Raw genomic sequence first — 55,941 nt, forward strand, 5'->3', positions numbered from 1 at the left:
GAAGCTGCTTTCTTTGCTTACTTTCTTTGCAGCAGCAAAGAAAGTGAGTCCCGCCCCGGACAGGGGCAGAGCAAATAAACCAAAAACAAAACAAGTTTCACAGAAGCGCAAAAACATCAAACGGCGTAAACAGCAAAACCCCGCCCCAAGCGCCAGCGCCCCACCCCCACCCCCCCGTTCAGGTCCGTTTGATCTCCACCCGTGCATCCCGCGCCTTCCCACTCGGGCTAGTGCTGGTCTTGAATTCACCGTCATACATCGATGAAAGCGCCCCTGTATATCCATAGACGCGGCATGATTTGTACCCGCGCTTGGTGAGCGCTTTCTCAAACGCCGTGGCGAAATTGATCTCTCCCTCGGCGCTATGGCAGTTGTAGCACTTGATCGTGCCAGCGAATTCGAGCTTGAGTCCGCTTTCAAACAAACGCGTGACGACGTCGGGTGCCTTCAGCATGAAGGCGAGTTTCTTCGTGCCGGTGTCGTTGTCCTCGTTGAGCTTTATCAGCAACTCCTTATCCACCTTCGACTGGTGGATCAGCTTGCCGTCTTCGTCTCTGGTCGCGTGATCGAAGATTCCTTCAATGCCGGCGAGGCTGTGCCCACGGATATAGAGCTGATCTTTCGGACCCAGCGACCCGAGCACAGCGTTTGGCGTGTGCGGAACATACCAGCACTCGAAGATGTCGTGGACCTCGGGGCCGTCCTTGACTGCCTTCTTCGCCATTTGCTTGGCGCTGTAGCTGTTGATCCAGCCCAGATTCTTGTCCACGTAGGCACGGCCGGGCCTCCCACCGGTCGGAGGTGGTTTGACGAAGGGCACGAAAAGTATGCGTTGCGCCATGCCGGACTCCCGCTGCTCGTCATGAATGCCGGGGCTGCCCTGCGCCGGAAAGCGCGTCGGCCTGAGCCGCCGGGACGAAGGCGTTCACGCATGCGGAAAGGCATCCAGAGCGCCACTCACAAAGGATAGGAAACCTCCACCAGAGCGGCCAGAAAGAATTGCGCGAACCACAAACGTCGCGCTGCGGACTTGGGCCGGCGCTTCCCGACGCCGCGCCTCCGCCACCGTGGTTTACCCGACCTCACTTGACACCAGCCGTCATCTCGTTTGATACTTTGTCCGTACAAACAACCAAGCGATACAGGACAGGAGGCGACATGATGCAGGCAGAGGCAATGGGCGGTCAGCGTTATCGTGCGAGCTACGGGCGATACCTGGAGGATTTCACGGTCGGCGACATCTACGAACACCGGCCGGGGCGCACGATTACGGAGTCGGACAACATCCAGTTCTCGCTCCTGACGATGAACTTCCATCCAATGCACTGCGACGCCGCGCACGCCGCCAAGAGCGAGTTCGGCAGGCTGCTGGTCAATAGCGGTCTGACTGTCGCGATCGTGCTCGGCATGTCGGTCAACGATGTCAGCGGCAAGGCAATCGCCAATCTCGGCTGGAAGGAGATCAAGCTGACCGGGCCGGTGTTCTGCGGTGACACGCTCTACGCCGAGTCGGAAGTGCTGGAAAAGCGCGAATCGAAGTCGCGCCCGACGCAAGGCATCGTCACGGTGCACACGCGCGCGTTCAAGCAGGACGGCACGCCGGTGATGGACTTCGTGCGCACGGCGCTGATCGCCAAACGCGGCTACGGCACGGGCGACTGAAAGGCCGGAAAGTCCGGCAGCACCCGAAGGATCCAGACTCGACACCATAAAAAAGAGCAGCGATCCGCACCCTCTCACAGTACTGGAGACATCTGTGAATCAAAACGTCAGCGCAGGCGCGCGGCTGGACAGACTGCCCATGTCGCGCTTTCACTGGAAGATTCTCGGCCTCATCGGCGCGGGCGCGGCCCTCGACGCGTTCGACGTGTATCTCGCAGCCGGCGTCTCGGCGGCGATGGTCAAGCAGGGCTTTTCCACGTTGAACCTGAACGCGATCTTCGTCTCGGCGGGCTTCTTCGGCATGCTGATCGGCGCGGGTTTCTCGGGCTACCTCGGCGACCGCTTCGGGCGTCGCTCGTCGTACCAGATCAACCTCGCGCTCTTCGGCGTCACGTCGATCGCGGCGGCGTTCGCGCCGTCGATCTTCTGGCTGATCGGCCTGCGCTTCGTGATGGGTATCGGCCTCGGCGCGGAGCTCGTGGTCGCGGCGGGCACGCTCTGCGAGTTCATCCCGCCCGCGCATCGCGGACGCTGGACCGCCTTGCTCGCGTTGATGATCAACTCGGGCCTGCTGATCGCGACGAGCATCGGCTATGTCGTGATTCCCGCGCTCGGCTGGCGCTGGATGTTCGGCATCGCGGGGATCGGCGCGGTGATCGTGTGGGTGCTGCGCCATTCGATGCCGGAGTCGCCGCGCTGGCTGGAATCGGTCGGGCGCCTGAAGGACGCCGAGGCGACCGTCAGCGCCATCGAGCGCGAAGTCGAGGCGCAGTGCGGGCCGCTGCCGCCGTGCTCGCGCACGCAGAACCTCGAAGTGCCGCCGCAGCCGTTTCGTGCGCTGCTGCGCCGGGGCATGATCGGCCGCACGGTCACGGCGGCGCTCACGGTGGTCGCGGTGAACGTGGCGGTGTACGGCTTCGTCGCGTGGCTGCCGACGTTCTTCGTGAAGGAAGGGCGCGACGTCGTAACCTCGCTCGGCTTCACGATGCTGATGTCCTTCGGCGCACCGGCCGGCGCCTTGCTCGGCTTCTTCTGCGCGGACCGCCTGGGACGGGCGAAGGGCCTCGTCACTTTCTGCATCGCGACGATCGTGCTCGGCTTCGTCTACCCGCAGATGGTCGCGAATGCGGCGATTGCATGCGTGGGCTTCACGCTCGTCACCTGCATCTACGTGATCGTGACGCTCGGCCTTTTCAGCTACGTGCCCGAGCTCTTCCCGACGGCGCTGCGCCTGCGCGGCACCGGCACGGCGGGCGTCTGCGGAAGGCTCGCGTCGATCATCACGTCGTATGGCGCGGTGCTGCTGTTCCAGCAGTTCGGCGTGTTCGGCGTGCTCGGCATGGTCTCCTCGGTGCTGATCCTGCTCGTGATCGCGATTCTCACACTCGGCGTCGACGCCAATCAATACTCGCTCGAAGCGGTCTCGCCCGAGAGGATGATCCACGACGAACCCTTCGCGCTGCAAAACGGAGACATAGCACGATGAATCCACACGATGACAACGCACGCATTTCGGCCCGCCTCGCGGACTTCGCGCTGAAGCTGACCCTCGACGACATTCCGTCGGCCGTGCGCGAGCGCGCGAAGCATCTGATCCTCGACGGCATCGGTCTCGCGCTGGCGACCTCGGCGTTCGACTATGCAGGCATCGCGCTCGCTGCGATGCGCGAGTTGGGCGATGGGCAATCGACGGTGTTCGGCAAATCCGGCAGGCTCGCGCTGCGCGACGCGATGCTGGCGAACGGCCTGCTCGTACACGGCCTCGACTTCGACGACACGCATTCGCGCGGCGTGATCCACTCGACGGCAAGTGCGTTGCCGTGCGCGTTCGGCCTCGCCGAGCGCGAACGGGCGAGCGGCGCGGAGATGCTGACTGCGTATATCGTGGCGATGGAAGTTTCCACGCGAGTCGGCGCCGTCGCGCAGAGCGGCTTTCACAAGGTGGGATTTCATCCGACGGGATTGGTCGGCGCATTCGGCTGTGCGCTCGCGGCGAGCAAGCTGATGCGTCTTTCACCGCGCGCCGCGATGCATGCGCAGGGCATCGTGCTCTCGATGGCCGCGGGGAGCCTGGAGTTCCTCGAAGACGGCGCGTGGACCAAACGCCTGCATCCGGGCTGGGCGGCGTCGAGCGCGACCACGGCGGCGACGCTCGCGAAGCACGGCTATATCGGTCCAGAAGCCGCTTACGAAGGCCGCTACGGACTCTATTCGCTCTATCTCGCGGAAGGCGCCAAGCCCGATCTGTCGATCGCGACGGCGGGCCTCGGCGAGACGTGGGAGATCGATCAGGTCGCGCTCAAGCCGATCCCCGCGTGCCACTTCACGCACGCCTCGTCCGATGCCGCGATTGCGCTGCATCGCGAACATGCGCTTGCCGCCGATGCCATCGAGAAGGTCGTCGTGCGCGTGCCGGGCCCGGTGGTCGATGTGGTGTGCGAGCCGGTTGCGAACAAGAAGCGTCCGGCCAACAGCTACGACGCGCAGTTCAGCATTCCGTACATCGTCGCGACCGGCCTGCTCAAGGGCCGCTTCACGCTCGACGATCTCGAACCGTCCGCGCTCGCCGACGCCGCCGTGCTCTCGCTCGCGCAGCGCGTCGAATACGAAGTCGATGCGGAATCGACCTTCCCGCGCCACTACACGGGCGAGGTGATCGTTCATACGCGCGATGGCCGCCGTTTCGCGCATCGCGAGGCGGTCAACCGCGGCTCGTCCGACCGGCCGATGACCAACCAGGGCATCGTCGACAAGTTTCATGACAACGCGCTGCGGGTCGTCTCCCGCGAGCGCGCCGACCGGGTGCGCGATGCGGTGCTCGGACTCGAGCGCGCGAGCGTCGCCGATCTCGCAGGCATTCTGCGCCAACCCGATTAAGGATCGTTCACATGGCAACCGCTGAACTGGATAGCACGCAGGACGCACAGGAAAACGAGGCGCTGATCCTCGACATGCTGGAGCGCTTCCTGAAGTCCGAAGTCAAACCCTACGTGCATGCGCTCGAAGCCGCGGACGAATACCCGCACGAGATCGTCGAGAAGATGAAGGAGATGGGACTCTTCGGCTGCCTCATCGCGCCGGAGTATGGCGGTCTCGGCCTCTCCACGTCGACCTACGCGAAGATCATCGACCGGATGTCGGCGGTGTGGATGTCGGTGAGCGGCATCATCAACTCGCACGTCATCATGGCGATGACCGTGCAGCGCAACGGCACCGAGGAGCAGAAGCGCGAGTTCCTGCCGCGCATGGCGACGGGCGAACTGCGCGGCGGCATCGGCCTGACCGAGCCGGATTGCGGCACCGACCTGCAGGCGATCCGCACCGTCGCGCGGCGCGAAGGCGACGAGTACGTGGTCAACGGCAACAAGACCTGGATCACCAACAGCCTCTACGGCAACGTGCTCGCGCTGCTCGTCAAGACCGACCCGAAGGCCGAGCCGCGCCATCGCGGCATGAGCCTCCTGCTGATCGAAAAGGGCCCGGGCTTCGAAGTGAGCCGCAAGCTGCCGAAGCTCGGCTACAAGGGCATCGATACCTGCGAACTGAGCTTCACCGACTTTCGCGTGCCGGTGTCGCGGCTGATCGGCGGCATCGAGGGACGCGGTTTCAAGCAGATCCTGAACGGGCTCGAACTCGGGCGCATCAACGTGGCGGCGCGCGGCGTCGGCATCGCGCAGGCGGCGCTCGATGAATCCGTGTCGTATTCGCAGCAGCGCAAGACCTTCGGCAAGCCGATCTGCGAGCATCAGGCGATTGCGCTCAAGCTCGGCGAAATGGCGACCCGCGTGCAGGCCGCGCGCCTGCTCACCGACGCCGCCGCGCGCGCCTTCGATCGCGGCGAGCGTTGCGACATGGAAGCGGGCATGGCGAAGTACTTCGCGACCGAAGCGGGACTGGAGAACAGCATCGAAGCCATGCGCATTCATGGCGCATACGGCTATTCGAAGGAATTCAACGTGGAGCGCCTGTATCGCGATGCGCCCTTGCTCGTCATCGGCGAGGGCACGAACGAGATGCAACGCATCATCATCGCCAAACAACTGATCGAGAGGAACCCGGTATGAGCTTGCCGCTTTCAGGCGTTCGCATCGTCGCCGTCGAGCAGTACGGCGCCGGCCCCTTCGCTACCCAGCATCTCGCCGACCTCGGCGCCGAGATCATCAAGATCGAGAACTTCCGCGAGGGCGGCGACGTGGGGCGCCTCGTCGGCCCGCATTTCTTCGGCGAGGGCGACAGCCACTTCTTCGAAGCGTTCAATCGCAACAAGTCGAGCTTTACGCTCGATCTGAAGAAGGAGGAAGCGCGCCAGGTGCTCCTCGATCTGGTCGCGACGAGCGATGCGGTCTTCAACAACCTGCGCGGGGACCTGCCCGCGAAGCTCGGCCTCACTTACGAGCAGTTGAGCGTGGCGAATCCGGCGATCGTGTGCGGGCATCTGTCGGCGTATGGGCGCACCGGCAGCCGCGCGTCGTGGCCCGGCTACGACTATCTGATGCAGGCGGAGGCCGGCTATCTGTCGATGACGGGCGAGCCCGACAGCCCGCCCGCGCGCTTCGGCCTCTCGATCATCGACCTGATGACGGGCACCACCGCCGCCATGGCGTTGCTCGCGGGCATCGTCCAGGCGCGCGCGACGGGCCAGGGCCGGGATGTCGACGTGAGCCTCTTCGACGTCGCGCTGCATAACCTTGCGTACGTGGCGACGTGGTACCTGAACGGCGACGTGGTGACCGGACGCGACCGCCGCTCGGCGCATCCGTCGCTCACGCCGAGCCAGTTGTACAAGACCAAGGACGGCTGGATCTTCCTCATGTGCAACAAGGAGAAGTTCTGGGGCGTGCTTGCCGAAGTGCTCGACAAGCCGTCATGGGTGACCGACGAACGCTTCTGCAACTTCAAGGCGCGGCTCGCGAATCGCGACGTGCTGGAGAAGGAACTCGACGCCGCGCTCTCCATCGCGACGACCGAAGAATGGTTGAAGCGCCTGGGCGGACGCGTGCCTGCCGCGCCGGTGTACGACGTCAAGCAGGCACTCGACAACCCCTTCGTCGCGGAACGCGAGGGCGTCGTCGCGGCGGAGCATCCGCAGTTCGGGAAGATTCACGGCGTGGCGGCGCCGGTGCGCGTGGACGAGCCGCTGCCCAAGCAGGCCGCGCCCGAACTCGGACGCGACACGGACCGGCTGCTCGCCGAACTCGGTTACGATGCTGGCAGAATCGCTGCGCTTCGCGATCAGGCCGTGGTGCAATGAGGCTCGCATGCTGGATGCAATGAGCCGCGCACAGGAGGTCGGCGGACGCATGCATGAGTCCACCTCTTCCCGTGCAGGCACATCGATGGTCACCGTACTCGGTCAGCAGCCGCGTTATATGCAGCTCGCGCAGACGCTCGTCAACGAAATCCAGAGCGGACGATATCCCGTCGGCTCGACCATACCGACCGAGTTCGAGCTTTGCGAGCAGTTCGGCGCGAGCCGCTCGACCGTGCGCGAGGCGGTGAAGCAACTGGTGCAGCTTGGCATGGTGGTGCGGCAGCCGGGCGTCGGCACGACGGTGAAGGCGCTCAAGAGCGAGGGCGCCTACACGCAGGTGATGCAGCAGTTGAGCGACCTGCAGCGCTATACGGCGGACACGGTCCTGGAGATTCTCTCGAAGAAGACCGAGCCGCTCGACGACCCGGCCGTCGCCGGACTGCTCGGCGCGAATGCCGGCGAGACCTGGCTGCATGTCAGGAGCCTGCGCCGCTCGCCGGGCAGCGCCGATCCGATCTGCCATACCGACGCCTACATTCATCCCGCCTTCCGCTCGCTGAAGATCGAAGAGGACGAACTGCACACGCCGCTCTTCATGATGATCGAGCGCCAGTTCGGCGAGCAGATCGCCGAAGTCCAGCAGGAGATTCGCGCGATCGCGATGCCGTCCGACATCGCGCGGCTCGTCAACGCGAAGGCGCGCTCGCCCGCGCTGTGGGTGTGCCGCCGCTATCTGAACCGGCGCGGGAATGTGGTCGAGGGCGCGATCGTCATTCATCCGGCAGACCGCTATACCTATTCTGAAACGTTCCAGCGTGGCTGGAACGCCGCTTGAATCGAAGGAGACAGGCATGACCTTGCGCAGTTATCTGTTCGTACCCGGCGACCGGCCCGAACGCTTTGCGAAGGCGCTGGCGAGCGCCGCGCATCAGGTGGTGATCGACCTCGAAGATGCCGTCGCGCCCGATGCCAAGGTGCATGCGCGCGAGCAGCTTGCCCGCTGGCTGCGCTCGGATTTGCCTGCCGCGCAGCGGCCGCGCGTGATGGTGCGCGTCAACGCGTACGGCACGCCCTGGCATGCGGACGATGTCGCGATGCTGCGTGACGCGGCGCTCTGCAGCGTCATGGTGCCGAAGTCGGAGAGCGCGGAGCAACTCGCCGATATCGCCTCGCGCGTGGCGGCGGATGTCGCGCTGGTGGCGCTGGTGGAGACCGTGGCGGGCCTCGTGCAGATGCGCGCTATCGCGAAGGCTCGGGCCGTCGCGCGGCTCGCGTTCGGCTCGTTCGACTATTGCGTGGATGCGGGCGTCGAAGGCATGGGACGCGAACTCGATGCGGTGCGCTCGGCGTTTGTCGTCGAATCGCGTTATGCGGGGTTGCCGGCGCCGCTGGACGGCGTGACGCTCGCGATCGACGACGCCGCGCGCATCGTGGAGGACGTGGCTTTCGGACGCGGCTTCGGCTTCGGCGGGAAGCTGTGCATCCATCCGAAGCAGGTCGATGCGGTAAACCGCGGGTTCGCGCCCAGCGATGAGGAACGCGCGTGGGCGCAACGCGTGCTCGAGCGGCTTGCGCAGAATCCGCAAGGTGCATTTGCCGTCGATGGGAAGCTAGTCGACAAGCCGATCATCGAGAGGGCCAGGCGCATTGCTGCTGAAGTTGGCTGACCGCACCGCTGACCCCAGGCGCCAGCGACTAATCAAAGGACCTTTGACCGATGGACGACTCGCGAACCGCGCCACTGAAAACAGGAAGCCTGCGCGTCCAGGTCGTGACGCTTTCCTGCACGCTCGCGATCCAGGCCGTTGCCACGGCCGCGACCCTCGCGTTCCCGATACTGGCGCCAGCGATTCCCGGCATAGGGCAGGCCGCGGTCGGCGTCTTCCTGGGGGTGGTCTACTTCGGCGCGATGATCGGCAGTGTCGTCGGCAGTGCGGTGGTGACCGGTCTCGGACCGGTGCGCGCGTCGCAGGCCGCGCTCATGCTGCAGGCGTTCGCGCTCGGGCTCCTGGTCATCGGCAGCGAACATCTCCGGCTGGTCGCAGCGCTCTTGTGCGGATTGGGCTACGGGCCGATCACGCCGGCAAGCTCGCAGATTCTTGCCCGCACCACGTCTCCCGAACGCATGGGCGTTGCGTTCTCGCTCAAGCAGACGGGCGTGCCGCTCGGCGGCTTGCTGACCGGCGCGACGTTGCCTTTCATGGCGACGCTGTTCTCATGGAAAGCCGGACTCGCGGCGCTCGCGTTGCTTGCCGTGGCGGTGTCCGTCGCGAGCGCGCCGCTCAGGACGCTCGACGCCGGCGCGACCGGACGCATCGGCATATCGAGGACATGGTATCGGCCGATCGTCGAGGTCCTCGAACATTCGGAACTGCGCTCGATGGCTTTCGTTTCGCTGATGTTCTCGGCGTGCCAGTTGTCCGTCAGCGGATATCTGATGGCGTTTCTTCACCGCGAGGCCGGACTCGGACTGGGTCGTGCCGGCGTGATCTACGCCATCGCTCAGGGCGCGGGAATCGCCGGGCGCCTGCTATGGGGACATCTCGCGGATCGCATCGGCTCGTCGCGCAGAGTGCTGATGGTGGTGTGCGCGCTGATGGGCGTGTGCTGCGTGGTGACCGGCTCGTTCAGCGCGCAATGGAGCATGGGTGCGCTGTGCGTCGTATCGGCGGTTTTCGGCGCGACGGCGATCGGATGGAACGGCGTGTTCCTCGGCGAACTGGCACGACTGGCTCCCAAAGGGCGGGTTGCGTCAGTCACCGGAGGAGCGTTGTTCTTTACGTATTTCGGCGTGGTGGCCGGGCCTCCGGTTTTTGGTTATCTCGCGGACTGGTCCGGCAGTCTGGGATTGGCGTATGTCGCGCTTGGCGCGGTGCCTGCCGTCGCCTTCGTGCTGCTTTGCTTGCCGAATGGTTCGGCGGAGCGGGGAGTAGCGCGGACCAAGGCTTGAATCCAGCGGCCAGGCGAAAGATGCGGCGAAGGCCGCACGTTCCGGCGGCTTCTGATGCTCCCACATCACAGGCTCGCGGGCAGTTGATGCAGGTCAATCGACGGATGACTCTCCCGGATAAACTGAAGCCAGGCCGATGTGTCGCTCGACCGTCGGCAACAGCATCCTGAAACGGAGATGATGATGATGAAAGCCCTCGATGTCATGACCTCGTCTGTCATATCGGTCACGCCCGAAACGACCGTGCGCGATGCCGCGAAACTGCTGGTCCAGCATCGGATCAGCGCAATGCCCGTCGTCGACGGCGATGGGCGGCTCATCGGCATGGTGAGCGAGGGCGACCTGCTGCACCGTACCGAGATCGGAACCGAAAAGTCGCATCGCTCGTGGTGGCTGGAACTGGTGGGCTCGGACCGCGATGCGGGCGACTACGTCAAGTCTCATGGACAGACCGTCGCGGATATCATGACTCGCGATGCCATCTGCGTGGCCGAGCTCACGCCGCTCAACGTGATCGCAAGCATTCTCGAAAGCCATCACATCAAGCGCGTGCCCGTGGTGCGGGACGGGCGGCTCGTCGGGATCGTCAGCCGCGCGAATCTCGTGCAGGCGCTGGCCGCGGGCGCGCAAGACTCCGCGCAACCTGAAGCATCCAGCGATCACGACATCCGGGCGCGGCTCATGGCGGAACTCGCGGGGCGGGACTGGGCGTTTCCGGGTCGCAATATCGTCGTGCGCGACGGTGTCGTTCACTTGTGGGGAGCGGTATGGTCGACCGATTCGTTGAATGCGATGTGCGTGGCCGCGCAAGGTATTCCGGGCGTGAAAGGTGTCGTGGACCACACGATTCCTTACCCGATCATGACGGGGCTTTGAGGACAAGAAAACAGGATCGAACCTCATGAACGACAAACGAGACATAGCGCCGGACAGCACGGCCGCGCGGGTTGCCTTGTGGCGCGCCTTGCACGTCGAGGCCGACGACCCGCCGCATGTGCTCGAAGACGAAATCGGCCTCAAGCTGCTGGACCCGGACAAGGACTGGCGCCACCGCGGGGACATGGACCCGCAGTTCACGCGTCCCTTCCGCGCGTCGATCGTGGCTCGTGCGCGCTTCATCGAGGACCTCGTCGTGGAACAGGCCGGCCGCGGGCTGAGCCAGTACGTCATCCTCGGCGCCGGCCTCGACAGCTTCGCGCAGCGAAGGCCGGAGATCGCGTCTCGGCTCAGCGTGTTCGAGATCGACCCGCCGGGTCCTCAGGCCTGGAAGCGTCAGCGGCTGATCGAACTCGGCTTCGGCGTTCCGGACTGGCTGCGCTTCGTACCGGTCGATTTCGAGGCGGGCGGAAACTGGCGGGACGAACTCGCCAGGGCCGGCTTCGATGACAGCAAGCCGGCAATCGTGGTCTCCACGGGCGTCAGCATGTATCTCACCAGGGATGCGAACGCGGCCACGCTGCGCCAGGTCGCAGCCCTTGCGCCGGGATCGACGCTCGCCATGACATTCCTGCTCCCGCTGGAACTGGCGGACCCGGAGGTCCGGCCGGGGCTGGAGATGGCGGAGCAGGGCGCGCGGGCAAGTGGCACGCCTTTCCTCAGCTTCTTCACCCCGGCCGAGATTCTGGCGTTGGCTCGCGAAGCTGGCTTTAGGGAAGCACGGCATGTCTCGGCGGCCGATCTCACCCAGCGCTACTTCGCGGGCAGGACGGACGATCTGCGCCCGCCGCGCAATGCGGAAGAACTGCTGGTAGCGAACACGTAGGTGCGCGTGCACTTTCCGACCGACCCGAGCGCACGGAGACTGTCGCCGCGCAGCAAAGGGACCATCCTTGTTCACCTCATTGAAATGCGCCAGTGCTGATGCTCCTTGAAGATAAACGCGCGAGCCGGGCGGCATCGATGGTTGCGTGCGCCGCTTGCGTATCGCGCATCTATGCGGTCCGAGCGGACTTTCAGGCAGCCGTGTAGCGGTTTGCGGGCGTGCTGGTCGACAGTTCCGGCAACATCGCCTGCCGCGCCGCCTCGAAGGCGTCCAACTTCGCGCCGTCATGCAGGGACGGAATCGTGACGAGCTCGCCGCGCTCGAAACCGATGAGCGCTGCATCGACCATGTCGCCTGCGGGCATGACGATGGCCGGGTCGAGGTGCTCGATGGGCAAGCCACCGGTCTCCCAGAAATCGGTGGCCGTGGCGCCGGGCAGCACTGCCTGCACCTTCACGCCCTTGCTGGCAAGTTCGTGATGCAGCGACCGGCTGAACGCAAGCACAAAGGCCTTGGTGCCCCCATACACGCCGTTCAGCACTTCCGGCGCGATGCTGACGATCGACGCAATGTTGATGATCGCGCCCTTGCCACGCGAGACGAAGCCCGGCACCGCGGCGTACGTGAGGCGGGTGAGCGCGGTGACGTTCAGGTCGATCATCCGCGCCATGGCGTCGACATTGCTGTCGAGCAACGGCGTATGCGTGCCGACGCCCGCGTTGTTCACGAGCAGCGTGATGCTGGCGTCTTCCCTCAGCTTCGCTTCAACGGCGGCGAGCGAAGTCCGGTCGTTGAGATCGGCATCGATGATCTCGACGGAACGTTGCGTTGCGTTCGTGATGCGTTCGGCGAGACTCGCAAGCCGGTCGCGCCTGCGTGCAACGAGAATCAGATCGTAGCCGCGTTGTGCGAGGCGTTCGGCATAGACCGCGCCAATGCCCGTGGATGCGCCCGTGATGAGTGCCGTACCTCGATGTGCCTGCGTCATGATGTGCTCCGTTGAAAAGTTGATTCGGTGATTGCGTGAGACCATTGTGGTCCGGATCGTCGACGACGCAAATGACGTATAGGGTTATGATTCAGGACATCGGCTTTGAAACGGATTTCGTCTGACGAACAGCGGAGGGGCGACATGCACCGGATCGGATATTTGTTGAGCGATGGCTTCCAGGTGATGGCGCTCGCTTCTCAGTCGGTTTTCGAGTACGCGAACGTCGTCGCGGGCGAACCCTTCTACAAGATCGAGAACTTTTCGGCGGCGGGCGGTGAAGTGCGCTCCTCGCTCGGCATGTCGATAGGCACGCGGCCGCTCAGTGCGCGCGCCGCCATCGACACGTGGATCGCGGCGGGCGTCAATGAGCCGCTCACCTCGCTGCCGCCCGCCGAAGTGCTCGCGTTCCTGCGCAAGGCGGCGAAGCGCGCGCGACGCATCGCAGGCATCTGCACGGGTGGCTTTGTCCTGGCGGAAGCCGGGCTGCTCGCGAACCGGCGCGCAACCACACATTGGGCCTTTGCCCGCGACCTGATGAGCCGCTTTCCGGACATCCGCGTCGAGGAAGACCGCATCTACATTGTCGACGGGCCCATCTGGACATCGGCGGGCATGACCGCGGGGCTCGACCTCGCGCTCGGGATGGTCGAGAAGGATCTCGGCGCCGACGTGGCGCGTTCGGTCGCGCACAAGCTTGTCATGCATCAGCGGCGCTCGGGCGGGCAGTCGCAGCATTCGGAGATGCTCGATCTCGCGCCGAAGTCCGACCGCATTCAGGACGCGCTGAACTATGCGCGCAAGCACCTGAACCGGCCGCTGACCGTCGAGGAACTCGCGGGTACGGCGCATCTGAGCCCGCGACAGTTCAGCCGGGTGTTCACGCTGGAGACGGGACATTCACCCGCGAAGGCGATCGAAGGCTTGAGGCTGGAAGCCGCGCGCCTGTTGATCGAGAAGAGCCGGCACTCGCTGGAAGTAGTCGCGAAAGAGACGGGGTTTCGCGATCGCCGGCACATGCGCGAAGCGTTCATGCGCGGGTTTGGCGTACCGCCGCAAGAGGTGCGGCGCGAGGCGCGCGCGGGTGACCGGATCGGTGTCGGCGCCTGAACGTCGCTGCGGCCGATGCAGTGTTGCGAACGGTCATTCGGTTCGACGGGACGACAAGCAGTCAGTCGAAACAGCGCCGGTCCACGTCTATCAAGTGCATAGAGAAATTCAATCCCCGCGTAAACCCCGCCAAAAGAAATCGCTTGCCGTAAGAACCCGGTAAGCCATTGACCTTAACGTACTCACAGCGCACTAGAAAAAAAAGAGCACGCCGAAAAACGCGAGCGCCAGAGTATCGAACCACGTCCCCGCACGGGGAAAAGCAAAACTCATAGGGATCGCTGATCGTTCCTCCGCTGCCGGAACGATGGCCTTCTTTCACGCAGGGAAAAGATACCCATGGAGGAGACGGAAATGGATCTCAAACTCGTAGAGAAAATCCAGTCGAGCGCGGCATACCGCGAACTGGTGCAAAAGCGCTCGAAGCTCGGCTGGACGCTCACCGCCCTCGTGCTGGTCGTCTACTACGGCTACGTGCTGCTGATTGCGTTCAACAAGGACCTGCTTGCCGCGAAGATGGGCGCGGGCGTGATGACCTGGGGCATGCCGATCGGACTTTTCGTGATCGTGTTCACCGTGGTGATCACCGGCCTCTACGTGCGCCACGCCAATAGCACCTACGACGAACTCACCGACCAGATCAAGCGGGAGGCCGCATGAACGCTCGACAATTCCTCGCCGCAAGTGCGCTGTCCGCTGCCTCGGCCAGCGTCTTCGCCGCCGGCGCCGATCTCGGCCAGGCGGTCAAGCAGCCGACCAACTGGATCGCGATCAGCATGTTCGTCGTGTTCGTGATCTCGACCCTCTTCATCACCAAATGGGCCGCCAGGAAGACGCGCTCGGCCGCCGAGTTCTACACGGCGGGCGGCGGCATCACCGGCTTCCAGAACGGCCTCGCAATCGCCGGCGACTTCATGTCGGCCGCGTCGTTTCTCGGCATCTCGGCTGCGGTCTACGCGAACGGCTATGACGGCCTCATCTATTCGATCGGCTTTCTGGTGGGCTGGCCGATCATCACGTTCCTCATGGCCGAACGCCTGCGCAATCTTGGCCGCTTCACGTTCGCCGATGTGGCCGCTTACCGCTTCAAGCAAACCCCGATACGCGCGTTCGCCGCGTCGGGAACGCTCGTCGTGGTGGCGTTCTACCTGATCGCGCAGATGGTCGGCGCGGGACAGCTCATCAAGCTGCTGTTCGGGCTCGAATACTGGATCGCGGTGGTAATCGTCGGCGCGCTGATGATGGTGTACGTGCTCTTCGGCGGCATGACCGCGACCACCTGGGTGCAGATCATCAAGGCGTGCCTGCTTCTCGCGGGTGCTTCGTTCATGGCGTTCATGGTGCTCTGGCAATTTCATTTCAGCCCCGAGGCGCTCTTCGCGAAGGCCGTCGAAGTGCACGAGAAGAAAGCGTCGATCATGGGGCCGGGCAACTTCATCAAGGACCCGATCTCGGCGATTTCGTTCGGCATCGCGCTGATGTTCGGCACGGCGGGCCTGCCGCACATCCTGATGCGCTTCTTCACCGTTCCCAATGCGAAGGAAGCGCGCAAGTCGGTGTTCTGGGCGACCACCTGGATCGGCTACTTCTACATTCTCACGTTCATCATCGGCTTTGGCGCGATCGTGCTGGTGAGCACCAATCCTGTCTTCAAGGATGCGGGCGGCAAGCTGCTCGGCGGCGCGAACATGGCAGCCGTGCATCTGGCGAGCGCGGTCGGCGGGAACGTGTTCCTCGGCTTTATTTCAGCCGTCGCGTTCGCGACCATTCTTGCTGTCGTCGCGGGGCTTACGCTGGCCGGCGCATCGGCGGTGTCGCACGATCTGTACGCAACCGTGTTCAAGAAGGGCAAGGCATCGAGCGCGAATGAGCTGCGCGTTTCGCGCATGACCACGGTCGTGCTGGGCATCGTCGCGGTCGTGCTCGGCATCGTGTTCGAGAAGCAGAACATCGCGTTCATGGTGTCGCTTGCGTTCGCGGTGGCGGCCTCCGCCAACTTCCCGGTGCTCTTCATGTCCGTGCTGTGGCGTGGCTGCACGACGCGCGGTGCGGCCGTTGGCGGCTTCCTCGGGTTGTTCTCGGCAGTGCTGCTGACGATCCTCTCCAAGGCGGTGTGGGTCGATGTGTTCCACTACGCGAACGCGCCGTTTCCTTACGCATCGCCCGCGCTCTTCTCGATGGCGATTGGCTTCGCTGGCATCTGGCTCTTTTCGGTGACGGACAAGTCGGCTCGTGCACGCATCGACAAGGCTGGGTTCGAGGCGCAGACCGTGCGATCGGAGACTGGCATTGGCGCGGTCGAGGGTGCGAGCCACTAAGCAGGTCTTGCGCACTCCGAGGGGCGAGATCGGTTGTTACTCGTTCCCAAGGAGTGCATGCCGGGCCGCGATGATTACCGAAGCGGTAGCATCCGGCCCAAACCTCGTCTAGAGGTGCTTGCGAGTCGAAGCTTGGCTGGCACGCATTCAGTATCCGGGGGCGTCCGTGGCATTCATCGCGCGCCAACGACACTACGGCTGCCTGACGATGCCAAGTTCACAATCGACGACCTGGTTCCCGTACAGCGCGCGTTCGCGCGCGGCACGCTTCGAGGTATCGGTGATCGAGAAGACGAACACGCCCGCGAATGCGACGACCATCGAGAACAACGCCGGGTATTCGTACGGATAGATCGCGTGCGTGTGTCCGAGCACCTGCACCCAGACGGTCGGGCTGAGGATCGTGAGCACAACCGCCGTGACGAGGCCGAGCGAGCCGCCGAGCACCGCACCGCGCGTCGTCAGGCCGCGCCAGTAGATCGAAAGCAGCAGCACCGGGAAGTTCGAGCTCGCGGCGATCGAGAAGGTGAGGCTCACGATGAACGCGATGTTCTGCTTCTCAAAGGCGATGCCGAGCAGGATCGCCAGCACGCCAAGTACGAGCGTGGTCATGCGCGACACGCGCAGTTCCTCGCGATCCGTGGCGCGGCCGCGGCGAATCACATTCGCATAGAGATCGTGCGAGACGGCCGACGAGCCGGCGAGCGTGAGTCCCGCGACGACCGCGAGAATCGTCGAGAACGCGACGGCGCAGATGAAGCCGAGGAACACGTTGCCGCCCACTGCGTGCGCCAGATGCACCGCCACCATGTTCACCCCGCCGATCACCGCCCCGGACGCGGTGTGGTAGCCCGGATCGGTCGCGACCAGCGCGATGGTGCCAAAACCAATGATGATGATGAGCGCATAGCCGATGCCGACGATGCCCGTCGCGTAGAGGATGCTCTTTCTCGCGGCCTTCGCATTGCTGACGGTGAAGAAGCGCATCAGGATGTGCGGCAGTCCCGCCGTGCCGAAGATCAGCGCAAGCCCGAGCGATACCGCCGAGACCGGGTCCGACACGAGACCGCCTGGGCTCATGATCGCGGCATGTTTCGGATGCGCGAGGATCGCCTGCGAAAAGAGTGCGTTCACACTGAAGCCGAAGTGGGCGAGCACCATGAACGCCATGAATGCGGCGCCCGCAAGCAGGAGCACGGCCTTGATGATCTGGATCCAGGTCGTCGCGAGCATGCCGCCGAAGAACACGTAGATCACCATCAGCACGCCGACCATGACGACCGCAATCGTGTAGTCGAAGCCGAACAGCAATTCGACGAGCTTGCCCGCGCCGACCATCTGCGAGACGAGGTAGAGCAGGACGATCACGATCGAACTCGACGCGGCGAATGCGCGCACCGGTCGTTGCCCGAGGCGATACGAGACGACGTCCGCGAGCGTGTAGCGGCCGAGGTTGCGCAGCGGCTCGGCGATCAGGAACAGGATCACCGGCCAGCTTGCGAGGAAGCCGATCGAGTAGATCAGGCCGTCGTAGCCGCTCGTGAACACAAGCGCGGAAATGCCGAGCAGCGACGCCGCCGACATGTAGTCACCCGCAATCGCCCAGCCGTTTTGCAACGCGGTGATCTTTCCGCCTGCGGCGTAATGATCGGACACGCTGTGATTCTTGCGGGCCGCCCAGCGCGTGATGAAGAGCGTCGATGAGACGAACAGCAGGAACATGCCGATGGCGATCGGGTTGTGCCCGTGCGCCGCGGTCGTGGCGGTGGCGGCTGTTGCCGGCAGTGCGGCAAGGGCGCCGCAAGCGGACAGCAGGGAGAGATGGGTGACGCGCTTCATGGCCGTGCTCCGTTGCGGATTTCATTCACTGCGCGGTCGTGGACGGTATTGGCGCGCACGACATAGATGGCAACCAGCACGAACGTGAACACGAACATGCCGAAGCCGACGGGAATGCCCCACGTCGTCGGATAGCCCGCGACGATCGGTGTGCCGAGCAGGGCCGGTGCGAATGCCAGTGTCAGGATGAACGCGAAGTAGACGGCGAGCATCAGGATCGTCAGCGCCCACGAGAACGTGCGCCGCGCACGGACGAGCGCACGAAAGCGCGGGTCGTCCAGTAGCGGGTGGGTCGCGGGCGGGGGATCGGCGGCGATGTAGCGCGCGCTCATCGCGAAGGTTGGGGCACCATGTTCCACGTTGTCTCCTTGGTCGGATGGGTTCAGACGCGGGCTCAAAAGCGCGCGGGCACGGCGGTCTCGCGCATGACGGCATCCGGCGTGCGATAGCGCTCCGCCATTTCGCGGTCGGTGTCGGTCTTGAGTTGCGCCTGCATGTATGCGCCGAGATGGCGCGCGTGCTGGACGATCGCGGCGCCGAATTGCGTGCGCACCTCGCTGTAATGCGCGAGCGCACCCTGAACCTGCGCGTGATGCGTGAGCGCGTCGACGAGCGCCATCGCATCGCCAGCGGCCTTCGTCACGCCCATGCCGCAATGCGGGCGCGCGACGAACGCGGCATCGCCGAGCAGCGCGATCCGGCCGAACGCCATCCTCGGCACTTCGAGGTCATAGATTGGCTGGAACAGCGGCTGCTTCGCTTTGGTGACCACTTCGCCGAACTGAGGCGCAAGCAGCGTGAGCGCGGCTTCTTCCATATCGGCGAGGACGTCTGGGCGAATCAGCGTCGGCGGAATGCCGCCGGCCCAGTGCTTGCCGGAAGCGTCGGTCAACAGGTCCGGCAACTGCACGTCTTCGCTCGTCGCGCGATACCAGACGAAGTTGTAGCGGCGCTCGCCCGGCATCGTGCTGTTGCCCTGTCCCGCGACCGGATAGCCGAGGATCTGTTCGCGCGGCGGCAGGCAGAACGCGAACTTGTCGAAGAGCGCGTCGCGTGTGCCGGAAGAAAGCGACATCTCGTCGACGAGCCCGCGCCATGCCACATAGCCGGCATACCGAAGCTTCACGTCGGGCAACAGGCGCTCGCGAATCGACGACTTGAATCCATCCGCCGCCACGACGAGGTCCGCATGCAGGACGCGGCCGTCGCCGAGCGCCACCGTGGCCTGCGCGGGGCCGTCCTCCACCGAAACCACCGTGCCGCCCGCATGGTAGAGCGCGTCAGGCAAGGCCGCGCGCAGCACGTGATACATCTTGCTCCATGCGGTCAGCGTCTGCGGCAGGTCGCGCGCGGACAGCACCGCGCCGTCCTGCGCGAGGGTCACGCGCGACTGCACTTTCACGCCGATGGTGTCGTCGAATGCGATGCCGGCGGCTGCGAGCGCGTCGAACAGTTCCGGGTGCGTGACGATGCCCGCGCCGCGACCGGCGAGTTCATCGGGAACGCGCTCGTGAACTTCGACATCCCAGCCATTGCGCACCAGCAGGTTCGCCGCGAAGAGGCCGCCCAGCGATCCGCCGACGATGATCGCCTTCTTTGCGTTTCGGGAAGGTTGATTCATGGTCAGGCTCCTGTGGTTGCGGGACGTTGCGCATCAAGACGGCTGATTTCGTCGGCCGGGAAGTTGAGTTCGATGGTGACGCCGGAAGGGTCTTCGATGAACACCTGATGCAAGCCGAGACTCGGCACCGTGCGATCCCGGTAAGCGACGCCCTCCGCCTGCAGCGTCTTCCACATCGCTTCGACGCCGGTGGCGAGAAATGCAATGTGATCGACGACACCCGTCCCGGCCACGGGCAGCTGCTTCTCGCCGAGGTAGGCGGCGAGGCCGGCGGGGTCGTCCGGATCGACGGCGATGATGTGCACGGTGCCGAAGTCGGCTTCGTCGCCGCCCTTGTACAGCCATGCGCCGGGAAAATCGAACGGCGGGCGATAGCCTCGCTTGAGGCCGAGAATTCGTTCGTAGAAGCGGCACGATCTTTCGAGATCGGTCGTGCGAATCGAGTAGTGAGCAAGCTTTGAAACGGGCATGTGCGCCTCCTGCTATTTATCGATCGATTAGTGATCGATGGATAAATAATAGTCGAAAGCGCTGCCGGAAAAAAGCAGTGCTTCGACGGTGTTTACCCTGGCAACGAGAGGAGAGAGAACGGGAAGCGCCGCGCGGGTGCGGCGGCGAACCGGATCAGGCCCTGGACTTCGCCTTGACCCTGGCGGATGCCTTCGACGCGCGCGCGAGCGCCGCCGGCACGCCATGGAGGAACGCGTCGACCTGACGCGCGATGTGCTCGTCGATATCGTCGGTGACGGGCAGGCCGTAGATCCATTTGCGCACGCCGAGATAGAAGATGCTTGCGTGCAGGCTCCAGATCAGTTCGAGGTCGATCTCGCGCTGCTTCGTGCCGGAAGGCGCGGGCAGATCGTAAGCCGCGCGGATCTCGGCCATGACGGGCAGGAACACGCGTTCACGCAGCCGCGACAGATACTTCGAGTTGATGCCTTCGCGCGTGAGCCCCGCGAAGATGAAGATGCGAATCCACTCGCGCCTGAGGATCACGGTCGAATAGGCGGAGTAGAAGCGGACCATGCGCTCCTGGATCGGCACCGACCGGTCCTTGATGAGATGCTCCCAGCTCGAATCCCATTGATAGACCTCGTCGTAGACGCGGTCTATCAATGCTTCCTTGCTTGGAAAATAGCGGTAGAGAAGCGGCTGGGTGACGCCCAACTGGCGCGCGAGTTCGCGCGTGCTGCCGGAAAAGCCGTGCGTTGCAAAATGCTCGACCGCCTTGAGGACGATCTGCCGTTCGCGCACTTCGGGCGCCAGGCGCCGCGTCACGCTGGTCTCGTTTCCGGGCGCCGGGTTGTTTTGTGGCGCCACGTCCGCCATCCGCGTCTTTTTCGGCATGGGTATTTGCTATCCCGTTCATGATCGGACGCATCATACAAAGATTAGTGCGGCCGCGCCAGCCAGCAACCCAAGCCAGACGCCGGGAATGACGTGCGTCGAGTCTGGTGCGGAGTCGCATGTCGATGTACATTGAAGATATGAAAAGCATAGTGATACGACAGTACTTGTCTTCGCACTGCTACAACGGAGGGTTGATACATGTCTGCATGGTCGGAAGTCGACGACACGGAATGCCCGATCGCTCGCTCACAGAGCCTCGTGGGCGAACGCTGGACGATATTGGTTATACGAGAACTGTTCATGGGGGTGAGCCGATTCGATGGCATTCAGGCTCAAACGGGCGCAACGCCGCAAATGCTCGCCGCGCGGCTCAAGAAGCTGGAGGAAGCGGGCCTCATCGAGCGTCGGCCTTACAGCACGCGGCCGCTCCGCTACGAATACGCGCTGACGGAGATGGGGCGGGATTTCTATCCTGTGATGCTCGCGCTGCGCGCATGGGGCGAGAAGTGGTGCAAGCCGCGAGGGAAAAAAATCGCCGTCCGATACATCCACATTCCATGCGGGAAGGATCCCGGTCTCGGGACGGTTTGCCGGTCGTGCGGCGTCGAGTTGAAGCGTTCCGATCTTGCTGCGAAGCTGGCACCTGCGTACGCGTCGGAACGGGAGAAAAGGGCGGAGCAGGCGAAAAGCTCGTGAAGCATCAGGCGACCGCTTACTGAAGTACCGTGTTCGGCGTCGTGCCGAACGACATGAACCGCGCAATGGACCACTTGCCGTCGGGTTGCCGTTTGAATATGTCGATCCCTGCTTCGTGTGACACGCTCTGCTCGGTGCCCTTCCGGGCTGTAAGCGTCCAGAACAGTCGGACTACGCCAATATCGCCCGAAACGATGATTTCGCGGATGTCCGGGCTGTCGTAGTGCAGGCTCAAATCAGGCTTCGCCAGCAGGGCGGCGAGCCTCGCGCAGAGCGCGTCCCGGTTGCCGTCGAGCACTTCAGGGACCGTCGAAACCAGATCGGGCGCGAACACATCGCAGACCCCTTTGGCATCGCGAGCGTTGAACGCGTCCGCCCAACGCCGCAGTCGTTCCGTGATGGCGGCCCTGTCCGAACCTGCGTCGGAGTGGGCCGGGGTCGCTGCAGTCGCCACGAAAACGCCCGCCAGCATCGCAGCAATCGTCAGCAGCCGTCTGGTCATGGAAATTCTCCTGATCACGGGTTCACTCACCATTCTACGGAAGTGGCTGTTGAACAAACTCGATCGCAGTGCCGCGATGCGCTTGATGGAATCCATCCGTCTGTAGTCTCCGTGTAGGAAAACCCTAATACTGCGAAATGTTGACATTTAGCATAAAACGATCGACACTCCGTCTCAAGCACTCTGGGTTGAGATCGAAAACGGCCAGACGGTGAAGCAGGGGCAGTTGCAGTGGAGGTAGGCGCGCCGACACCGGCGGCGCATGGAAGTCGAAATGAAGCGTTTGCGGTGCCAGGAGTCAGGTCACGCCGAAACGAGGACGGATCGGTGCCTATCCATCAGACATAAAAATTAGGAGACTTAAGTGAACGTCTGCAACACGCGAAAACTGCTTTGTGCCGCCGCCATCGGCGGCCTGGCTGGCACCGCTCACGCTCAGAGCAGCGTCACGTTGTACGGCCTGATCGACGGCGGTATCAGCTACGTCAATCACGCCGAGAACGCGAGCGGCGGCAGCTCCAGCCTGGTGAAGTTCGACGACGGCATCAACGGCGGCAATCGCTGGGGTTTGAAGGGCGCCGAAGACCTTGGCGGCGGCTACAAAGCGATCTTCACCTTGGAAAACGGCTTCGGACTCGGCGATGGCACGCTCAGCCAGGGCGGCGCGCTCTTCGGGAGACAGGCGTTCGTGGGCATATCCAAGAGCGGCGTCGGCGCGTTCACGATGGGACGGCAGTATCCCTTCGCGCATGATTACCTGAACCGCTACTCGACCGGTGGCCTCACCGCCGGCGACGCCTACATGTATCACATCAACACGCTCGACCTGTTGACGTCCGTGCGGATCAACAACTCGGTGAAGTTCGACAGCGTACGCATGTACGGCTTCAAGTTCGGCGCGATGTACGGGTTCTCGAACGCGGCTGGTCAGTTTGGCGGCTCGAACGGCGTCGACGGCGACGGAGGTTCATCGCGCACCTACAGCTTCGGCGTCGATTACCGCAACGGGCCTTTCAGCATGGGCTTCGCGTACACGGACATCACGTACCCGCTTCAGGAGGTGCCGCCGCTCAAGCTGACGCTGGCGAACCTTGAGCCGCTAGGCGAACGGGATCTGCGCAGCTACGGCGTCGGCGCGAAATACCAGTTCGGTCCCGCGCTCGGGTACGCCTTGTGGACCAACACGCGTCTCGAGAACCTCGATCACAGCGCGGCGACGTTGAACATCTACGAAGGCGGCGTCGTCTACCAAGTCAACCCGGCGATTGCCGCGGCACTCGGCTATACGCACACGCAGGTCACGGGTTCCGCCACCGGCACATGGAATCAGGTCAACAGCAGCGTCGAATATTCGCTGAGCAAGCGCACGAGCGTGTATGTGCTGGCGATTTACCAGAAAGCATCCGGCTCGAACGACGGCGTTCCCGTACAGGCGCAGATCGGCAAGACGACGAGCTATTTCGGCAACTCGGGCAGTGACGCGCAGAACCAGCTCGCGTTCCGGATCGGCATGCGGCATCGATTCTGAAGACCGAAATGGCGCGGATGTCAGGGTTGAGGCGGGGCTGAAAGTCTTGTGGGATGGGCAGTTCAACGGGAGGCGGTGGTGGAAAGTAAAGTGTTGACATTTTGCAGGTTGACTCCTAGACTGAGTCTCATGGAAAACGATCACAACCCAACTACCGTCTCACTGGCCGACTTCCGGGCGCATACGCTGACCGGCGTCGTTCAGCACGAGATCGAGCGAATGATCCTCAGCGGCGAGCTGAAGCCCGGGCAGCGCCTCAACGAGAAGGCGGTCGCCGACAAGCTGTCGGTCAGCCGCGGTCCCGTGCGGGAAGCGTGCCGGGCGCTCGCCGAACTCGGGCTCGTCTATCTGATCCCGCAGCGAGGCGTATTTATCCAGCGCGTGACGCGCGACGACGCAATCGAAGTCTACGATCTGCGTGCCGGCCTCACGGCACTGGCTGCGTCGTTGCTCGCGCCGATGCTCACGAAGGACATGGCGACCCAGCTCGACCAATACGTCGATGAAATGCAGGATGCCGCCGAGAAGGGCGACTTCTCCCGCTTCGATCCGCTTAACCTTGAGTTTCACGATTACATCGTGCGCTCGACGGGCAATTCGAGGCTCATCAAGCTGTATCGCGGCTTCGTGAAGGAGTTTCATCTCTTCCGCGTGCATGGGCTGGTTCAACGCGGTGCGTTGCTGCAGTCGAATGAGGAGCATCGGGAGATCGTCAATGCGCTCAAGGTGCAGGACGCGAACCTGAGCTATGAGACGAGCTTCAGTCACGTGTCGAAGGGCAAGGAGCGCATGCTCATGGCGCTCGACGGAATGACGAAGTCGGGTGCCGAAACGGACCGGCAGAAAGTCAGCGACAAGATCGCCTGACGAAAAAGTCCGGCATGAACAAGCCATGATTCGCGGACACTAGCTCGCGATTCTGCAGGTACCCGATTCGTAATCGGGCGCAGCGTCATTGCTTTGCACTACGAATCACATTGAATGGCCCGAAGTCTCGAAGAACACTGTGTTCAGTCTTCCCCCTCAGCCTACGGCAACTACCTCCATGCTTGAACTCTCGCTGGCTTGTCAGAATACCGATCGAACCCGTGCGCTCATCGACGGAAAAGTCGCGATCGACGGATGCAGGATCAACTTCGTCAACGGCCCCGCCGAAGAGCTTTTTCAGCGTGCGTTTCGCCACGGCGAATTCGATATCTCGGAGTTGTCGCTCGGTACGCATCTGCTGACGACGGCGCGTGGCGAGAGCCGCTATATCGGCGTGCCGGTGTTCCTGTCGCGGTCATTCCGGCATTCCGCCATCTATGTGCGCACCGATCGCGGAATCGATTCTCCGCAGGCCCTCAAGGGGCGCCGCATCGGCGTGCCCGATTTCCAGCAGACAGCGGGAATATGGGTGCGCGGCATGCTCGCCGACGAATACGGCGTCGGCAGCCGCGACGTCCGCTGGGTGATCGGGGGCCTCGAGCAGGCGGGGCGTGAGGCGCGCGTGCCGTACAGCCTCCCGGCCGAGATCCAGGTCGAGGCGATCGCCGCGAACCAGACGCTTGCAAGACTGCTCGATGCAGGCGAGATCGATGCGGTGATCGCACCGAAGCCGCCATCGTGTTTCGGTCGCAACGAAAGCGTGCAGCGTCTTTTCCCCGCCTTTCGGACCGATGAAGAGGCGTGGTTCAGAAAGACCGGCTTGTTTCCCCCGATGCACATGCTCGGTATCCGTCGTTCGCTCGTCGAGCAGCATCCGTGGCTGCCGGTCAACGTGTACGCCGCGCTCAGGAAGTCCCGCGACCTGGCACTCGGCGAGCTTGCGGTGACCGACACGTTGCGCGTGATGCATCCGTGGATCACGTCGGAATACGAGCGCGTGACCTCGCTGATGGGCAAGGATTACTGGCGCTACGGCGTCAAGGAGAACCGCCTGGATCTGGACACGTTGCAGCGCTATGCAAGAAGTGACGGTCTGATCCGCGAAGAGGTGCCGATCGACTCGCTCTTCGCCGCCAGCACGTTCGACGCATTCAATTTCTAAATGAAGACGCTCACCGAGCGGAAAAATACTGGAGACGATGTAATGAGAAGGAGACTTGGAAAAGTGGCTGTCCTGTCGGCGATGTGCACCGCGCTGATCTCGGCCCACATCACGCTCACTCATGCGGCCGATGCCTGGCAGCCCCGCAGGCCGATCGAGATCGTCGTGCCGAGCGCGCCGGGCGGCGGGCTCGACCTCGTGGCGCGCACGCTTCAAAGCGTCATCCAGCAGGAGAATCTGTCCACCAAGCCGGTGACCGTGAGAAACCGTCCGGGTGGCGCCGGGACCGTCAGCATCGCGTATATCAACTCGCATGAAGGCGATGGCCATTACGTCTCCGTGCAGGCGCTTCCACTGATCACCAACCGGATCACCGGCTTGAGCACGGTGGGCATCGATGACGTGACGCCGCTCGCGGTCTTCGTGACCGAGCAGGTGGTGTTCTCGGTGCCCGGCAATTCGTCGATCAAGACGGGCAACGATTTGATCCGCATGATGAAGAAGGACCCGTCGACGGTCACGATGGGCGTATCGAGCTCGCCGGGCGGGCAGAGCCACGATGCCGCCGCGCTTGTCATCAAGAGCGCGGGCCAGGACCCCAAGAAGATGAAGGTCGTGTTCTTCGACTCCGGCGGCGAGGCATTGACCGCGCTGATGGGCGGACACGTGACCGCGGCCGCAACGCCCGCGGGTGTCGTCCTCGGGCCGAGCCAGGCGGGGCGTGTTCGCCTGATCGCGATTCCCGGCGGCAAGCGCGAAGGCGGCGAGCTTGCGAATGTGCCGACGTGGAAGGAGCAAGGCGTCGATGTCGACTTCACGACCTGGCGCGTGCTCGTCGGGCCGAGGAACATGACCCCTGCCGAAATCGCATGGTGGGACAACGTCCTGCAAAAAGCGACCGCGTCGCCGCAGTGGGCAGCGGCCGTCAAACGCAACCTGTGGACCGCCGACTATCAGAACAGCACGCAGACACGTGCCTTCCTTCAAGGCGAGCGCAGCCGCCTTACCCCGCTGCTTGGCGAGCTCGGTCTTGCCAAGTAGAGCAATTTTCCAACCCGCAGCACCTACGACATGGAGAATCATATGTCACGCATCGTTCACCTCGCAGTCAAGGTCGATGACCTCGAAGAGGCCACCCGCTTCTACACCGAGGTGTTCGGCTTCACAGAAGTGAAGACCGGGCGTAATCGCCAGCACATCTCGCGGCACATGACCGACGGCCATATCGACTTCACGCTGATGAAGTACGACAGCGAAGACGCACACGAGGCGCAACTCGCCGGCGCCGGTCCCCGCCTGCATCACTGGGGCGTCACGGTCGACGATCAGGATGCCGCTGCCGAGCGGATCAAGCAGTACGGCGGCGAGATTCTGTCGGCGGAGGGCGAGGGCGCGCTCAAGTTCCGCGCCCCGGACGGCACGATTGCCGAAGTGGTGAAGCCTGGCCGCTATAACGAAAAGTAAAGCGCCGGAATCAAGGCGCCAGGCGGCATTCTCAGGACGCGAGGCGAGCGAGAACAATGGCAGCCTCGCGGGCTATCCGAACCGGCAGCCGCCACCTTGTTCAGGCGGTCAAGCCGGGCTCGAACTGGAGGAGACATGAAAAGCATCAAGGGCGATGTGTGGCTCGCATTCTGCGTGATCACGCTGGCCGCCGTGTATCTGTACATGGACATGCGTTTGCCGGAGGTCAGGCTCAGCGACCCGCTCGGCCCCAAGGCGTTTCCGGCGCTCGTCGGCGTGGGACTGATCGCGTCGGCGCTGATCCTGCTGCTGGAAGGACGCAGCAAGAGCCGCTCTCACGCGGGTGACGTGGCGCCCGCGAAGCCGGCGATGGAACTCGCGGACAAGCCACCTGACGTGCCGCCGGCACCTGCATCAAAGGTCCACCCGGCTATTCTTTTGGCGATGGTCGCATGGACTGCGCTCTATTTCGTCAGTTTCGAACGTGCCGGCTATCTGGTGGCGACTTCGGTTTTCCTCTTCGGCCTGCTCGCCTACTTCAACCGCAAACGCCTCAAGACGAATCTCGCGATCGCACTGGGTGTCACGGTCGTTTTCGATCTGCTGTTCTCCCAGCTTCTCGGCGTTCCGATGCCGACGGGCTTCCTCCCCTTCTGAGGCGCTCGCATCATGGACAGTCTTCACGGCATTCTTCACGGACTCGCGATAGCCGCGACGCCGGCGCATCTCTTGTACACCCTGATCGGCGTATTCATCGGCACGCTGATCAGCCATCTGCCAGGCATCGGACCGTCGGCCGGCATTGCGCTGCTGATCCCGGTCACGTTCGGCATGGACCCGACATCCGCGCTGATGATGCTCACCGGCATCTACTACGGCTGCATGTATGGCGGCGCGGTCACGGCCATTCTGCTCAATACGCCGGGCGACGCCGCAGCGGTCATGACCGTGCTCGACGGCTATCCACTCGCAAGAAAAGGCAGGGCGGCCGCGACGCTCGCGATTGCGGCGGTCAGTTCGTTCATCGCGGGCATGATGGGCGTGACGGCGCTTACGTTCGTCGCCGCGCCGCTCGCCGCCGTCGCGCTGCACTTTGGTCCGACCGAATATTTCGCGCTGATCTGCTTTGCGCTCTCGACCGTAGGCGCGCTGACCGGCAATTCGCTCGCGAAAGGCATGATGGCCGTGTTCCTCGGCCTCGGTCTCGCGACGGTCGGCATCGACCTGCAAAGCGGCGTACCGCGCTTTACGCTCGGACTCACGCAGTTGCAGGATCGTGTGAACTTCCTGGTCGTCGTGGTGGGGCTCTTCGCGATCTCGGAGGTGAGCCGGATGGTCGAGGGGACGCTCGGCGGAACGCTGCATACGGTGCGCGTCGAAGGCAAGCTGTGGTTCACGCGTCAGGAATGGCGCCGTGCACGTCCGGCGATCTTTCGCGGCTCGGTAGTGGGCTTCCTTTGCGGCGCTGCGCCGGGTCTTGGCGGAACGCTTGCCGCGATGCTTTCGTACGTCCTCGAGAAAAAGATTTCGAAGCATCCGGAGGAGTTCGGCCACGGAGCGATCGAAGGTGTCGCGGCGCCGGAAGCAGCGACCAACGCGGACTCGTGCGGCGCGTTCGTGCACTTGCTCGCCCTCGGCGTGCCCGGTTCCGGCGCGACCGCGGTGATCATGGGCGCGTTCATCATGTACGGCATGCAGCCGGGCCCGATGCTCTTTCATACGCAGCCCGATCTCGTATGGGGACTGATTGCGAGCATGTATATCGGCAACATCATGCTGCTGGTGCTGAACCTGCCGCTCGTCGGGATTCTTTCGCGCATCCTGTATGTGCCGCCCGGCGTGTTGCTGTGCGTGATTCTCGTGATTGCATCGGCGGGGGTTTATTCGTTCAATACCGATGTGTTCGACCTGTTCCTCGCGCTCTTCTTTGGCATGGTGGGTTACGCGTTCCGCAAGTTCGACATTCCGAAGGCGCCGCTGCTGTTCGGTCTCATCCTGGGACATACGCTCGAGCAGTCGTTCCGTCAGGCACTGACGATTTCGAGCGGCGATCCGACGGCGTTCGTGCGCAGTCCCATCGCGGCGGGCCTGCTCGGCTGCGCGGCGATCAGCGTGAGCGCTTCGATCTGGAGCCGCCACAAGCAGTCGACCAAGCTGCTTAAGCAAGCGAAGGCGCAGATCGCGGAACATCAACTGGCGAACGAGCATCACTGAGCTGCGTCATTCATAGGAGGGCCGTGTCTGCCGCAGCCGCGGCCTCGATCAGAAAAGCCAGGATGAGCCGATATGCAAACGGTGGTGGAGCGTAAAGCAGGCGATGTGTCCTTGTTGCAGATCCTGCTGCTGTTCGCGCGTATCGGGCTGACGAGCTTCGGCGGCGGGCTCTCCGCATGGATCTATCGGGAAGTGGTCACGCAAAGGGGATGGCTCAAGGAAGACGAATTCCTTGGCGCGCTGACGCTCGGGCAAATCCTGCCAGGGTCAAACGTGGTCAACCTCTCCATCTACGTAGGCTATCGAATGAGGGGGCCGCTCGGCAGCACGATCGCCGTCTGTGCGCTCCTCGTGCCGCCGATGGTCGTGATCGTGATGCTCGCGACCGTGTTCCATCAGTTCGCTCAGGTTGCGTGGCTGCATCGCTTCCTCGAGGGTGTCGCTGCGGCGGCGATTGGAATGACCGCGTCGGTGGGCTTTCGCACTGCGCGCTCGATGCTTGCCGCGCAACGCTGGCCGCTCGTGTTGATCGTCGGGGTGTTCCTCGCGATTGGCGTGATGCGCTGGCCGCTGGTGCCGGTCGCGCTCGTCGCCGGGGCGGCTGGTTTGTTCATTGCATCGCGGAGCCGCTAGCGTGCGCGACAATATCTACCTGCAACTGCTCGCCGTATTTGCGCCGCTCTCGCTGCTTTCGCTCGGCGGCGGACAAAGTATCGTCGCCGATATCAACCAGCAGGCAGTGGCCATTCACGGCTGGGTGACACAGGCCGAGTTCGTCGATCTGTTCGCCATCTCGCGCGCGGCTCCCGGCCCCGGCGCGCTGCTGACCACGCTGATCGGCTGGAAGACGTCGGGCTTCCTTGGCGCGGTGGTCGCGTCCCTGGCGCTTTTCGTGCCGTCTTCGGTGCTCGCCTATGGCGCGACGATCGCCTGGACCCGGCACAACCAGCACCCCTGGCACCTAACGGCGGAGCGTGGCCTCGCTCCCGTGGCGACCGGCCTCATTCTCGCGAGCGCGTTTTCGGTGCTGCGGTCTTCGTCCTCCACGTGGATGATTTGGGGCCTCGCGGCCATCGCTCTGGTGATCTTTCTCGTGCGCCCGAAATTGAACCCGCTCATCGTGCTGTTTGCCGCCGGACTGCTGAACGCGGCGATGGGCCCGGCCTTCTGACTGGCGCGTTTGCGCCGCCTTCGCGGAATGCTTCGATACTTATGCACGCGGTGCCAGCGGTTGCCTCGTGCAAAGAAAGAGATCCCGCCCCGAGTAAGGGCAGGGCTAATGAGCCGCTAAGAAATCAAGCTCGATAGAAGCGCAAAAACATCAAACGGTGTAACCACAACCGTCCATTCCTCAGTAGAGAACCACAATGCATAAGCGCTCGCATGTCCAACACAATGTCGTGTAGTATCGCCGCAGTGTGAATGCTGGCCACTGCTGGAATATCGCCTCTTTACCGTCCAGCAGCCTCAGCATCAACGCCCAATCTGGCGGCGCGGTTCGCAACAATACGAACTCCATATGGGAGAGCGAGCGTGATCGGACCTGCGAAGCATTGCGTGTTTGTTGCGGCCGTGTGCCTGGTGGCGGTGTTCCTGGTGGCCGCATGCTCGGGGAGCGGTTCGAACGGCGGCCCCACTCGTGCGGCGTCCTACCAGACCGTACCGTGTCCCCAACCGAATATCGCGGGCTTTCCCGAACTCGACTTCCCGTCAGGTGTGCAGTGTGGCTACCTGACGGTGCTCGAGAATCGGGCCAAGCCCGACGGGCGCCATATCCGTATCTTCGTGATGCGCGCGCCCGCTGTCTCGGCGACGCCCAAGCGCGAGCCAGTCGTCTATCTCTCGGGTGGCCCCGGCGGCGCCGGGTCGTTCGAGGTGGCGTTCATGGTCCAGCACGGACTTAACGCCGACCGCGAAGTCATCTTCGTCGACCAGCGCGGCACGCACCGCGCCGATCCCCTCCTGGCCTGTCCCGGCTGGGAGCAGTTCATCTTCGACGCGGTCAGCCTTCCCTTCGCGGCAGACTCCAGCACCACCACAGACACCGAGGTGGTCAAGGCGTGCCGCGACCAGTTGGCCTCCACCGGCATTGACCTCGCGGCGTACAACACCACGGAGAACGCCGCCGACATCGCCGAGCTGCGCGTGGCATTGGGGATCGACAGCTGGAACGTCTACGGCGTCTCCTATGGATCGAGGCTGGCGTTGACCGTACTGCGAGATCACCCGCAGGGCATCCGAAGCGTGGTCCTCGATTCGGTTTCGCCGCCCACGGTCAACATCGTCGAGACGTGGTGGTCGGCTCCGGCCAGTTCGTTCAAGGCGATCTTCGCGGCGTGTGCGGCTCAGGCCGCCTGTGCCAAGGCTTACCCGAACCTGGAATCGGACTTCACGGCCACGGTGAACCGTCTTGACAAGACGCCGGCGATCACCCAGGTCAAGGACGAGTCCGGCGCTTTGGTGACGGTCAACGTCGACGGGTTCTCTTTCGCCTATACGATGATCATGGCGAGCGAGCGCGGCGATGCATCCGGCGTTCCCAAGATGATCGCCGACACGGCGCGCGGCGATTCCAGCGCGGTCGCGGCCAACTATCTCGCGTTGCGAGGCCCGCATGAGTTCATCGGACTGGGCGGCACCGGTCTCGCCCTCGACGTGTTCTGCGCGGAGAGCGCCAATCTCACCACCGAGGTGGCCACGCTGGCGAAGGCAAAGGCGGCGCTCCCCGGGTTCCCGGACCGCGTGCTGAAGGTGCAGCCCAAACAGGGACGACTCTTCACCGAGTGCCCGGTCTGGAACGTCGGAAAGGCGGACGCGGCGGTGAGCGCGCGAACGGTGAGCGACGTGCCGGTGCTGATCCTCGAAGGCACCTTCGATGCCGCGACGGCGCCCGAGTGGGTCGACGTGATCACGCCGGACCTCAAGAACGCGCAAGTCGTGCCGTTTCCGTTCACGGGTCACTCGGTCCTCGGCAAGTCGACGTGCGCGCCCTCGATCATGGCCGCCTTCCTCGACAACCCGACGAAGCCAGTCGATCCGACCTGCGCCGGAAAGATCACGCTGACATTCACGACGGGTTGAGTTGCACGCAAGGGTGGCGCTATCCGGCGTTCGAGTTCGATGATGACCCGAACGCCGGGACACGCATGCCGCTTCAACCGATCGTCACCGTGTCGTTGAACTCGTTGACCCACGCGTGCTCGCCAGGTCCCGGATTGGCGCGCATGCTCACGGCCGGACCCACCAGGATTTCGTTGGCGTCCGTACCCAGTTGCTCGATCGCGCCCGCGATGAATTCTTCGAGCGGCATCGCGCGCTCTTCCTCGCTGCTGTTCATCAACTCGGTTCGGACCCAGGGCGGCGCGATCTCAACGAACGAGACCTTGCTGTCGCGAAGCAGATAGCGTTGGGAGAGCGTGTAGGAATGCAGTGCTGCCTTGGTCGCGCTGTACACCGCCGCGATCGCCATGGGCACGAAGCCAAGCACCGAAGTCACGTTCGCCACGACGGCGCCGTCCCGAGTCTTCAGGTGCTCGATCAATGCCGATGTCATGCGGATTGGCCCGAGCAGATTCGTCTCGACTGTCGCGCGCAGCAATTCGTCGTCGACCGGGCCGTGAGCGCCATCGGGCAACATGATGCCGGCGTTGTTGATCAGCACGTTCAGAGCCGGATACTCGGCAATCAGCTTCGCGGCGACGGCTTTGATATCGGCTGGGTCGGTAATGTCGAGCGAGACTGCCCGCATGCCGGGATTCGCATCGATGGTTGCTTGCAGGCGCTCCGCGCGTCGGCCCGAAATGATGACCTGGTTGCCGAGCTTGTGAAGCGCTTCAGCGAGACCGCGCCCGATACCCGAGCCGCCTCCGGTGATAAAGACCGTGTTACCTGTGAGTTTCATGATTGCCTTCAGATGGAAAGTGTCGGTTGGAGTCAGCGCGGAAAGCGTGTTCCGAACATGGGCAGGCCGCTTTTCGATTCGGCTTCGGTAGCCTCGTCCTGCAGCACGTCCCAGTGCTCGACGAGCACGCCGTCCTCGATGCGCAGGATGTCGGCGGCGATCCACGCGGCGGGGCGCCCGTGGCCTGAAAAGCGACCATGAATGATCACGTAGTCGCCATCCGCGACGATCACGCCGGGCTCGTGTCGCAAGGTCGAAGGCAGGGCCTTGATCAGGTTGAACAGACCGTCGCGTCCCGGTTCGATATGCGCGCTGTGCTGGATATAGCCGGGCGACCAGAAGCGTTCGGCGGCGGCGTAGTCGCGCTGGTTGAAGAGCGTGTCGAAAGCTTCGAGCACGAGCGCTTTGTTGGCTGATTCAGTGGTGTCGGTGGTCATGATGGTTCTCCTGCGAGGTGAGTGGCGTGACGGATTCACCGAAACACAATGGTGATTGACATTGAGTTTGGCGGCTTCGCGCGAAAATGTCAATGTCGATCACCATTGTTTTTTTCGAAGGCCGCTATAATTGAATCGACAACGGCGTGGAGCATCGAACGATGGGAGTCTCAAAACAGAAGGCAGTGGAGAACCGGAAGGCCATCATTGCGGCTTCGGAGAAGTTGTTCCGTGAGCATGGAATCGACGGCGTCGGGCTGAGCGCGCTGATGAAGGCCGCGGGCTTTACCCAGGGCGGGTTCTACAACCACTTCGAATCGAAGGAGGCGCTGGCCGCTGAAGTCGTGGCGACGGCGATGGGCAAGGCCAACGGCGACCTGAAGGAAATGATTGCCGCGCCGATCGAGCCGGATGCAAACCGTCTGACGCGACAGGTGGACTTCTACCTGTCCGGCGCGCATTGCAGCGACATCGAGCAGGGTTGCGCGGTGGCCGGGCTTACGGCGGACGTCCGCCGGCTAGGCCACGAGGCGCAGTTGCACTTCGCAAGCGGGCTCCAGACGATGTTCGAGACATTGGCGGCGCTCGTCGCGGAACAACGCGCGCAGACCGGAGACGCGGAGGATGAAGCGCGGCGCGAGGCCATCGCGTTCTATAGCCAGATGGTCGGCGCGCTCATCCTGTCGCGGGCGGTGGCCAGCGCCGATCCCCGGCTCGGAGAGGAAATCCTGGACGCGAACCGTCAGTCGCTGCTCACGAATTTCGCGCAGGATGCGGGACAGGGCGAGCGCTGAAGCGTTTCGTCATGCCTTCGACAGCGCATCTACGCCGTGCCTGTCCCGCACGATCGCGAGCATGAGCGCCGTCACTCCGCACAAGCCGATGAGCGCCAGCAACATGCCTTTGCCCATATGAACCAGCACCCAGCCGCCGAGCGCCGGAAAGCCAAACACGCCGATGAAATATGAAGTGACGAACCACGTCAGCGCGGCGTGCCGGTGCATTGCATCGGAATCGTTGACTGCCTGAGCCTCGATGACCGGATAGACGAGCCCGTACCCGGTGCCGAGCAACACCGCGGCGGCCGAATGGAACATCGGGCCATACGGCATCGCGTACATCGCCGCAATGCCGAGCACCATGAGCACCAGCAGCACTTTTGTAGCCACTTCGCGACGCACCTTGATCACGAATTGTCCGAGCAGCCATCGCGTTACCACGACCGTCACGGTGTAGACGCTGAAGAACGTGCCCGCTTGCGCGCGAGTCCCTTGCATCATCGACATCTGGAACGTCATCAAGCCCGAGAACACGCAGGCGCCCAACGCGATCATGACAATCGGATAGGCGGCGCGCGTACGGAAGATCGCGCTGCTGTCGCGCAGCCATCGTTCCCGCACCGGCGCGGCGTGCGTGCGCGGCGTGACCCGGCCGAAGATCTCCAGCATGAGCGCCGCGATCACGCACAGTCCGCCGATCGCGTAGAGCACGCCGCCGACCGTCCAGTGCCAATAGCGAATGGTGAGCGCCGCGAGCGCCGGGCCGCCGCTCATGCCTGTCATCTGGAACGTGCCGAGCCGAAGAAACCAGCGGCCGCGATCCGCGTCGCTCGTGCGCTCGGCCAGCGACATCGGCGCGGCCAGATAGAATGCGCCCCAGCCGAAGCCCATCAGGAACCCGGGCACCAGGTTGAACGGGCTCAGGCGCTCGATGAAGGCGAAACCTGCGACACCCAGGCCGACGCATAGCGCCGAGAGCGCGGTCATGCGCGCGGCGCCGACGCGCTGAGCGAACCAGCCGACGAGCGGCACGCCGACAAAGGTGCCGACCATGGCTCCTGCGAGCGCTTCTCCCGTGTCGAGATCGTTGCCGCCGAGAGTCCGGAAGTGCATCGAAAAGAGAAAGCTCGCGCCATAGCCGCACGCCGTGAGCAAGGTACCGACAAGCACGAAAAGAGCGTTGAACGGGCGCATGACGGAGGTCCGGGTCATCGGTAAAGGCGGGCGCATGGGCGAGTGGATGCCTTCGCTTCTCATGATCGCATGACGGTCGAGGGCGCGCAGTGCGAGGCGCGTTCAACGGCCAGCGAATGGTGAGCGGAAGCGCGGAACCGAAGGACAAGCCTCCCGTGGATCGACTCGCCGAGGTTGCTCCGCGATACCACGCCGATCAAAATACAGTTCGAGCGGCCTCGGGGAATTTAAAAAATGCGTCTGTCAAAGGTTGACCTGAATCTCTTCGTTGTCTTCGAAGCCGTCTATCGAACGCGAAACCTGACGCGCGCAGCGGAGATGCTGTTCATCACTCAGCCTGCTGTCAGCAATGCGTTGGCGCGGATGCGCAAGGCATTCGACGACCCGCTTTTTGTCAGCACGCCGGCGGGCATGATTCCGACGCCCGCTTCGGAAAACATCATCGGCCGGGTTCGCGAGGCCCTGCAACTGCTCGACTCGAGTACTCATGTCGGGGGACGCTTCGACCCCGCCACGTCGGAGCGTACGTTCCGGCTCAGCATGACCGACCTGACGGAGGCGCTCCTTCTGCCCGCGCTGGAGGAAGTGCTGCAGCGCCTCGCGCCCGGCATCCGGATCGAAAGCTACTTCACGACGCGCAAAGAGGTTCCCGAAGCGCTGGCCAGCAGTGCGGTCAATCTGGCGATCGACGCCCCGCTGCTCGACGACCCCTACCTCGAGCAGGAGCCGCTGGGCCGCGACCGGTATGCGTGCATGCTGCGACACGACCATCCGTTTGCCCGGAAGAAACTGACGTTCGACGACTACCTCGGGTTCGGTCATATCCACGTATCCAGTCGGCGCCAGGGACCGGGTCTCGTCGATGCGGAGCTGAACCGGCTGGGCCTCAGGCGATCGATTCAGACGCGGGTCCAGCACTATCTGGTCGCGCCGTTGATCGCGATGCGAACCGATCTCGTCCTTACGGCGCCGCTCGTGCTGCTTCAGCGCTATGACGCGCGGATTCTGGAACTGCCGTTCGATCTTCCGGATCTGGAGTCGCATTGCTACTGGCATCGGAGCGTGACCGGCGACCCGGCTCATCGCTGGCTGCGTGAGCAGATCGGCCGGCTCATGCGGGAAATGAGCCAGTAGCCTGAGTCTGTAAGTGGAAGCGCCTGGTGTCACGAAAATTTATCGCTGGGTATCACAACAATAAATTTCCTGAATGACGCAGCGCTGGGTATTCTCTAGCCATGTTGAAGCGAGGATGACATGGCAGAACTCTATCTGGTACGGCATGGGCAGGCGTCGTTCGGCGCCGAGAACTATGACGCGCTATCACCTTCAGGTCGTACCCAATCGCTCTGGCTCGGCGAGTACTTCGCCCAGGCGAGATTGCGGTTCGATCGCGTCGTCATCGGAACGATGGAGCGGCATCGGCAAACGGCCGAGGGCATTCTCGCCGGAATGGGTGGCCCGCAAGTCGAGATCGCAGAAGACGCGGGCTTGAATGAATACGACTTCCAGGCGTTGTTTGCAGCCCTCGGTGAAGCGGGCTTGCCGCTGGGTTTGTCGGCCGCCAGTTCAAAGCGGGACTTTTATAAAGCGCTCCGGGAAGTGCTGCAACTTTGGGCCGACGACCGCTTGCCCGGCCGTGTTCCAGAGACGTGGAATCAATTCCAGACGCGGGTCCAGCGTGCGCGCGTCGATATCCAGCGGTCCGGCGGCAGGCGCGTTCTGGTGGTGAGTTCAGGTGGTCCGATCGCGGTAACTGCCCAACAGGTTCTGCAGGCGCCAGCCGCAACCGCGATTGCACTCAACATGCAGATTCGCAACAGCAGCGTTTGCCAATACCTCTTCAAGGACGGCGCAATGTCGCTGGTCAGCTTCAATTCGGTGCCTCATCTCGAACGTGCCGACAGGCATGAATGTGTCACCTACGCCTGATCTCAATCGGGATTTCCTCTATATGAACCGCCCAAACGCTGCGTGAGGCACCATGAATACCAGCCTTCAATTCGACATCGACGATCTGACTCGCTACTTGACGGCGCACGTGCCCGGATTTCAAGGTCCGTTGTCCGTCGAGAAATTTCCCGGCGGACAATCCAATCCGACGTTTCTCTTGAAAGCGCAAAGCGGTAGCTACGTGCTGAGGCGTCAACCGCCCGGCGCATTGCTCAAGTCCGCCCATGCCGTTGATCGCGAGTTTCGCGTGCTGTCGGCGCTCGGGCGGACACCGGTCCCGGTCGCCCGTGCGTATCACCTTTGCGAGGACCGCGCCGTCATCGGCAGCCTGTTCTACGTGATGAGCTACGAAGACGGGCGCATCTTCTGGAATCCGGCGTTGCCCGAAGTGCCTGTCGAGGAACGCGCTTCCATCTACGACGCATCGCTCCGCACGATGGCGGCTCTCCACGACGTGGATATCGACGAAGCCGGCTTGTCGGACTACGGTCGCCCGGGCAACTATTTCGCGCGCCAGATCGACGTATGGACCAAGCAATATCGCGCCGCGCAGACCGAACCACTGGAGGCGATGGAGTCGCTGATCGAGTGGCTGCCTGCGCACTGCCCGACGGAAGCCGGAAAGCCTTCGCTCGTGCATGGGGACTTCCGTATCGACAACCTCATATTCACGCGCGATGCGCCGCAGGTTCGTGCCGTGCTCGACTGGGAGCTATCCACGCTCGGCAATCCGCTGGCTGACATCGCGTACTTCTGCATGTGTTTGCGGCTTCCACCCAGCGGTCATATCGCCGGACTCGAAGGCCTGGATCGAGAGGCGCTGGGCGTGCCGGACGAAGCGTCGATTGTCGAGCGGTATTGCGAACTGCGGGGAATTTCGTCGATCGAGAACTGGAACTTCTACCTGGCGTTCAGCTTCTTCCGGCTCGCGGCGATCGCACAGGGCGTAAAGAAGCGGGCGTTGAGCGGTAACGCATCGAATGAAAAGGCGCGACAGGTGGGGGAGATGGCCGGGGTGCTTGCGAAGATGGGCATCGACCTGACCTGAAGGCACGCAGGAAAATCGAAACATGGACATGGAGAGACTGATAGTGACGACTAATTTGTTCGACCTGGAAGGGAAGATTGCTCTGGTGACAGGCGCGAGCCGGGGCATCGGTGAAGAGATCGCCAAACTGCTCGCGGAGCAGGGTGCTCATGTGATCGTGTCGAGCCGCAAACAGGAAGATTGCGAATCCGTGGCGCGCGAGATCAAGGAAGCGGGCGGGAGCGCTGAAACGCTGCCGTGCCATGTCGGGCGTATCGAGGATATCGTCAAGACCTTCGAGCATATTCGTGCAAGGCATGGTCGCCTGGACATCCTTGTCAACAACGCGGCGGCCAATCCGTATTTTGGCCACATTCTCGACACCGATCTGGCGTCGTTCGAAAAGACGGTGGAAGTCAACCTGCGCGGTTACTTCTTCATGTCCGTGGAAGCGGGCAAGCTGATGCGGGAGCACGGCGGTGGTGCGATCGTCAACACGGCTTCGGTCAACGCATTGCAGCCCGGCGACAAGCAGGGCATCTACTCGATCACCAAAGCCGCCGTTGTCAACATGACGCGGGCATTCGCGAAGGAGTGCGGGCCGCTGGGGATTCGAGTGAATGCGCTGCTCCCCGGATTGACCAAAACCCGCTTCGCGGGGGCACTGTTCGACGATCCGGCCACCTACGAGAACTGGATGTCGCGCATTCCGCTGCGGCGTCACGCGGAACCTCGCGAGATGGCGGGCACCGTGCTTTACCTGGTGTCCGACGCTGCGAGCTATACGAATGGAGAGTGCATCGTCGTCGACGGTGGACTGACGATCTAGTCGAGTGGTCGAAACGCGCGGTTGGCCGACGCGCCGACCACATCAATCAGCATACTGGAAGAGTAAAAATGGATTTTGCATATAGCCCGAAAGTCGAAGCGCTGCGCACGCAGGTGCGAGCATTCATGGACGCACACATCGTTCCGCGCATCCGGCAATGGCACGACGAAGTGAGTGCGGGTCAATATCCGGTTTCCTTCATGGAGACTTTGAAGCAAAAGGCGCGAGACGAGGGTCTGTGGAACCTGTTCCTCCCGCATCTGCGCGATGACGAGCCCGGCACTCCCCTGACCAATCTCGAATACGCGCCGCTGGCTGAAATCATGGGTCGGGTGGCGTGGGCATCGGAGGTATTCAACTGCAATGCGCCGGACACGGGCAATATGGAACTGCTCCATATGTTTGCGACGCCTGCTCAGCGCGAGCAGTGGCTCAAGCCCCTTCTAGACGGCAAGATCCGCTCGGCGTTCGCGATGACGGAGCCGGCTGTCGCCTCCTCGGACGCGACCAATATCACGACGTCGATTCGTCGCGACGGAGACGACTACGTCATCGACGGCCGGAAGTGGTTCATCACGAATGCGGCGCATCCGAATTGCAAGATCTTCATCGTGATGGGCAAGACCGATCCCAACGCGCCGAGCCACCTTCAGCAGAGCATGGTCCTCGTGCCCCGTGATACGCCCGGCATCAAGGTGATCCGCAATATCACGGTGGTCAATCACGTGGCGCCGGAAGGACACTGCGAGATCGAATTCAACGGCGTGCGCGTGCCGCGGACGAATCTCCTCGGCGAAGAGGGCAGCGGCTTCGCGCTCGCGCAGGCGCGCCTTGGGCCGGGACGGATTCACCACTGCATGCGTTCGATCGGCGCCGCGGAACTGGCGCTCGAACTGATGGTGGAGCGGTCCCAGGCGCGCACGGCATTCGGAAAGCGGCTGCATGAGCATGGGTCAATCGCCGAATGGATTGCTAAGTCCAGAATCGAAATCGACCAGGCGCGACTGTTTGTTCTCAAGGCGGCGTGGATGATCGACAACGTGGGTGCGAAGGAGGCGCGCAAGGAGATCTCGATGATCAAGGCGCTCGTGCCGAATGTTCACACGGCCGTTTGCGAGCGGGCGATCCAGGTGTTCGGCGCGATGGGGCTGAGCCCCGATACGCCGCTGGCCGATAGCTGGACCTGGGGCCGTGCGCTGCGGTTCGCCGATGGCCCGGACGAGGTTCACTTGCAGAGCATTGCGCGAATGGAAATCAAGGCGCAGCGCTTTGAGCCGGGGAAGGACAATCCCTATCTGATGGCGCACGCGTAAGACACGTTTGTCGCGTGTATCTGCGGATGGCGCAGCCGACGTTTCCGGTAGAACGGGACGTCGGCAAGCGCCACGCATGCGATGCAGCTAGCACTTGCCGTCCAATCCACTCAACTGTGACCGCGTTTCCTCCGACGGCTCTGCAGTGAGTATGCTTTCGAACGTGTCCATCAAGCTGGACACGGCGAATTGCGGGGACCAGAGCCCTCCCGAATCGCCGTTGTCCCGACTGGCTTCCCACGCAGCCAGCGCGGCATTGCCATAAATGCCGACGAGCGAGAGCCTGTGATCCACTATCTCCGGTGGAATAGGGGAAAGCAGGTCTCGGAGCTTCGCGTTGCAACGCTGATATCCCAGATTCCACTTGTTTTCCAGCGCCTCTCGCAAGAACGCGCGGCTGTTCAACTGCAAGTTGGCGATCATGCGGATGTACGTCGCCTGACCCGTGCGATCCGCCAGATCGAGCATCGGATAGAGGAGCGCGCCCAATACCGCTCGCACGTCCATCTCCCCCTCTGCCTCCAGCATGTCGAGCCGCGCCTGACGGTCGTCGTCTATCAGGCGCGCGCCGTCGACTACCAGCTCACGTGCCAGTTCAAGCTTGTTTCCGAAGTAGTAGCGCAGCGAGGCGCTGTTCCGTTGCCCCGCAGCGGAGATGATGTCCTGTACAGACACGCCGTCCAGTCCGCGCAGCGCGAACAGGCGCTGGGCTTCTTCTTTTAAGCGAATTCGTGTCTCCGCCCCGTCCGAGCGAAGGGTTTTCCCTGACGTCGTCATTACTTTACCGTGTCGAATTAACTAACTACAATGCAATAACTAACCCAGTTGGAGAAACTTAACATGAGAGTTGTGATTGTCGGAGGTGGCATTGGTGGGCTGACGACTGCTCTGGCGCTGCTGCGCCACGGCATCGAGCCGATTGTACTGGAGCGTGCCCCGCAGTTGACGGAGGTCGGAGCGGGCGTCCAGATCGCTGCAAACGGCACGATCGTGCTGCGGGAATTGGGACTTGAACCGGCGCTGGCCCGGATGGCGACGGTGCCGGAACGCTTTGACTACCTGGAGTTGTCGACGGGGCGTCTGCTGTACGTCGCGCCGCTCGGCAAGGAGGCGGAAGCACGTTACGGCGCGCTGCTCTACAACGTCCACCGCGCCGATCTGATCGACTTGCTCGCGCAGGCCCTGCCGCCCGGTGTCATCCGCCTGGGCGCGCAATGCGCGTCGATTTCCCAGGACGACGAGGGCGCCTGCGTCACGCTGCAAAATGGCGAGGTGATTCGTGGCGACGCCGTGATCGGCGCGGATGGCATCCACTCTGCCGTTCGCACGGCCCTCCGTGGACCCGAGGAGAAGCAGTTCGCCAACATTCTGATGTGGCGCTCGCTGATCCCTGCCGACCGGCTCACGGGCCTGAAGTTGCCCGTAGCAGGGAACAACTGGTTCGGCGTGGGCAGGAATATCGTCTCGTACTGGGTGCGCCCGGATCTCTACAGCATCCTTGCGTCGGTGCCGGCAACCGAAGTAAGCCGCGAGTCGTGGACGCAGTCGGGGGACGTCGCGCAACTGCGGCGCTCGTTCGCGGGTTCCGAGCCGACTGTCCAGAAGATGCTGGAAGCCGTGGACTCCACGTTCATCACGGGGATGTACCACCGGGACCCGATCGAGCACTGGAGCACCGGCCGGATCGCCCTGCTCGGCGACGCCGCGCATGCGATGGTGCCCTACCTGGCGCAAGGCGCCTGCCAAGCGATCGAAGACGCGTGGGTCCTCGCCACCTGTCTCGAGAAACACGGACGGGCCGGCGTGCCGGACGCGCTGCTGGAATACGAACGGCGCCGGCAGCCGCGTACGACGCGGATCCAGGCGGGCGCGCGATTTGTCGTCGACTGGGCGCACGAACCGGACGAGGCGCGCGTACGCCAGCGTAACGGACGACTCAAGGGACTCTCGCGTATCGATCCGCTCGCAGAGGCTTCGTGGTCGTTCGCCTGGGGGCACGACATTCTCGAGGCCGCCAAGCTGCCGCCCGGCGAGGTCGTAGGCTTGAGCGCGGCACGCGAAGGAAAGCGGATGGAACGCCCCGAGAGCCAGCGCGCTTTCGATCTCTGGAAGGGCGTGTTCAAGCCGGACGACATCGCTCGCGGCGACCGGGGGCAGCGTGCGGCCTACGAGCGCTTCCTTTTGGAGCAGTTCCCCGCGCCGGCAGGCACCGACGTGACGGACGTCGATCTCTACGGGGTGAGCTCGTTGCGCGTGATTGCAGCGGGAGCAGGGCAAAAGGCGACCGTGTTGCACTTCCACGGCGGCGGTTATGTGCTGGGTTCGGCGAAAAGCTCGGTTGAATACGCCAGCCGTCTTTCGCGCGCACTGAACGGTCCGTGCTACACGGTCGACTACCGCCTCGCGCCCGAACATCCGTACCCGGCGGCATTCGACGACGCATTCAGCGCCTATCGCGGATTGCTCGCTTCGGGCGTCGATCCGTCGACCGTGTTCCTGAGCGGCGAATCGTCGGGGGGCGGTCTTGCCCTGGCGCTTGCTGCTGCGCTGCGCCGCGCGGGGTTGCCATTGCCGGCTGGCGTCATTGCAATCTGTCCGCTCACCGACCTCACGCTTGGCGGCCCTTCCGTCATCGCGAATTCGGGCGACGACCCGGCCGCGAATCGCGAGACGCTTTCCAACCTCGTCGCGTCGTACTTCCAGGGCCACGAGCCGACCGATCCGATGGTGTCGCCGCTCTTCGCGGACCTCGCGGACTTGCCGCCGGTATTCCTTTCGGCCGTCAAGGGCGAGGTGCTGGAAAGCGACACGACTCGCTTTGCAGAGCGCGCAACGGCAGCCGGGGCGAACGTAACGTTGAGGATGGTGGCCGATTCGGTTCACGTCTTTACGCTCTTCCCGTTCTTGCCGGAAACCGCCGGGACGCTCGAAGAAATCGGCCAGTGGAGCCGGCGCTTGCTTCGGGAGTAGCGGGACGCATCCGCCTGGTGCATGGCGCCAGGTGGATGCAACAGGGCTCCAACGCGCCCTCAGCGGTGGCCGGGATGAAAGCACAGCATCCTGAATATCCCTCTGCTTCAGGTGCGAGCAAGGCGCACTCATGCAGCGCTGCCGGTTTCGAACAGGCGATACGCGAACTCGTCAACTCGGAATTTCCGGGTGGAGCGATGCGGCTGCGCTGCCTTATATTATTGGACCGGTAGCTATAATCGATCCCACCTCCTGAGTGTGTTCGCCATGCAACTCGACATTTTCGCCGACAGCCACGACGTCATGCTTCGCAACGATGTGCTCGATGCGCTGCATCGCCGTTGTGCGGTCGATGCGCGGCTTGCCTGGCAACGATTGGTAGCCGAATATCCCGACGACGACAGCCGGGCGGCCCTCGCCATGCTGATCGATGAACTCGATCTTGTCGGGGCATCGCCCTTCGTCGATCACGGGGCGTTGGAAACGGCCCGCCGCCGGCTGGAAGAACAGGTCGAACCAGCGGCGCGACAATCCTTCGGCGATGCGGCGGGCCGCACGTGGATCGCGTCCTGTTGGCGAACGCTCGCGCAGCGCGCGGCCGCCCTGCCGTATCGGGCCGATGCCAGCAGCAATCATGCAGCGCCGCTCTGGCTTCGGGCAGGTGACTGGGCTGCCGGCCGGGAAGCTATCGAGCGGATCGAGTCGTGGCGCCGCATTCCGGCGCCGCTCGGCTGGATGGCGGAAGTGCGATATCGCGCGGAGGGGCTGGAGGCGGCGTGGCCGCTGCTCGCGGAACTCGCCTGGGTGTCGCCTGCTCGATTCGCGCGATTGTTGGCGCACCTCGCCGACGGGCCGCTTGACGCGCTGCATCGGAAATTCGACGCGAATTTCGACGGCGCCGGCGATGACACCGACCTCGCCTGGTTTCCGGCATGGGTGCTGACCGAGAAGGCGAGTCTGGCGACGCTGCTGCGCACCGCGCAGTCCTCGCTGCAGACGGCGCCGGAGCGAGGCATGCGCTTGCTGCTGCAGATACTGAGCCTGGAGCGCGAAGGGCGCCAGCACGAACTGGTCGAGCCGCGCAAGACGCTGCGCGATCTGCACGCGGGACTGTACGCAGCGTATATGAAAGCGCGATGAACCGGCGCAACGCACGAGCCCCGTAGGTCAAGCGTATCCGGTCATGCCGCCGGCGCAACCGAAGCGCCCGCAATGCCATGTCTTGCCAGAGACGCCGCGACAAACCCCGACGCCTTCACGTCCTCGACGAACTGGCGGAGAACGTCCGCGGCGGCGTCGCCACGACTTTTCGGGATTCCCATCGCCTGCTGAATCACCATGAAGCGCTGATCGAGCAGCCGAAGCCCAGGTGTCTTCGAGGCGTCCGCTTCCAGTTGCTGTTTGACGCCGGCGGCCACCTCCAATCCTTGCTCGATGAACGTCTGGACCACCGTCGGCGACGACGGTGCGCGAACGATGTGCGCGTGCTTGAGCTCGCGCGAAAGGAAGAGGTCGTAGGCACTGCCTTTGCCCACGACGACCCGATTGCTCTCGGCGTCGACCTCGACATTGGTGTGGATCGCTGATTCGCTTCGAACCAGGTAGAAGCCTTCAATCAAGACATAGGGTGCGGTGAATGCAATGCTCGCGCCCCGCAACGGGTCTACGGCAAAGAAGCCGATGTCCGCGCGTTCCTCGCTGACCGCTTCGACGGATTTCCCCGCAGTGTCGAAAACGACCAACTCGATGTCGATCGCCAAACGCTTTGCGAACTCCCGCGCGAGGTCGATGGAAACGCCGAAAGGCTCGCCGGTCGCGGAATCCTTGTTGGCGAGGATCGGGTTGCCGAGATTGAGCGAGGCGCGCAGCTTTCCCGAAGGCGCAAACGCGGCAGCAATGGAAGGATCGATATTCATCGGGTTCTCGATGTAGTTCGGGCGGTCGCCGGCAACCAGGGTACCGAGCCTTGCCAACCGTTCAAGAGGACGCGTCGTTCGCCTCGCCCTGTGGCCCGCCGGCGTCGTTCCCCGCGTGCCCCACCAACACCTTCAGCATTTGCATGAAACGCGCACGGTCGGGCTCGGGCAGCGGTTCGAGCATACGCAATTGTGCCCGCATCATCGCGGGCTGGACTTCCTCGAGTAACGCTTCGCCCTCGGCGGTCAGCGTCAGCAATCGCACGCGACGGTCTTCGTCCGAGGCATTGCGCTGCATCAGCCCGCGCTTTTCCAACCGGTCGATGACCCCGCCGATGGTCGACGTATCGAACCCGATCGACCGTGACAGCGTGCGCTGGTCGAGTTGCGGACGGTCGTGCACGGCCTGCATCGCCGCGTACTGCACAGGCGTGATCCCGTGCGCCTCGGTTTCCTCCAGAAAAATCGCAACCGCCATCTGCTGAAGCCGGCGGATGTAGTGGCCTGGCAAATCATCCAGATGGGGTGCGGCAGGTCGTTCGTTCATGGCGATGCGCGGCTCAGGGTAAACACGCTAACTTGCGACACATTTTATCACTATACTTTTCATCAGTGTACTCATCATGTGTATGCGGTCAATCAGGAGACAAGCATGACTCATTCGACTCTTCCGCTTTCGTCCCAGCCCGTCATCGTTGCTGGCGGCGGCATCGGTGGTTTGGCGGCTGCGCTGGCGCTGGTGCGCCAAGGCTTCGCCGTCAAGGTGCTGGAACAGGCGCCCTCGATCGGCGAAATCGGCGCGGGCATTCAACTGGGGCCGAACGCGTTCGCCGCCTTTGACGCGCTGGGCATCGGCGAGCGGGCGCGCGGCCGGGCGGTCTACACCGACGAAATGGTCATGATGGATGCGCTCGACGAGACGACGGTCGGCCGCATCTCGGTAGCCGAGGCGTTCCGCGAGCGTTTCGGCAATCCCTACGCGGTGATCCATCGCGCCGACGTACACGGCGCGCTGCTGGAAGGCGCGCAGGAAAGCGACCGCATCGAGTTCCTCACATCGACCCAGGTCGCGCACGTCGAACAGGACGCATCGGGCGTCACGGTGTTCGACACGAATGGCAATGCGCACCGGGGTGTCGCGCTGATCGGCGCGGACGGCGTGAAGTCCGCGGTGCGCCAACAGTATGTGGGCGATGAAGCCCGCGTATCCGGCCACGTGGTGTATCGCGCGGTAGTCGACAAAAAGGACTTTCCGGCAGATCTGCAATGGAATGCCGCCGCCGTCTGGGTGGGGCCGAATTGCCATCTGGTGCATTACCCGCTGCGTGGCGGCGAACAATACAACGTGGTCGTGACCTTCCACAGCCGCGACAAGGAAGAGTGGAGCGTGCGCGAGGGCAGCCGCGAGGAAGTCCAGTCCTATTTCACCGATATCTGCCCGCGCGCCCGGCAACTGATCGAGCTTCCGAAGAGCTGGAAGCGCTGGGCCACCGCCGATCGCGACCCGATCGCCCAGTGGACCTTCGGCCGCGTGACGCTGCTCGGCGACGCCGCCCACCCGACGCTGCAATACCTTGCCCAGGGCGCCTGCATGGCGATGGAAGACGCCGTGACGCTCGGCCAGGCACTGCGCGCAAACGACAACGATTTCACCAAGGCTTTCGATCTGTACCAGCGCTCGCGCGTCGCGCGGACCGCACGCGTCGTGCTGTCCGCCCGCGAGATGGGCCGCATCTTCCACGCGAAGGGCGTCGAGCGGCTCGTGCGCAACGAATTGTGGAAAGGGCGCAAGGACGAGCGTTTCTACGACGCGCTCGAATGGCTCTACAGCTGGACCGCCGAGAACTGTCTCGCCCTTTCCTGAACACCCCTGACCGAACCATCACCCCTTTGTTTTTTGGAGTTTCATCCATGAGCTACGTCATCGAACCCGAAGCGCAAGTCGCGATTCCCGTTGCAGGCAGCGACGATCTTTTTCCGGTGCGCCGCATCTACTGCGTCGGCCGCAACTACGCCGCGCACGCGCGCGAGATGGGCTTCGATCCGGATCGCGAGCCGCCGTTCTTCTTCTGCAAGCCCGACAACACCATCGTCGTGGTGCCGGCAGGCCAGACGGTCGACGTGCCTTACCCGCCGCAGACCACCGAGTACCACCACGAGATCGAACTGGTCGCGGCGATCGGCAAGGGCGGGCGAGACATTCCGGTCGACGAGGCCAACGAGCATGTCTGGGGCTATGCCGTGGGCCTCGACATGACGCGCCGCGACCTGCAACTGAAGCTGCGCGACAAGGGACGCCCGTGGGAACTCGGCAAGGCGTTCGACCAGTCGGCGCCGATCGGCCCGCTCGTGCCTGCATCGAAGATCGGTCATCCGACCGAAGGCGCCGTGTGGGTGCAGGTCGACGGCGAAGACCGCCAGCGGAGCGACATCGCCAAGCTGATCTGGTCGGTGCCCGAGATCGTCGCGAATCTCTCGACCTACTTCGAACTGCAACCGGGCGACCTGATCTTCACCGGCACGCCCGAAGGCGTGGCCGGCGTCCAGCGGGGCAACACGATGCTCGGCGGCATCGACGGCCTCGGCGAACTGAGCGTGCGGGTAGTGTGAAGATGGCCGCGCTCAAGCTCCATGGCTTTTTCAACAGCTCGGCCTCGTATCGGGTGCGCATCGCGCTCGGATTGAAAGGGCTCCCCTGGGAACACGTCGGCGTGAACATTCGCACTGGCGTGCAGAACGGCGCCGGCTACAAGGCGCTGAACCCGGCCGGTCTCGTGCCGACGCTGGAAGACGGGTCCGCTCGCATTACCCAGTCGCTTGCGATCATCGATTATCTGGAGCGCCTTCAGCCCGCGCCACGGCTCGTGCCCGAAGGCGGCACCGAGCGCAACCGGGTGCTCGAGATCGCCTCGCTGATCGCCTGCGACATTCACCCGTTGAACAACCTGCGCGTGCTCAAGACCTTGACGGGCTCGCTCGGCGTGAGCGACGCGCAGAAAAACGACTGGTACCTGAACTGGATCACGCAGGGTTTCGATGCGCTCGAAGCATGGCTCTCCGATGAAGGCGATTTCTGTGTGGGCGACGCGCCCACGCTCGCCGACTGCTGTCTGGTTCCGCAGGTCGCCAACGCGCAGCGCATGAAGGTGGATCTGTCCGCGTACCCGCGCATCCTGCGCATCAACGATCAATGTCTGCGGCTGGCGGCGTTTGCCGATGCCGCGCCCAACCGCCAGCCCGACTTCGTCGCCGGCTGAATCGAGGAGCATTCGATGTCCGATATCCAGACCCAGCGCGAGGCCTTCTACGGCCGCGCCGATAAAGAGCGCCTCGCCCCGCTGTGGACGCGCCTGAAGTCGCTCGTGCCCGAGGCGCCGGTGCCCGCCTGCGTCGCGCACCAGTGGCGTTACGAAGACGTGCGGCCTTATGTGCTCGAATCCGCTGAACACATCTCGGCGAAGGAAGCCGAGCGCCGCGTGCTGATTCTCGAGAACCCGGGGCTGCACGGCAGCTCGCAGATCACCAATTCGCTGTACGCCGGGCTGCAGTTGATCATGCCGGGCGAAGTCGCGCCCGCGCATCGCCACACGCAAAGCGCGCTGCGCTTCATCATCGAAGGCAGCGGTGCTTATACGGCGGTCGACGGCGAGAAGACGCTGATGGAACCCGGCGACTTCGTGATCACGCCGTCGTGGACGTTCCATCACCACGGCAATGAAACGGATCGCCCGATGGTGTGGCTCGACGGTCTCGACATCCCGCTCGTCGCACTCTTCAACAGCACGTTCCGGGAAGATCATCCCGACGATGAGGCGCCGGTGACGCGACCTGCCGGCGATGCGCTCGCCCGCTATGGCAGCGGCCTGCTGCCGGTGGGTTACAAGGCGACTTCGCTCAACTCGCCGGTGTTCAACTACCCGTACGCGCGAACCCGCGAAGCGTTGCACGCGCTCACGCGCGCCGGAGCGCCGGACCCGCACGCCGGCTACCTGATGCGCTACGTCAACCCGGTCGACGGCGGCTGGGCGATGCCGACGATGGCCACCACGATCCGCTTGTTGCCCAGGGGATTCACCACGCAAGCTTACCGGTCGAGCGACAGTGCCGTGTTCGTCGTGGTCGAAGGGCGCGGCCGCCTGCAGTTGGGCGACGAGCGCTTTGAACTTGCACCGCATGACGTCGTGGTCGTCCCGGGATGGATGAGCTACACGCTGGAGGCGCGTGAAGATCTGGTGCTGTTCAACTATTCGGACCGGGTCGCGCAGGAAAAACTCGGCTTCTTCCGCGAACAGCGCCTCTGATCGACGAACCGTCCACATAACTATTCAGGAGACGAGTCATGAGCACACAGCGGACGATCGACGTTCAGGGTTTCATCAACGCACACAGGCTGTCGGCGATGCAGGTCATCACGCTGCTGCTGTGCTTTTTCATCGTCGCGGTCGATGGATTCGATACCGCGGCGATCGGCTTCATCGCGCCGGCCATTCGAGCCGAGTGGGGACTCACGGCCGCGCATCTCGCGCCGGTGTTCGGTGCGGGGCTGGCGGGTTTGATGGCGGGGGCGTTTCTGTTCGGGCCGCTGGCGGACCGTTTCGGACGCAAGACCATCCTGATGGCGTGCGTGGGCTTTTTCGGGCTGGCCTGTCTGGCATCGGCGTATTCGACTTCACTCGGCATGCTCGTCGTGCTGCGCTTTCTGACGGGTCTTGGCCTCGGCGGGGCAATGCCGAATTCGGTTACGCTGAGTTCGGAGTACGCGCCGGAAAAACATCGCTCGGTGCTCGTGACGACGATGTTCTGCGGCTTCACGCTCGGCTCGGCGCTTGGCGGCGTGGTCGCGGCGCATATTGTCGCGAGCTTTGGCTGGCGCGCCGTGCTGGTGATCGGCGGGGTCATGCCGCTGGTGCTGTTGCCGGTGCTGGCCATGACTTTGCCGGAATCGGTGCGCTACCTGGTCATGAAAGGCCGCAAGCCCGAGCAAGTACGGCGCACACTGCAACGGATCGCGCCGTCGGAAGACTTGTCGGCGAGCGAGTTCGCCATTCCCGAGAAAGCATTGCGGGGCTTCCCGGTCAAGCATCTGTTCGACCGCAACCTGCGTCGTGGCACGCTGTTTCTCTGGCTCGCGTTTTTCATGAGTCTGCTCGTGATTTACCTGCTGTCGAGCTGGCTGCCGACGCTGATCTCCAGCACCGGCATGACGCTGAAAAAGGCGTCGCTCGTCACCGCGATGTTCCAGGTGGGCGGCACGGTCGGTGCGATTGCGCTCGGGCAATTGATGGACCGCTTCAATCCACAACGCGTGTTGGGCGTAACCTACGCGTTGGCGGCGGTACTCACCGCGCTGATCGGCAGCAGTACGGGAAGTACGCCGGTCCTGGTGCTGGCCGTGTTTGGCGCGGGCTTCTGCATTTCCGGAGCGCAGGTGGGCGCCAATGCACTGGCGGCAGGGTTTTATCCGACTGCGACGCGTGCCACGGGCGTGAGCTGGGCGTCGGGTGTGGGTCGCATCGGATCGGTGCTCGGCTCGATGACCGGGGGGTGGATGCTCGCGCTCGACTGGAGTCTGCCGATGGTGTTTGCTGTCGTGGGTGCGCCGGCGGTGATTGCTGCGCTCAGCATGCTTTCGATGGGGCGGGTTGAGCGGGTTCAGGTGGTGGCTGCGCATTGAGGAGGGCAGTTGTCGCGCCAGCGATCACAACCGCCGCCCGTGCGTCGTGTACGTCGATAACCGGATATCAAACCAGGATGCCATGACATGAACTCGAACCGGGATCTGGTCAGCCACTCCGCCGTCGAACTGCGCCGGATGATCGGTGCCAGGGAGATATCGCCGCTGGAACTGCTCGATGCGTGCATCGAGCGCATCGAAGCGATCAACCCGGCGGTGAACGCGGTGACCGCCACCTGCTACGAGCAGGCGCGCGAAGCCGCGAAGGCCGCCGAGCGTGCGGTAATGCACGGCGAACCGCTCGGCCTCTTGCACGGCCTGCCGCTCGGCGTGAAGGATCTCGAAGACACGGCCGGCCTCCTGACGACATACGGCTCGCCGATGTCGCGCGGCAACGTGCCCTCGCGCGATGTCGCGATGGTCGCACGGCTGCGCGCGGCCGGCGCGATCCTGGTCGCGAAGACCAATGTCCCCGAACTCGGCGCGGGCGCGAACACGCGCAACGTCGTATGGGGCGCCACGGGCAATCCGTTCAACCCGGAACTGAACGCGGGCGGCTCGTCGGGCGGATCGGCGGCGGCGCTCGCGTGCGACATGCTGCCGGTCTGCACCGGGTCGGACACCGGCGGGTCGCTGCGCATTCCCGCGTCGAAATGCGGCGTGGTCGGCTTTCGTCCGTCGGCGGGGCTGGTGCCCCATTCGCGGCGGCTGCTCGGCTGGTCACCGCTCTCGGTCCTCGGTCCGATGGGACGCACGGTCGCCGAAAGCGCACTGCAACTGGCCGCGACCGCGGGTTTTTCAAACGCTGACCCGCTCAGTTATGAAGTCGATCCCGTTTCGTTTGCGATGCCCGCGCCGCACGATCTCGCGTCGCTGCGCGTGGGGTTTACCGAAGACTTCGGCAGTTGCGATGTCGATGACGCGATCCGCGCCACGTTCCGCTCGCGCATCGCCGCAATCGCGCCGATGGTCCACTCGTGCGAGGAAGTGGCCTTCGATCTCGGCGAGGTGCATCGCTGCTTCGACGTGATTCGTGCGGAGAGCTTCGTCGCGGGCCTGCGCGACGCGTACGAGCGCGACCCGAGCCTGCTCGGACCCAACACACGCGCCAACTACGAGATGGGCGCGACGATGTCGCTCGCCGACAGCGCCTGGGCGCAAGCGGAACAGACGCGCATCTTCCAGCGCTTCCAGGCCGCCTTCGAACGCTTCGACGTGATTCTCTCGCCGACCACGCCGGTGTCGCCGTTTCCGTGGCGGGAACTGTATGCGGCGCAGATCAACGGCCGCGCGCAGGAGAACTACTACCGGTGGCTCGCGCTCACCTACGTCGTCACGCTGACGACGCATCCCGCGCTGTCGCTGCCGTGCGGCGTCGATGATGCGGGCATGCCGTTCGGCTTGCAGATCGTCGGGCCGTTTCATGGCGACGGCAAGACACTCGCGGTCGCACACGCGTTCGAGCAGGCGTTCGATGGCGTGCCGGCGTTGCGTCGACCGCGTCCCGATCTGTCGAAACTTACGCAGCCGACACCGTCGCTGAAGTCGATCGTCACCGCGCCGCCCATTTTCGACTCCACCAGCGCAAGTCACGCCGGACCTTCGGCGGTTTGAATCCTGTTTAGCGAAATCCGGCGCCCTTGGACCAACGCGTGGATGAGCCAGGAGGAGCGTGCCGCTCGCGCAGGTTGCCTGGCTACGCGGCTAGGCTACACTTTATTCAACGATCTGCCGTAAGCTGTCGGGGCGGGGCCGCGCTTCGCGGGCCTGACGAATCATCGGCACAATGCTTGCCGCGTGATCGGTGCACACGATTCGTTGCACCGGCAACGAAGCAACCGCAGTCAGACGCAGCCTTGAAAGCAGCCGGTGGCATTCCGGGCAACGCGTGTCGCATCCTGTTCGACCTTTCCGTCCGCAATACATACGCAGTGATTGGAGGCTTCGAGATGAACAGAAAAAATAACGCGGCCATCTGGATCCTGATTGCGATGGTGGTGGGCATCGGGATCGGCTACATGATCTACACGAGCTTCCCGGACAAGAAGGCTGCCACCGAGATCGCCGGCTACATCTCGCTGGTGTCGGACGTGTTCCTGCGGCTCATCAAGATGGTGATCGGCCCGCTCGTCTTCTCGACGCTGGTGGTCGGCATTGCGCACATGGGCGACGCGGCCTCGGTCGGGCGCGTGTTCGCGAAGGCGCTGGGCTGGTTCGTCACCGCGTCGCTGGTCTCGCTGCTCCTCGGCCTGTTGATGTCCAACCTGCTCAAGCCCGGCGAGAATCTCGGACTGCCGCTGCCCGACATCGGCGCGTCGGTCAACCTGGCGACTTCCAAGTTCACGCTCAAGGACTTCGTCGGGCATATGGTCCCCCGGTCCTTCGCCGAAGCGATGACCAACAACGAGGTCCTGCAGATCGTCGTGTTCTCGATGTTCTTCGGCGTCGCGCTCGCCGCACTGGGCGAGAAGGGCAAGGTCCTCGTGGCCGCGATCGACCAGCTCTCGCACGTCATGCTCAAGATCACCGGTTACGTGATGAAGCTTGCCCCGCTCGCGGTGCTGTCGGCGATGGCGGCGACGGTGGCGGTCAACGGGCTGACGATCCTGCTGAAGTTCGCGGTCTTCATGGGTGACTTCTACCTCAGCCTGTTCCTGTTGTGGGGGTTGCTCACGGCGGCCGGCCTGCTGTTCCTCGGGCCACGCGTGTTCAAGCTGCTCGCGCTGATCAAGGAGGCATTCATGCTTTCGTTCGCGACCGCGAGTTCCGAGGCCGCGTATCCGAAGATCCTCGACGCGCTCGACCATTTCGGCGTGAAGCGCAAGATTTCCAGCTTCGTGATGCCGATGGGGTACTCGTTCAACCTCGACGGCTCGATGATGTACTGCACGTTCGCGTCGCTGTTCATCGCCCAGGCGTACAACATGCACCTCTCGCTGGGCACGCAGTTGACGATGCTGCTGGTCCTGATGTTGACGTCCAAGGGGATGGCTGGCGTGCCGCGCGCGTCGCTGGTGGTGATCGCCGCCACGCTCAATCAGTTCGGCATCCCCGAAGCCGGGTTGCTGCTGATCCTCGGCGTGGATACCTTCCTCGACATGGGCCGTTCGGCCACCAACGCGGTGGGTAATTCGATCGCGAGCGCGGTGGTCGCCAAGTGGGAAGGGGAACTGCTGTCGGAAGCCGACGCCGAGGCCAACGCGGCGCGCCTCGACGCCGAACTCGAAGCGACCCTCGCCCATCCGGTGGAAACCTGACGGGGGCCGAGCCATGAAGACGCAGCGATTGTGGTCGATGCTCGCCATCGCAGGGCTGCTGATTGCCGCTGCCGCAGCGCGGGCGGAGGATGCACAGCCGTCGCGCCCGGTTTCCGACGCCCTCGCGCCGGCCGCGCTGACCGGCACGCTGGCCAAGGTGCGCAATGCGGGCACCATCGTGCTGGGCTACCGCGAGTCCTCGGTGCCGTTTTCCTATCTGAACGCGCGCAACGAGCCGATCGGCTATTCGATCGAGCTGTGCAAGTCGCTGGTGTCGGCGATCGGGGACGCGGTCAACCGCACCCTGACCATCCGCTGGCTGCCTGTCACGCCCGACAACCGCATTGACGCGGTGGCGAGCGGCCAGGTCGACCTGGAATGCGGCTCGACGACCAGCAACCTGGAGCGCCAGAAACGCGTGGCCTTCTCGCCGATCATTTTCGTGGCCGGCACCAAGGTGATGGTGAAGAAAGGCTCGCCGATCGGCTCGTTCCGCGACCTCGCGGGCAGGAAGGTCGCGGTGACGGCCGGCACCACGAACGAGAAGACGCTGCGCGACCTGGACCGGAAGTTCAAGCTCGGGATTCAGTTGCAGGTGGTGCCGGAGCATGCGCAGGGCTTCGCGCAGGTCGCCGACGGTCAGGCCGACGCGTTCGCCACCGACGACGTGCTGCTGTATGGCCTGATCGCGGAGCATGCCGGCGCAGGGAGCGGGTATCGCGTGGTGGGCGATTACCTCTCCTATGATCCGTACGGCATCATGTTCCGCAAGGACGATCCCCAACTCGCGCAGGTGGTGAAGGATACGTTCCAGGAGCTTGCGGCGGACGGGGAAATCGACCGCCAGTACAAGCGCTGGTTCTTGCGCCGCCTGCCGTCGGGCACCAGCCTCAATCTGCCGATGAGTGCGCAACTCGAAACCATCATTCAGACGTTGGCCGGTGGCGAGGCACAGTGAGCGCCGCGCGGCACGCCGGTGTCAAGGAGAGGCAGCGCGATCCCGAGGAGGAACGCCAGGTGCGGGTCAGCTTCACGAAAGGCGGCCGACCGCTGCGTGAACGAGGCCTGAAGATGGACTTGGTCGAGGCGACCGGCGTGGCGCCGGACGATTTCGCGAAAGTGCAGAAGGCGATCGTGACGCTGCGCAACAATCTCATCGCGTCAGTGTTCTGAGCAACGGGGGGGGCCACCGTCGTCCCTTTCACTAACGTAACTCGACGCAACGCGCCGGCGACCGCTCGGGCCGTCGGCTCAACGGGATGATGTTCGTGGGAGCACATCCGGCGGCACACTGGCACGCCCAATACGTTTCCGTGCCGATCACATGCTTTGTCAGGACGCATTCGTCGGCGCAGTCGTCGCTCTGGCATCCGAAAGTCGCACCCGCAGCGTTGGCCGGATCGAGTACGC

55 protein-coding genes and 1 pseudogene (1 of these 56 only partly in view) are annotated in these 55,941 nt (G+C 63.6%); 41 read left to right on the forward strand and 15 right to left on the reverse strand.

The annotated features are described in order from the left end of the window. Window positions 1-178: 178 nt before the first annotated feature. A complete protein-coding gene (locus tag AWB68_RS11225) occupies window positions 179-841 on the reverse strand; it encodes a hypothetical protein (protein WP_235028280.1) in 663 nt (220 codons plus the stop codon). Between the two features lie 320 nt (window positions 842-1,161). Between AWB68_RS11225 and AWB68_RS11230 the strand changes: the two genes are divergently transcribed. From AWB68_RS11230 to AWB68_RS11275, 10 genes are all read left to right on the forward strand, one after another. Next, window positions 1,162-1,662, forward strand: a complete 501-nt coding sequence (locus AWB68_RS11230) for a MaoC family dehydratase (RefSeq protein WP_087644498.1) — start codon at window positions 1,162-1,164, stop codon at window positions 1,660-1,662. A 139-nt stretch (window positions 1,663-1,801) separates the two neighbouring features. After that, window positions 1,802-3,148, forward strand: coding sequence for an MFS transporter (locus AWB68_RS11235; protein ID WP_200828678.1), 1,347 nt, complete (start codon window positions 1,802-1,804; stop codon window positions 3,146-3,148). Next, a complete protein-coding gene (locus tag AWB68_RS11240) occupies window positions 3,145-4,539 on the forward strand; it encodes an MmgE/PrpD family protein (RefSeq protein ID WP_087644422.1) in 1,395 nt (464 codons plus the stop codon). Before AWB68_RS11235 ends, AWB68_RS11240 begins: the two co-directional genes overlap by 4 nt. 11 nt (window positions 4,540-4,550) lie before the next feature. Then, window positions 4,551-5,726, forward strand: a complete 1,176-nt coding sequence (locus AWB68_RS11245; RefSeq protein ID WP_087644423.1) for an acyl-CoA dehydrogenase family protein — start codon at window positions 4,551-4,553, stop codon at window positions 5,724-5,726. Continuing rightward, window positions 5,723-6,913 carry a CaiB/BaiF CoA transferase family protein gene (locus AWB68_RS11250; RefSeq protein WP_087644424.1) on the forward strand — a complete coding sequence of 397 codons (1,191 nt, stop codon included), beginning with the start codon at window positions 5,723-5,725 and terminating at the stop codon, window positions 6,911-6,913. Before AWB68_RS11245 ends, AWB68_RS11250 begins: the two co-directional genes overlap by 4 nt. Window positions 6,914-6,998: 85 nt before the next feature. Continuing rightward, window positions 6,999-7,748 (forward strand): GntR family transcriptional regulator, encoded by a 750-nt coding sequence (locus AWB68_RS11255; RefSeq protein WP_087644499.1) that lies wholly within the window; start codon window positions 6,999-7,001, stop codon window positions 7,746-7,748. A 16-nt stretch (window positions 7,749-7,764) separates the two neighbouring features. Beyond that, entirely contained in the window at window positions 7,765-8,580 is an 816-nt protein-coding gene (locus AWB68_RS11260; RefSeq protein ID WP_087644425.1) for an HpcH/HpaI aldolase/citrate lyase family protein, read from the forward strand. 50 nt (window positions 8,581-8,630) lie between these two features. Continuing rightward, the gene (locus AWB68_RS11265; protein ID WP_087644426.1) at window positions 8,631-9,863 is read left to right on the forward strand and encodes an MFS transporter; all 1,233 of its coding nucleotides are present in this window, start codon (window positions 8,631-8,633) and stop codon (window positions 9,861-9,863) included. Window positions 9,864-10,049: 186 nt separating this feature from the next. After that, window positions 10,050-10,739, forward strand: a complete 690-nt coding sequence (locus AWB68_RS11270) for a CBS domain-containing protein (RefSeq protein WP_087644500.1) — start codon at window positions 10,050-10,052, stop codon at window positions 10,737-10,739. Window positions 10,740-10,764: 25 nt separating this feature from the next. Next, entirely contained in the window at window positions 10,765-11,625 is an 861-nt protein-coding gene (locus AWB68_RS11275; RefSeq protein WP_087644427.1) for a class I SAM-dependent methyltransferase, read from the forward strand. Between the two features lie 190 nt (window positions 11,626-11,815). On the opposite strand, the gene AWB68_RS11280 is transcribed toward AWB68_RS11275, so the two are convergent. Then, the gene (locus AWB68_RS11280; protein WP_087644428.1) at window positions 11,816-12,613 is read right to left on the reverse strand and encodes an SDR family NAD(P)-dependent oxidoreductase; all 798 of its coding nucleotides are present in this window, start codon (window positions 12,611-12,613) and stop codon (window positions 11,816-11,818) included. A 144-nt stretch (window positions 12,614-12,757) separates the two neighbouring features. On the opposite strand from AWB68_RS11280, the gene AWB68_RS11285 reads away from it, so the two are divergent. From AWB68_RS11285 to AWB68_RS11295, 3 genes are all read left to right on the forward strand, one after another. After that, complete coding sequence (locus AWB68_RS11285) at window positions 12,758-13,723, forward strand: GlxA family transcriptional regulator (protein WP_087644429.1); 966 nt, start codon at window positions 12,758-12,760, stop codon at window positions 13,721-13,723. Window positions 13,724-14,077: 354 nt separating this feature from the next. Beyond that, window positions 14,078-14,383 (forward strand): DUF485 domain-containing protein, encoded by a 306-nt coding sequence (locus AWB68_RS11290; RefSeq protein WP_087644430.1) that lies wholly within the window; start codon window positions 14,078-14,080, stop codon window positions 14,381-14,383. Further along, the gene (locus AWB68_RS11295) at window positions 14,380-16,041 is read left to right on the forward strand and encodes a cation acetate symporter (protein ID WP_087644431.1); all 1,662 of its coding nucleotides are present in this window, start codon (window positions 14,380-14,382) and stop codon (window positions 16,039-16,041) included. Before AWB68_RS11290 ends, AWB68_RS11295 begins: the two co-directional genes overlap by 4 nt. A 192-nt stretch (window positions 16,042-16,233) precedes the next feature. Here AWB68_RS11295 and AWB68_RS11300 read toward each other — a convergent pair whose 3' ends face one another. The 5 genes from AWB68_RS11300 to AWB68_RS11320 form a co-directional block, all read right to left on the reverse strand. Continuing rightward, a complete protein-coding gene (locus AWB68_RS11300) occupies window positions 16,234-17,880 on the reverse strand; it encodes a cation acetate symporter (RefSeq protein ID WP_087644432.1) in 1,647 nt (548 codons plus the stop codon). After that, window positions 17,877-18,212 (reverse strand): DUF485 domain-containing protein, encoded by a 336-nt coding sequence (locus tag AWB68_RS11305; protein ID WP_087644433.1) that lies wholly within the window; start codon window positions 18,210-18,212, stop codon window positions 17,877-17,879. Before AWB68_RS11305 ends, AWB68_RS11300 begins: the two co-directional genes overlap by 4 nt. Before the next feature lie 62 nt (window positions 18,213-18,274). Next, a complete protein-coding gene (locus AWB68_RS11310; RefSeq protein WP_087644434.1) occupies window positions 18,275-19,501 on the reverse strand; it encodes an FAD binding domain-containing protein in 1,227 nt (408 codons plus the stop codon). A gap of 2 nt (window positions 19,502-19,503) precedes the next feature. After that, window positions 19,504-19,971 (reverse strand): VOC family protein, encoded by a 468-nt coding sequence (locus AWB68_RS11315; RefSeq protein ID WP_087644435.1) that lies wholly within the window; start codon window positions 19,969-19,971, stop codon window positions 19,504-19,506. Window positions 19,972-20,125: 154 nt separating this feature from the next. Further along, a complete protein-coding gene (locus AWB68_RS11320) occupies window positions 20,126-20,848 on the reverse strand; it encodes a TetR/AcrR family transcriptional regulator (RefSeq protein ID WP_087644436.1) in 723 nt (240 codons plus the stop codon). Between the two features lie 201 nt (window positions 20,849-21,049). Between AWB68_RS11320 and AWB68_RS11325 the strand changes: the two genes are divergently transcribed. Further along, window positions 21,050-21,547 (forward strand): winged helix-turn-helix transcriptional regulator, encoded by a 498-nt coding sequence (locus tag AWB68_RS11325; protein WP_087644437.1) that lies wholly within the window; start codon window positions 21,050-21,052, stop codon window positions 21,545-21,547. Between the two features lie 16 nt (window positions 21,548-21,563). Here AWB68_RS11325 and AWB68_RS11330 read toward each other — a convergent pair whose 3' ends face one another. Then, on the reverse strand, window positions 21,564-22,145 hold the full coding sequence (locus tag AWB68_RS11330) for a YybH family protein (RefSeq protein WP_160109997.1): 582 nt from the start codon (window positions 22,143-22,145) through the stop codon (window positions 21,564-21,566). 268 nt (window positions 22,146-22,413) lie between these two features. Between AWB68_RS11330 and AWB68_RS11335 the strand changes: the two genes are divergently transcribed. From AWB68_RS11335 to AWB68_RS11380, 10 genes are all read left to right on the forward strand, one after another. Then, the gene (locus AWB68_RS11335) at window positions 22,414-23,577 is read left to right on the forward strand and encodes a porin (protein ID WP_125482914.1); all 1,164 of its coding nucleotides are present in this window, start codon (window positions 22,414-22,416) and stop codon (window positions 23,575-23,577) included. 129 nt (window positions 23,578-23,706) lie between these two features. Then, window positions 23,707-24,444: a GntR family transcriptional regulator gene (locus AWB68_RS11340; RefSeq protein ID WP_087644439.1), complete on the forward strand. Its 738-nt coding sequence runs from the start codon at window positions 23,707-23,709 to the stop codon at window positions 24,442-24,444. A 178-nt stretch (window positions 24,445-24,622) separates the two neighbouring features. Beyond that, the gene (locus AWB68_RS11345) at window positions 24,623-25,606 is read left to right on the forward strand and encodes a substrate-binding domain-containing protein (RefSeq protein ID WP_087644440.1); all 984 of its coding nucleotides are present in this window, start codon (window positions 24,623-24,625) and stop codon (window positions 25,604-25,606) included. A 42-nt stretch (window positions 25,607-25,648) separates the two neighbouring features. Next, a complete protein-coding gene (locus tag AWB68_RS11350) occupies window positions 25,649-26,647 on the forward strand; it encodes a tripartite tricarboxylate transporter substrate binding protein (protein ID WP_087644441.1) in 999 nt (332 codons plus the stop codon). Window positions 26,648-26,689: 42 nt separating this feature from the next. Then, window positions 26,690-27,070, forward strand: coding sequence for a VOC family protein (locus AWB68_RS11355; RefSeq protein ID WP_087644442.1), 381 nt, complete (start codon window positions 26,690-26,692; stop codon window positions 27,068-27,070). Window positions 27,071-27,205: 135 nt separating this feature from the next. Further along, the gene (locus AWB68_RS11360; protein ID WP_087644443.1) at window positions 27,206-27,727 is read left to right on the forward strand and encodes a tripartite tricarboxylate transporter TctB family protein; all 522 of its coding nucleotides are present in this window, start codon (window positions 27,206-27,208) and stop codon (window positions 27,725-27,727) included. A 12-nt stretch (window positions 27,728-27,739) separates the two neighbouring features. Continuing rightward, window positions 27,740-29,284, forward strand: a complete 1,545-nt coding sequence (locus AWB68_RS11365; protein WP_087644444.1) for a tripartite tricarboxylate transporter permease — start codon at window positions 27,740-27,742, stop codon at window positions 29,282-29,284. A gap of 72 nt (window positions 29,285-29,356) precedes the next feature. Next, window positions 29,357-29,917 (forward strand): chromate transporter, encoded by a 561-nt coding sequence (locus tag AWB68_RS11370; RefSeq protein WP_087644445.1) that lies wholly within the window; start codon window positions 29,357-29,359, stop codon window positions 29,915-29,917. Window position 29,918: 1 nt separating this feature from the next. After that, window positions 29,919-30,455 (forward strand): chromate transporter, encoded by a 537-nt coding sequence (locus tag AWB68_RS11375; protein ID WP_087644446.1) that lies wholly within the window; start codon window positions 29,919-29,921, stop codon window positions 30,453-30,455. A gap of 362 nt (window positions 30,456-30,817) precedes the next feature. Next, entirely contained in the window at window positions 30,818-32,365 is a 1,548-nt protein-coding gene (locus AWB68_RS11380) for an alpha/beta fold hydrolase (protein ID WP_160109998.1), read from the forward strand. Window positions 32,366-32,438: 73 nt separating this feature from the next. On the opposite strand, the gene AWB68_RS11385 is transcribed toward AWB68_RS11380, so the two are convergent. Together AWB68_RS11385 and AWB68_RS11390 are read right to left on the reverse strand one after the other, a co-directional pair. Further along, window positions 32,439-33,185 (reverse strand): SDR family oxidoreductase, encoded by a 747-nt coding sequence (locus tag AWB68_RS11385; RefSeq protein WP_087644448.1) that lies wholly within the window; start codon window positions 33,183-33,185, stop codon window positions 32,439-32,441. Window positions 33,186-33,217: 32 nt separating this feature from the next. Next, the gene (locus AWB68_RS11390) at window positions 33,218-33,622 is read right to left on the reverse strand and encodes a nuclear transport factor 2 family protein (RefSeq protein WP_087644449.1); all 405 of its coding nucleotides are present in this window, start codon (window positions 33,620-33,622) and stop codon (window positions 33,218-33,220) included. Between the two features lie 161 nt (window positions 33,623-33,783). On the opposite strand from AWB68_RS11390, the gene AWB68_RS11395 reads away from it, so the two are divergent. Next, on the forward strand, window positions 33,784-34,416 hold the full coding sequence (locus AWB68_RS11395) for a TetR/AcrR family transcriptional regulator (protein WP_087644450.1): 633 nt from the start codon (window positions 33,784-33,786) through the stop codon (window positions 34,414-34,416). Window positions 34,417-34,425: 9 nt separating this feature from the next. Here the strand turns inward: AWB68_RS11395 and AWB68_RS11400 are convergent, their stop codons facing one another. Next, window positions 34,426-35,595, reverse strand: coding sequence for an MFS transporter (locus tag AWB68_RS11400; protein ID WP_087644451.1), 1,170 nt, complete (start codon window positions 35,593-35,595; stop codon window positions 34,426-34,428). Between the two features lie 234 nt (window positions 35,596-35,829). Between AWB68_RS11400 and AWB68_RS11405 the strand changes: the two genes are divergently transcribed. From AWB68_RS11405 to AWB68_RS11425, 5 genes are all read left to right on the forward strand, one after another. Then, complete coding sequence (locus AWB68_RS11405) at window positions 35,830-36,729, forward strand: LysR family transcriptional regulator (RefSeq protein ID WP_087644452.1); 900 nt, start codon at window positions 35,830-35,832, stop codon at window positions 36,727-36,729. A 120-nt stretch (window positions 36,730-36,849) separates the two neighbouring features. Next, window positions 36,850-37,524, forward strand: a complete 675-nt coding sequence (locus AWB68_RS11410) for a histidine phosphatase family protein (RefSeq protein WP_087644453.1) — start codon at window positions 36,850-36,852, stop codon at window positions 37,522-37,524. Window positions 37,525-37,576: 52 nt separating this feature from the next. Continuing rightward, the gene (locus AWB68_RS11415) at window positions 37,577-38,593 is read left to right on the forward strand and encodes a phosphotransferase (protein ID WP_087644454.1); all 1,017 of its coding nucleotides are present in this window, start codon (window positions 37,577-37,579) and stop codon (window positions 38,591-38,593) included. Between the two features lie 43 nt (window positions 38,594-38,636). Then, window positions 38,637-39,401 carry an SDR family oxidoreductase gene (locus AWB68_RS11420; RefSeq protein WP_087644502.1) on the forward strand — a complete coding sequence of 255 codons (765 nt, stop codon included), beginning with the start codon at window positions 38,637-38,639 and terminating at the stop codon, window positions 39,399-39,401. Between the two features lie 68 nt (window positions 39,402-39,469). Beyond that, window positions 39,470-40,714: an acyl-CoA dehydrogenase family protein gene (locus AWB68_RS11425; protein WP_087644455.1), complete on the forward strand. Its 1,245-nt coding sequence runs from the start codon at window positions 39,470-39,472 to the stop codon at window positions 40,712-40,714. Between the two features lie 87 nt (window positions 40,715-40,801). On the opposite strand, the gene AWB68_RS11430 is transcribed toward AWB68_RS11425, so the two are convergent. Beyond that, complete coding sequence (locus AWB68_RS11430) at window positions 40,802-41,491, reverse strand: TetR/AcrR family transcriptional regulator (protein WP_087644456.1); 690 nt, start codon at window positions 41,489-41,491, stop codon at window positions 40,802-40,804. A 63-nt stretch (window positions 41,492-41,554) separates the two neighbouring features. Here AWB68_RS11430 and AWB68_RS11435 point away from each other — a divergent pair, with 63 nt between their 5' ends. Together AWB68_RS11435 and AWB68_RS11440 are read left to right on the forward strand one after the other, a co-directional pair. After that, window positions 41,555-43,684, forward strand: a complete 2,130-nt coding sequence (locus AWB68_RS11435; RefSeq protein ID WP_087644457.1) for an alpha/beta hydrolase fold domain-containing protein — start codon at window positions 41,555-41,557, stop codon at window positions 43,682-43,684. Window positions 43,685-43,951: 267 nt separating this feature from the next. Next, on the forward strand, window positions 43,952-44,824 hold the full coding sequence (locus AWB68_RS11440; protein WP_087644458.1) for a hypothetical protein: 873 nt from the start codon (window positions 43,952-43,954) through the stop codon (window positions 44,822-44,824). 41 nt (window positions 44,825-44,865) lie between these two features. On the opposite strand, the gene AWB68_RS11445 is transcribed toward AWB68_RS11440, so the two are convergent. Continuing rightward, complete coding sequence (locus tag AWB68_RS11445) at window positions 44,866-45,600, reverse strand: ABC transporter substrate-binding protein (protein ID WP_087644459.1); 735 nt, start codon at window positions 45,598-45,600, stop codon at window positions 44,866-44,868. A gap of 61 nt (window positions 45,601-45,661) precedes the next feature. Beyond that, a complete protein-coding gene (locus AWB68_RS11450; RefSeq protein ID WP_087644460.1) occupies window positions 45,662-46,147 on the reverse strand; it encodes a MarR family winged helix-turn-helix transcriptional regulator in 486 nt (161 codons plus the stop codon). 105 nt (window positions 46,148-46,252) lie between these two features. Between AWB68_RS11450 and AWB68_RS11455 the strand changes: the two genes are divergently transcribed. From AWB68_RS11455 to AWB68_RS11495, 9 genes and pseudogenes are all read left to right on the forward strand, one after another. Next, a complete protein-coding gene (locus AWB68_RS11455) occupies window positions 46,253-47,464 on the forward strand; it encodes a 3-hydroxybenzoate 6-monooxygenase (protein WP_087644461.1) in 1,212 nt (403 codons plus the stop codon). A 47-nt stretch (window positions 47,465-47,511) separates the two neighbouring features. Then, window positions 47,512-48,210, forward strand: coding sequence for a fumarylacetoacetate hydrolase family protein (locus AWB68_RS11460; RefSeq protein WP_087644462.1), 699 nt, complete (start codon window positions 47,512-47,514; stop codon window positions 48,208-48,210). Window positions 48,211-48,212: 2 nt separating this feature from the next. After that, on the forward strand, window positions 48,213-48,857 hold the full coding sequence (maiA, locus tag AWB68_RS11465; RefSeq protein WP_087644463.1) for a maleylacetoacetate isomerase: 645 nt from the start codon (window positions 48,213-48,215) through the stop codon (window positions 48,855-48,857). A 15-nt stretch (window positions 48,858-48,872) separates the two neighbouring features. Further along, window positions 48,873-49,901, forward strand: a complete 1,029-nt coding sequence (gene gtdA / locus AWB68_RS11470; protein ID WP_087644464.1) for a gentisate 1,2-dioxygenase — start codon at window positions 48,873-48,875, stop codon at window positions 49,899-49,901. Between the two features lie 38 nt (window positions 49,902-49,939). Beyond that, window positions 49,940-51,274, forward strand: coding sequence for an MFS transporter (locus AWB68_RS11475; RefSeq protein WP_087644465.1), 1,335 nt, complete (start codon window positions 49,940-49,942; stop codon window positions 51,272-51,274). Between the two features lie 87 nt (window positions 51,275-51,361). Further along, window positions 51,362-52,888, forward strand: a complete 1,527-nt coding sequence (locus tag AWB68_RS11480) for an amidase (RefSeq protein WP_087644466.1) — start codon at window positions 51,362-51,364, stop codon at window positions 52,886-52,888. A gap of 335 nt (window positions 52,889-53,223) precedes the next feature. Further along, complete coding sequence (locus tag AWB68_RS11485; protein ID WP_087644503.1) at window positions 53,224-54,531, forward strand: dicarboxylate/amino acid:cation symporter; 1,308 nt, start codon at window positions 53,224-53,226, stop codon at window positions 54,529-54,531. 13 nt (window positions 54,532-54,544) lie between these two features. Then, a complete protein-coding gene (locus tag AWB68_RS11490) occupies window positions 54,545-55,489 on the forward strand; it encodes an amino acid ABC transporter substrate-binding protein (RefSeq protein WP_087644467.1) in 945 nt (314 codons plus the stop codon). Between the two features lie 17 nt (window positions 55,490-55,506). Continuing rightward, a pseudogene (locus AWB68_RS11495) lies at window positions 55,507-55,704 on the forward strand (MarR family transcriptional regulator); the annotation flags it as partial. A 31-nt stretch (window positions 55,705-55,735) separates the two neighbouring features. Here AWB68_RS11495 and AWB68_RS11500 read toward each other — a convergent pair. After that, window positions 55,736-55,941: the 3' portion of a hypothetical protein gene (locus AWB68_RS11500; protein WP_087644468.1), read on the reverse strand. Its footprint extends 142 nt past the window's final position; the window shows 206 of its 348 coding nt (coding positions 143-348); its start codon lies off the right edge, out of view — the gene reads right to left on this strand; the stop codon is at window positions 55,736-55,738.

It is taken from the genome of Caballeronia choica (assembly GCF_001544535.1).
GTDB lineage: Bacteria > Pseudomonadota > Gammaproteobacteria > Burkholderiales > Burkholderiaceae > Caballeronia > Caballeronia choica.

Bases quoted from the DNA above. Each gene is read 5' to 3' on its own strand.
- AWB68_RS11225 (WP_235028280.1), bottom strand. From the start codon at position 841: ATGGCGCAACGCATACTTTTCGTGCCCTTCGTCAAACCACCTCCGACC.
- AWB68_RS11230 (WP_087644498.1), top strand. From the start codon at position 1,162: ATGCAGGCAGAGGCAATGGGCGGTCAGCGTTATCGTGCGAGCTACGGG.
- AWB68_RS11235 (WP_200828678.1), top strand. From the start codon at position 1,802: ATGTCGCGCTTTCACTGGAAGATTCTCGGCCTCATCGGCGCGGGCGCG.
- AWB68_RS11240 (WP_087644422.1), top strand. From the start codon at position 3,145: ATGAATCCACACGATGACAACGCACGCATTTCGGCCCGCCTCGCGGAC.
- AWB68_RS11245 (WP_087644423.1), top strand. From the start codon at position 4,551: ATGGCAACCGCTGAACTGGATAGCACGCAGGACGCACAGGAAAACGAG.
- AWB68_RS11250 (WP_087644424.1), top strand. From the start codon at position 5,723: ATGAGCTTGCCGCTTTCAGGCGTTCGCATCGTCGCCGTCGAGCAGTAC.
- AWB68_RS11255 (WP_087644499.1), top strand. From the start codon at position 6,999: ATGGTCACCGTACTCGGTCAGCAGCCGCGTTATATGCAGCTCGCGCAG.
- AWB68_RS11260 (WP_087644425.1), top strand. From the start codon at position 7,765: ATGACCTTGCGCAGTTATCTGTTCGTACCCGGCGACCGGCCCGAACGC.
- AWB68_RS11265 (WP_087644426.1), top strand. From the start codon at position 8,631: ATGGACGACTCGCGAACCGCGCCACTGAAAACAGGAAGCCTGCGCGTC.
- AWB68_RS11270 (WP_087644500.1), top strand. From the start codon at position 10,050: ATGAAAGCCCTCGATGTCATGACCTCGTCTGTCATATCGGTCACGCCC.
- AWB68_RS11275 (WP_087644427.1), top strand. From the start codon at position 10,765: ATGAACGACAAACGAGACATAGCGCCGGACAGCACGGCCGCGCGGGTT.
- AWB68_RS11280 (WP_087644428.1), bottom strand. From the start codon at position 12,613: ATGACGCAGGCACATCGAGGTACGGCACTCATCACGGGCGCATCCACG.
- AWB68_RS11285 (WP_087644429.1), top strand. From the start codon at position 12,758: ATGCACCGGATCGGATATTTGTTGAGCGATGGCTTCCAGGTGATGGCG.
- AWB68_RS11290 (WP_087644430.1), top strand. From the start codon at position 14,078: ATGGATCTCAAACTCGTAGAGAAAATCCAGTCGAGCGCGGCATACCGC.
- AWB68_RS11295 (WP_087644431.1), top strand. From the start codon at position 14,380: ATGAACGCTCGACAATTCCTCGCCGCAAGTGCGCTGTCCGCTGCCTCG.
- AWB68_RS11300 (WP_087644432.1), bottom strand. From the start codon at position 17,880: ATGAAGCGCGTCACCCATCTCTCCCTGCTGTCCGCTTGCGGCGCCCTT.
- AWB68_RS11305 (WP_087644433.1), bottom strand. From the start codon at position 18,212: ATGAGCGCGCGCTACATCGCCGCCGATCCCCCGCCCGCGACCCACCCG.
- AWB68_RS11310 (WP_087644434.1), bottom strand. From the start codon at position 19,501: ATGAATCAACCTTCCCGAAACGCAAAGAAGGCGATCATCGTCGGCGGA.
- AWB68_RS11315 (WP_087644435.1), bottom strand. From the start codon at position 19,971: ATGCCCGTTTCAAAGCTTGCTCACTACTCGATTCGCACGACCGATCTC.
- AWB68_RS11320 (WP_087644436.1), bottom strand. From the start codon at position 20,848: ATGCCGAAAAAGACGCGGATGGCGGACGTGGCGCCACAAAACAACCCG.
- AWB68_RS11325 (WP_087644437.1), top strand. From the start codon at position 21,050: ATGTCTGCATGGTCGGAAGTCGACGACACGGAATGCCCGATCGCTCGC.
- AWB68_RS11330 (WP_160109997.1), bottom strand. From the start codon at position 22,145: ATGGATTCCATCAAGCGCATCGCGGCACTGCGATCGAGTTTGTTCAAC.
- AWB68_RS11340 (WP_087644439.1), top strand. From the start codon at position 23,707: ATGGAAAACGATCACAACCCAACTACCGTCTCACTGGCCGACTTCCGG.
- AWB68_RS11345 (WP_087644440.1), top strand. From the start codon at position 24,623: ATGCTTGAACTCTCGCTGGCTTGTCAGAATACCGATCGAACCCGTGCG.
- AWB68_RS11350 (WP_087644441.1), top strand. From the start codon at position 25,649: ATGAGAAGGAGACTTGGAAAAGTGGCTGTCCTGTCGGCGATGTGCACC.
- AWB68_RS11355 (WP_087644442.1), top strand. From the start codon at position 26,690: ATGTCACGCATCGTTCACCTCGCAGTCAAGGTCGATGACCTCGAAGAG.
- AWB68_RS11360 (WP_087644443.1), top strand. From the start codon at position 27,206: ATGAAAAGCATCAAGGGCGATGTGTGGCTCGCATTCTGCGTGATCACG.
- AWB68_RS11365 (WP_087644444.1), top strand. From the start codon at position 27,740: ATGGACAGTCTTCACGGCATTCTTCACGGACTCGCGATAGCCGCGACG.
- AWB68_RS11370 (WP_087644445.1), top strand. From the start codon at position 29,357: ATGCAAACGGTGGTGGAGCGTAAAGCAGGCGATGTGTCCTTGTTGCAG.
- AWB68_RS11385 (WP_087644448.1), bottom strand. From the start codon at position 33,185: ATGAAACTCACAGGTAACACGGTCTTTATCACCGGAGGCGGCTCGGGT.
- AWB68_RS11390 (WP_087644449.1), bottom strand. From the start codon at position 33,622: ATGACCACCGACACCACTGAATCAGCCAACAAAGCGCTCGTGCTCGAA.
- AWB68_RS11395 (WP_087644450.1), top strand. From the start codon at position 33,784: ATGGGAGTCTCAAAACAGAAGGCAGTGGAGAACCGGAAGGCCATCATT.
- AWB68_RS11400 (WP_087644451.1), bottom strand. From the start codon at position 35,595: ATGCGCCCGTTCAACGCTCTTTTCGTGCTTGTCGGTACCTTGCTCACG.
- AWB68_RS11405 (WP_087644452.1), top strand. From the start codon at position 35,830: ATGCGTCTGTCAAAGGTTGACCTGAATCTCTTCGTTGTCTTCGAAGCC.
- AWB68_RS11410 (WP_087644453.1), top strand. From the start codon at position 36,850: ATGGCAGAACTCTATCTGGTACGGCATGGGCAGGCGTCGTTCGGCGCC.
- AWB68_RS11415 (WP_087644454.1), top strand. From the start codon at position 37,577: ATGAATACCAGCCTTCAATTCGACATCGACGATCTGACTCGCTACTTG.
- AWB68_RS11425 (WP_087644455.1), top strand. From the start codon at position 39,470: ATGGATTTTGCATATAGCCCGAAAGTCGAAGCGCTGCGCACGCAGGTG.
- AWB68_RS11430 (WP_087644456.1), bottom strand. From the start codon at position 41,491: ATGACGACGTCAGGGAAAACCCTTCGCTCGGACGGGGCGGAGACACGA.
- AWB68_RS11435 (WP_087644457.1), top strand. From the start codon at position 41,555: ATGAGAGTTGTGATTGTCGGAGGTGGCATTGGTGGGCTGACGACTGCT.
- AWB68_RS11440 (WP_087644458.1), top strand. From the start codon at position 43,952: ATGCAACTCGACATTTTCGCCGACAGCCACGACGTCATGCTTCGCAAC.
- AWB68_RS11445 (WP_087644459.1), bottom strand. From the start codon at position 45,600: ATGAATATCGATCCTTCCATTGCTGCCGCGTTTGCGCCTTCGGGAAAG.
- AWB68_RS11450 (WP_087644460.1), bottom strand. From the start codon at position 46,147: ATGAACGAACGACCTGCCGCACCCCATCTGGATGATTTGCCAGGCCAC.
- AWB68_RS11455 (WP_087644461.1), top strand. From the start codon at position 46,253: ATGACTCATTCGACTCTTCCGCTTTCGTCCCAGCCCGTCATCGTTGCT.
- AWB68_RS11460 (WP_087644462.1), top strand. From the start codon at position 47,512: ATGAGCTACGTCATCGAACCCGAAGCGCAAGTCGCGATTCCCGTTGCA.
- maiA (WP_087644463.1), top strand. From the start codon at position 48,213: ATGGCCGCGCTCAAGCTCCATGGCTTTTTCAACAGCTCGGCCTCGTAT.
- gtdA (WP_087644464.1), top strand. From the start codon at position 48,873: ATGTCCGATATCCAGACCCAGCGCGAGGCCTTCTACGGCCGCGCCGAT.
- AWB68_RS11475 (WP_087644465.1), top strand. From the start codon at position 49,940: ATGAGCACACAGCGGACGATCGACGTTCAGGGTTTCATCAACGCACAC.
- AWB68_RS11480 (WP_087644466.1), top strand. From the start codon at position 51,362: ATGAACTCGAACCGGGATCTGGTCAGCCACTCCGCCGTCGAACTGCGC.
- AWB68_RS11485 (WP_087644503.1), top strand. From the start codon at position 53,224: ATGAACAGAAAAAATAACGCGGCCATCTGGATCCTGATTGCGATGGTG.
- AWB68_RS11490 (WP_087644467.1), top strand. From the start codon at position 54,545: ATGAAGACGCAGCGATTGTGGTCGATGCTCGCCATCGCAGGGCTGCTG.